General features: G+C 71.2%; 58 protein-coding genes and 1 tRNA gene (1 of these 59 cut by a window edge). 23 read left to right on the forward strand and 36 right to left on the reverse strand.

Going from position 1 to position 55,269, the window contains the following annotated elements; all coding sequences use genetic code 11:
• Positions 1-111 precede the first annotated feature (111 nt).
• The 10 genes from QLQ12_RS21495 to QLQ12_RS21540 all read right to left on the reverse strand — a co-directional run bounded on the left by QLQ12_RS21495 (position 112) and on the right by QLQ12_RS21540 (position 11,648).
• Positions 112-369, reverse strand: coding sequence for a hypothetical protein (locus tag QLQ12_RS21495; RefSeq protein WP_282762038.1), 258 nt, complete (start codon positions 367-369; stop codon positions 112-114).
• Positions 370-468: 99 nt separating this feature from the next.
• Complete coding sequence (locus QLQ12_RS21500) at positions 469-1,536, reverse strand: M23 family metallopeptidase (protein ID WP_282762040.1); 1,068 nt, start codon at positions 1,534-1,536, stop codon at positions 469-471.
• Positions 1,521-2,345 carry a replication-relaxation family protein gene (locus tag QLQ12_RS21505; RefSeq protein WP_282762284.1) on the reverse strand — a complete coding sequence of 275 codons (825 nt, stop codon included), beginning with the start codon at positions 2,343-2,345 and terminating at the stop codon, positions 1,521-1,523. Before QLQ12_RS21505 ends, QLQ12_RS21500 begins: the two co-directional genes overlap by 16 nt.
• Positions 2,346-2,398: 53 nt before the next feature.
• Positions 2,399-3,991 (reverse strand): type IV secretory system conjugative DNA transfer family protein, encoded by a 1,593-nt coding sequence (locus QLQ12_RS21510; protein ID WP_282762042.1) that lies wholly within the window; start codon positions 3,989-3,991, stop codon positions 2,399-2,401.
• The gene (locus tag QLQ12_RS21515) at positions 3,988-5,373 is read right to left on the reverse strand and encodes a hypothetical protein (RefSeq protein ID WP_282762044.1); all 1,386 of its coding nucleotides are present in this window, start codon (positions 5,371-5,373) and stop codon (positions 3,988-3,990) included. The genes QLQ12_RS21510 and QLQ12_RS21515 overlap by 4 nt, the downstream gene beginning before the upstream one ends.
• A gap of 25 nt (positions 5,374-5,398) precedes the next feature.
• The gene (locus QLQ12_RS21520; RefSeq protein WP_282762046.1) at positions 5,399-7,150 is read right to left on the reverse strand and encodes a VirB4 family type IV secretion system protein; all 1,752 of its coding nucleotides are present in this window, start codon (positions 7,148-7,150) and stop codon (positions 5,399-5,401) included.
• Positions 7,147-8,085, reverse strand: coding sequence for a PrgI family protein (locus QLQ12_RS21525; protein ID WP_282762048.1), 939 nt, complete (start codon positions 8,083-8,085; stop codon positions 7,147-7,149). The genes QLQ12_RS21520 and QLQ12_RS21525 overlap by 4 nt, the downstream gene beginning before the upstream one ends.
• A complete protein-coding gene (locus QLQ12_RS21530) occupies positions 8,085-10,184 on the reverse strand; it encodes a hypothetical protein (RefSeq protein ID WP_282762049.1) in 2,100 nt (699 codons plus the stop codon). Before QLQ12_RS21530 ends, QLQ12_RS21525 begins: the two co-directional genes overlap by 1 nt.
• Positions 10,184-10,579, reverse strand: a complete 396-nt coding sequence (locus tag QLQ12_RS21535; protein WP_282762051.1) for a pilin — start codon at positions 10,577-10,579, stop codon at positions 10,184-10,186. Before QLQ12_RS21535 ends, QLQ12_RS21530 begins: the two co-directional genes overlap by 1 nt.
• 253 nt (positions 10,580-10,832) lie before the next feature.
• On the reverse strand, positions 10,833-11,648 hold the full coding sequence (locus tag QLQ12_RS21540; protein ID WP_282762053.1) for a hypothetical protein: 816 nt from the start codon (positions 11,646-11,648) through the stop codon (positions 10,833-10,835).
• Positions 11,649-12,344: 696 nt separating this feature from the next.
• Between QLQ12_RS21540 and QLQ12_RS21545 the strand changes: the two genes are divergently transcribed.
• From QLQ12_RS21545 to QLQ12_RS21555, 4 genes are all read left to right on the forward strand, one after another.
• Complete coding sequence (locus QLQ12_RS21545) at positions 12,345-13,037, forward strand: polysaccharide deacetylase family protein (RefSeq protein ID WP_282762055.1); 693 nt, start codon at positions 12,345-12,347, stop codon at positions 13,035-13,037.
• Positions 13,030-14,112, forward strand: a complete 1,083-nt coding sequence (locus QLQ12_RS21550; protein WP_282762057.1) for a TRM11 family SAM-dependent methyltransferase — start codon at positions 13,030-13,032, stop codon at positions 14,110-14,112. Before QLQ12_RS21545 ends, QLQ12_RS21550 begins: the two co-directional genes overlap by 8 nt.
• Complete coding sequence (locus QLQ12_RS46900; protein ID WP_328518295.1) at positions 14,109-14,381, forward strand: helix-turn-helix domain-containing protein; 273 nt, start codon at positions 14,109-14,111, stop codon at positions 14,379-14,381. The genes QLQ12_RS21550 and QLQ12_RS46900 overlap by 4 nt, the downstream gene beginning before the upstream one ends.
• 83 nt (positions 14,382-14,464) lie before the next feature.
• The gene (locus QLQ12_RS21555) at positions 14,465-15,559 is read left to right on the forward strand and encodes a tyrosine-type recombinase/integrase (protein WP_282762059.1); all 1,095 of its coding nucleotides are present in this window, start codon (positions 14,465-14,467) and stop codon (positions 15,557-15,559) included.
• A 178-nt stretch (positions 15,560-15,737) separates the two neighbouring features.
• On the opposite strand, the gene QLQ12_RS21560 is transcribed toward QLQ12_RS21555, so the two are convergent.
• Positions 15,738-15,809: transfer RNA gene (locus tag QLQ12_RS21560), tRNA-Val, on the reverse strand.
• A gap of 51 nt (positions 15,810-15,860) precedes the next feature.
• Positions 15,861-16,235 (reverse strand): TIGR02611 family protein, encoded by a 375-nt coding sequence (locus tag QLQ12_RS21565; RefSeq protein ID WP_282762061.1) that lies wholly within the window; start codon positions 16,233-16,235, stop codon positions 15,861-15,863.
• 309 nt (positions 16,236-16,544) lie between these two features.
• Between QLQ12_RS21565 and QLQ12_RS21570 the strand changes: the two genes are divergently transcribed.
• From QLQ12_RS21570 to QLQ12_RS21585, 4 genes are all read left to right on the forward strand, one after another.
• Positions 16,545-16,976, forward strand: a complete 432-nt coding sequence (locus tag QLQ12_RS21570) for an SsgA family sporulation/cell division regulator (RefSeq protein ID WP_014446635.1) — start codon at positions 16,545-16,547, stop codon at positions 16,974-16,976.
• A gap of 201 nt (positions 16,977-17,177) precedes the next feature.
• Positions 17,178-18,056, forward strand: a complete 879-nt coding sequence (locus QLQ12_RS21575) for a helix-turn-helix transcriptional regulator (RefSeq protein WP_282762071.1) — start codon at positions 17,178-17,180, stop codon at positions 18,054-18,056.
• A gap of 66 nt (positions 18,057-18,122) precedes the next feature.
• Complete coding sequence (locus QLQ12_RS21580) at positions 18,123-18,578, forward strand: RrF2 family transcriptional regulator (RefSeq protein ID WP_282762073.1); 456 nt, start codon at positions 18,123-18,125, stop codon at positions 18,576-18,578.
• A 64-nt stretch (positions 18,579-18,642) separates the two neighbouring features.
• A complete protein-coding gene (locus QLQ12_RS21585) occupies positions 18,643-18,825 on the forward strand; it encodes a DUF4236 domain-containing protein (protein WP_043522949.1) in 183 nt (60 codons plus the stop codon).
• Here the strand turns inward: QLQ12_RS21585 and QLQ12_RS21590 are convergent.
• Positions 18,822-19,712, reverse strand: coding sequence for a hypothetical protein (locus tag QLQ12_RS21590; RefSeq protein ID WP_282762076.1), 891 nt, complete (start codon positions 19,710-19,712; stop codon positions 18,822-18,824). The two genes, QLQ12_RS21585 and QLQ12_RS21590, sit on opposite strands and share 4 nt — an antisense overlap.
• A gap of 74 nt (positions 19,713-19,786) precedes the next feature.
• Between QLQ12_RS21590 and QLQ12_RS21595 the strand changes: the two genes are divergently transcribed.
• Both QLQ12_RS21595 and QLQ12_RS21600 read left to right on the forward strand, forming a co-directional pair.
• The gene (locus QLQ12_RS21595; RefSeq protein WP_282762285.1) at positions 19,787-21,382 is read left to right on the forward strand and encodes a fibronectin type III domain-containing protein; all 1,596 of its coding nucleotides are present in this window, start codon (positions 19,787-19,789) and stop codon (positions 21,380-21,382) included.
• Positions 21,383-21,507: 125 nt separating this feature from the next.
• A complete protein-coding gene (locus QLQ12_RS21600; RefSeq protein ID WP_282762078.1) occupies positions 21,508-23,076 on the forward strand; it encodes a GGDEF domain-containing protein in 1,569 nt (522 codons plus the stop codon).
• A gap of 13 nt (positions 23,077-23,089) precedes the next feature.
• Here QLQ12_RS21600 and QLQ12_RS21605 read toward each other — a convergent pair whose 3' ends face one another.
• Genes QLQ12_RS21605 through QLQ12_RS21625 form a run of 5 tightly spaced genes read right to left on the reverse strand, consistent with a single transcriptional unit; the run spans position 23,090 to position 27,962 of the window.
• On the reverse strand, positions 23,090-23,599 hold the full coding sequence (locus tag QLQ12_RS21605) for a mycothiol transferase (RefSeq protein WP_282762080.1): 510 nt from the start codon (positions 23,597-23,599) through the stop codon (positions 23,090-23,092).
• A gap of 18 nt (positions 23,600-23,617) precedes the next feature.
• Positions 23,618-24,394 carry an endonuclease/exonuclease/phosphatase family protein gene (locus QLQ12_RS21610; RefSeq protein WP_282762081.1) on the reverse strand — a complete coding sequence of 259 codons (777 nt, stop codon included), beginning with the start codon at positions 24,392-24,394 and terminating at the stop codon, positions 23,618-23,620.
• Complete coding sequence (locus QLQ12_RS21615; protein WP_282762083.1) at positions 24,391-25,866, reverse strand: phosphatase PAP2 family protein; 1,476 nt, start codon at positions 25,864-25,866, stop codon at positions 24,391-24,393. The genes QLQ12_RS21610 and QLQ12_RS21615 overlap by 4 nt, the downstream gene beginning before the upstream one ends.
• 33 nt (positions 25,867-25,899) lie before the next feature.
• Entirely contained in the window at positions 25,900-26,994 is a 1,095-nt protein-coding gene (locus tag QLQ12_RS21620) for a YihY/virulence factor BrkB family protein (protein ID WP_282762085.1), read from the reverse strand.
• On the reverse strand, positions 26,991-27,962 hold the full coding sequence (locus QLQ12_RS21625; RefSeq protein WP_282762087.1) for a diacylglycerol/lipid kinase family protein: 972 nt from the start codon (positions 27,960-27,962) through the stop codon (positions 26,991-26,993). The genes QLQ12_RS21620 and QLQ12_RS21625 overlap by 4 nt, the downstream gene beginning before the upstream one ends.
• Before the next feature lie 76 nt (positions 27,963-28,038).
• Between QLQ12_RS21625 and QLQ12_RS21630 the strand changes: the two genes are divergently transcribed.
• Positions 28,039-28,536 carry a DUF1990 family protein gene (locus QLQ12_RS21630; protein ID WP_282762088.1) on the forward strand — a complete coding sequence of 166 codons (498 nt, stop codon included), beginning with the start codon at positions 28,039-28,041 and terminating at the stop codon, positions 28,534-28,536.
• On the opposite strand, the gene QLQ12_RS21635 is transcribed toward QLQ12_RS21630, so the two are convergent.
• The gene (locus tag QLQ12_RS21635) at positions 28,533-29,450 is read right to left on the reverse strand and encodes a serine hydrolase (RefSeq protein WP_282762089.1); all 918 of its coding nucleotides are present in this window, start codon (positions 29,448-29,450) and stop codon (positions 28,533-28,535) included. The two genes, QLQ12_RS21630 and QLQ12_RS21635, sit on opposite strands and share 4 nt — an antisense overlap.
• A gap of 134 nt (positions 29,451-29,584) precedes the next feature.
• Between QLQ12_RS21635 and QLQ12_RS21640 the strand changes: the two genes are divergently transcribed.
• Positions 29,585-30,316: a hypothetical protein gene (locus tag QLQ12_RS21640; RefSeq protein WP_282762090.1), complete on the forward strand. Its 732-nt coding sequence runs from the start codon at positions 29,585-29,587 to the stop codon at positions 30,314-30,316.
• Positions 30,317-30,327: 11 nt separating this feature from the next.
• On the opposite strand, the gene QLQ12_RS21645 is transcribed toward QLQ12_RS21640, so the two are convergent.
• The 3 genes from QLQ12_RS21645 to QLQ12_RS21655 form a co-directional block, all read right to left on the reverse strand.
• Positions 30,328-31,560, reverse strand: a complete 1,233-nt coding sequence (locus tag QLQ12_RS21645; protein ID WP_282762091.1) for a cytochrome P450 — start codon at positions 31,558-31,560, stop codon at positions 30,328-30,330.
• Between the two features lie 124 nt (positions 31,561-31,684).
• Positions 31,685-32,680, reverse strand: coding sequence for a S1 family peptidase (locus tag QLQ12_RS21650; RefSeq protein ID WP_456049088.1), 996 nt, complete (start codon positions 32,678-32,680; stop codon positions 31,685-31,687).
• Positions 32,681-32,994: 314 nt separating this feature from the next.
• Entirely contained in the window at positions 32,995-33,540 is a 546-nt protein-coding gene (locus QLQ12_RS21655; RefSeq protein WP_282762093.1) for a winged helix-turn-helix domain-containing protein, read from the reverse strand.
• Positions 33,541-33,767: 227 nt separating this feature from the next.
• Here QLQ12_RS21655 and QLQ12_RS21660 point away from each other — a divergent pair, with 227 nt between their 5' ends.
• Entirely contained in the window at positions 33,768-34,268 is a 501-nt protein-coding gene (locus QLQ12_RS21660) for a flavin reductase family protein (RefSeq protein WP_282762094.1), read from the forward strand.
• A 163-nt stretch (positions 34,269-34,431) separates the two neighbouring features.
• On the opposite strand, the gene QLQ12_RS21665 is transcribed toward QLQ12_RS21660, so the two are convergent.
• The 5 genes from QLQ12_RS21665 to QLQ12_RS21685 are packed head-to-tail and all read right to left on the reverse strand — an operon-like array spanning position 34,432 to position 39,248.
• Positions 34,432-36,060 (reverse strand): S8 family peptidase, encoded by a 1,629-nt coding sequence (locus QLQ12_RS21665; protein WP_282762096.1) that lies wholly within the window; start codon positions 36,058-36,060, stop codon positions 34,432-34,434.
• A gap of 38 nt (positions 36,061-36,098) precedes the next feature.
• Positions 36,099-36,725 (reverse strand): response regulator, encoded by a 627-nt coding sequence (locus QLQ12_RS21670; protein ID WP_282762097.1) that lies wholly within the window; start codon positions 36,723-36,725, stop codon positions 36,099-36,101.
• The gene (locus tag QLQ12_RS21675; RefSeq protein ID WP_282762098.1) at positions 36,722-37,900 is read right to left on the reverse strand and encodes a sensor histidine kinase; all 1,179 of its coding nucleotides are present in this window, start codon (positions 37,898-37,900) and stop codon (positions 36,722-36,724) included. Before QLQ12_RS21675 ends, QLQ12_RS21670 begins: the two co-directional genes overlap by 4 nt.
• Before the next feature lie 5 nt (positions 37,901-37,905).
• Positions 37,906-38,331: an ABA4-like family protein gene (locus QLQ12_RS21680; RefSeq protein ID WP_282762099.1), complete on the reverse strand. Its 426-nt coding sequence runs from the start codon at positions 38,329-38,331 to the stop codon at positions 37,906-37,908.
• Positions 38,328-39,248: a hypothetical protein gene (locus QLQ12_RS21685; protein ID WP_282762100.1), complete on the reverse strand. Its 921-nt coding sequence runs from the start codon at positions 39,246-39,248 to the stop codon at positions 38,328-38,330. Before QLQ12_RS21685 ends, QLQ12_RS21680 begins: the two co-directional genes overlap by 4 nt.
• Before the next feature lie 111 nt (positions 39,249-39,359).
• Here QLQ12_RS21685 and QLQ12_RS21690 point away from each other — a divergent pair, with 111 nt between their 5' ends.
• The 5 genes from QLQ12_RS21690 (at position 39,360) to QLQ12_RS21710 (ending at position 43,500) form a co-directional block, all read left to right on the forward strand.
• Positions 39,360-40,784: a hypothetical protein gene (locus QLQ12_RS21690; protein WP_282762101.1), complete on the forward strand. Its 1,425-nt coding sequence runs from the start codon at positions 39,360-39,362 to the stop codon at positions 40,782-40,784.
• Positions 40,781-41,329, forward strand: coding sequence for a nucleotidyltransferase family protein (locus tag QLQ12_RS21695; RefSeq protein WP_282762102.1), 549 nt, complete (start codon positions 40,781-40,783; stop codon positions 41,327-41,329). The genes QLQ12_RS21690 and QLQ12_RS21695 overlap by 4 nt, the downstream gene beginning before the upstream one ends.
• A gap of 226 nt (positions 41,330-41,555) precedes the next feature.
• The gene (locus QLQ12_RS21700) at positions 41,556-42,359 is read left to right on the forward strand and encodes a pectate lyase (protein WP_282762103.1); all 804 of its coding nucleotides are present in this window, start codon (positions 41,556-41,558) and stop codon (positions 42,357-42,359) included.
• A 272-nt stretch (positions 42,360-42,631) separates the two neighbouring features.
• Complete coding sequence (locus QLQ12_RS21705; RefSeq protein ID WP_282762104.1) at positions 42,632-43,240, forward strand: hypothetical protein; 609 nt, start codon at positions 42,632-42,634, stop codon at positions 43,238-43,240.
• Positions 43,237-43,500: a hypothetical protein gene (locus tag QLQ12_RS21710; RefSeq protein WP_282762105.1), complete on the forward strand. Its 264-nt coding sequence runs from the start codon at positions 43,237-43,239 to the stop codon at positions 43,498-43,500. Before QLQ12_RS21705 ends, QLQ12_RS21710 begins: the two co-directional genes overlap by 4 nt.
• A gap of 104 nt (positions 43,501-43,604) precedes the next feature.
• Here the strand turns inward: QLQ12_RS21710 and QLQ12_RS21715 are convergent, their stop codons facing one another.
• Together QLQ12_RS21715 and QLQ12_RS21720 are read right to left on the reverse strand one after the other, a co-directional pair.
• Positions 43,605-44,012, reverse strand: coding sequence for a hypothetical protein (locus QLQ12_RS21715; RefSeq protein ID WP_282762106.1), 408 nt, complete (start codon positions 44,010-44,012; stop codon positions 43,605-43,607).
• 133 nt (positions 44,013-44,145) lie between these two features.
• The gene (locus QLQ12_RS21720) at positions 44,146-44,523 is read right to left on the reverse strand and encodes a DUF732 domain-containing protein (protein WP_282762107.1); all 378 of its coding nucleotides are present in this window, start codon (positions 44,521-44,523) and stop codon (positions 44,146-44,148) included.
• Between the two features lie 115 nt (positions 44,524-44,638).
• Between QLQ12_RS21720 and QLQ12_RS21725 the strand changes: the two genes are divergently transcribed.
• From QLQ12_RS21725 to QLQ12_RS21735, 3 genes are read left to right on the forward strand one after another with little or no spacing between them, the layout of a single operon-like run.
• The gene (locus QLQ12_RS21725) at positions 44,639-45,337 is read left to right on the forward strand and encodes a hypothetical protein (RefSeq protein WP_282762108.1); all 699 of its coding nucleotides are present in this window, start codon (positions 44,639-44,641) and stop codon (positions 45,335-45,337) included.
• Positions 45,338-45,355: 18 nt separating this feature from the next.
• Complete coding sequence (locus tag QLQ12_RS21730) at positions 45,356-46,624, forward strand: major capsid protein (RefSeq protein ID WP_282762110.1); 1,269 nt, start codon at positions 45,356-45,358, stop codon at positions 46,622-46,624.
• Complete coding sequence (locus QLQ12_RS21735) at positions 46,621-46,956, forward strand: hypothetical protein (RefSeq protein ID WP_282762111.1); 336 nt, start codon at positions 46,621-46,623, stop codon at positions 46,954-46,956. Before QLQ12_RS21730 ends, QLQ12_RS21735 begins: the two co-directional genes overlap by 4 nt.
• A 695-nt stretch (positions 46,957-47,651) precedes the next feature.
• Here QLQ12_RS21735 and QLQ12_RS21740 read toward each other — a convergent pair.
• From QLQ12_RS21740 to QLQ12_RS21750, 3 genes are all read right to left on the reverse strand, one after another.
• On the reverse strand, positions 47,652-48,542 hold the full coding sequence (locus QLQ12_RS21740; RefSeq protein WP_282762112.1) for a GlxA family transcriptional regulator: 891 nt from the start codon (positions 48,540-48,542) through the stop codon (positions 47,652-47,654).
• 104 nt (positions 48,543-48,646) lie between these two features.
• Positions 48,647-49,231 (reverse strand): isochorismatase family protein, encoded by a 585-nt coding sequence (locus QLQ12_RS21745; protein WP_282762113.1) that lies wholly within the window; start codon positions 49,229-49,231, stop codon positions 48,647-48,649.
• 68 nt (positions 49,232-49,299) lie between these two features.
• A complete protein-coding gene (locus QLQ12_RS21750; protein WP_282762114.1) occupies positions 49,300-50,886 on the reverse strand; it encodes a DUF6194 family protein in 1,587 nt (528 codons plus the stop codon).
• An 82-nt stretch (positions 50,887-50,968) separates the two neighbouring features.
• On the opposite strand from QLQ12_RS21750, the gene QLQ12_RS21755 reads away from it, so the two are divergent.
• Positions 50,969-51,727 carry a MerR family transcriptional regulator gene (locus QLQ12_RS21755; RefSeq protein ID WP_282762286.1) on the forward strand — a complete coding sequence of 253 codons (759 nt, stop codon included), beginning with the start codon at positions 50,969-50,971 and terminating at the stop codon, positions 51,725-51,727.
• Here QLQ12_RS21755 and QLQ12_RS21760 read toward each other — a convergent pair.
• The 4 genes from QLQ12_RS21760 to QLQ12_RS21775 all read right to left on the reverse strand — a co-directional run bounded on the left by QLQ12_RS21760 (position 51,709) and on the right by QLQ12_RS21775 (position 54,373).
• Positions 51,709-52,116 carry a PRC-barrel domain-containing protein gene (locus QLQ12_RS21760; protein ID WP_282762115.1) on the reverse strand — a complete coding sequence of 136 codons (408 nt, stop codon included), beginning with the start codon at positions 52,114-52,116 and terminating at the stop codon, positions 51,709-51,711. The genes QLQ12_RS21755 and QLQ12_RS21760 overlap by 19 nt on opposite strands.
• Positions 52,117-52,191: 75 nt before the next feature.
• On the reverse strand, positions 52,192-53,121 hold the full coding sequence (locus QLQ12_RS21765) for a sugar kinase (protein WP_282762116.1): 930 nt from the start codon (positions 53,119-53,121) through the stop codon (positions 52,192-52,194).
• The gene (locus QLQ12_RS21770) at positions 53,118-53,756 is read right to left on the reverse strand and encodes a bifunctional 4-hydroxy-2-oxoglutarate aldolase/2-dehydro-3-deoxy-phosphogluconate aldolase (RefSeq protein ID WP_282762117.1); all 639 of its coding nucleotides are present in this window, start codon (positions 53,754-53,756) and stop codon (positions 53,118-53,120) included. Before QLQ12_RS21770 ends, QLQ12_RS21765 begins: the two co-directional genes overlap by 4 nt.
• Before the next feature lie 50 nt (positions 53,757-53,806).
• Complete coding sequence (locus QLQ12_RS21775; RefSeq protein WP_282762118.1) at positions 53,807-54,373, reverse strand: hypothetical protein; 567 nt, start codon at positions 54,371-54,373, stop codon at positions 53,807-53,809.
• Between the two features lie 178 nt (positions 54,374-54,551).
• On the opposite strand from QLQ12_RS21775, the gene QLQ12_RS21780 reads away from it, so the two are divergent.
• Positions 54,552-55,269, forward strand: the 5' portion of a protein-coding gene (locus QLQ12_RS21780) for an NADP-dependent oxidoreductase (protein ID WP_282762119.1). 188 nt of this gene lie beyond the right edge of the window; the window shows 718 of its 906 coding nt (coding positions 1-718); its start codon is at positions 54,552-54,554; the stop codon falls past the right edge of the window.

Consider the following 55,269-nt stretch of genomic DNA (forward strand, 5'->3'; position numbering starts at 1 on the left):
TGTTGGGGGGGGGGTTTGGGGGGGTGTGCACCGCCCCGCCCCCCGGGGGGGGGGCCGGGGCGCGCGGGGGTCGATTGCGGGTGGGCGGGTGCCCTGCCGGGCAGTTGGCTGTCAGTGGTTGAACGGGATCTTGCCGCCGCCCGTTGCGCTGGTCATCAGGATAAACGCGGTGTGTAGGTGCGTCACGACGTCGTTCATGATGGGTGTGCCGAAGATGTCGGGTGCGTCGACGCTGACACCTAGTTTGTGCAGTAGTTCCATGGCGTTCTCAAGGGCGGTGTCGGCTACTTCCGGGGTCACTGCTTTTTCGGCGGCGACGTTCAGGGCTAGCAGGGGGCTGATGGTGCGGGGGGTGGTGGTGTCCGACATTGTTTCCGCCTTCCGGATGGGATTTGCTTTCCTGTCCATGGACGCTCGATCCGAACATGAAGTCAAGGCCGTGAATGTGCGGAATATCACGTCACGGGTTTATAGCCTGACGCCTTGTTGCGCCATGAATGAAACGGGATCAATGGCGTTGCCTTCGTGCGCCGGATAGCCGTTGTGGATCTCGAAATGCAAATGTGGGCCGGACGAATTGCCAGACGAACCGACGTAGCCGATGGGTTGTCCCGCCGTGACGGTCTGGCCGACGGTCACGGCCGGTTGGCGCACCATGTGGCAGTACCGGGACACGATGGCGCCCGCGTGCCGCACCTCGGCATACCAACCGCATCCGCCGAACCCCGGATGCCCGTCGGTGTCGCACGGCGTCGGGCCGTGGAACGGGCCGTCCCATGATCCGCCGCCCGCGTTGCATCGCACCCGCACCACCACACCGGACGAGGCCGCCCTGATCACCGCGCCCTTGTCGGCCATGATGTCGGTGCCGTCGTGTCCGGGCCGGTCGGCGGTGCGGAACCCCGACCCGGCGACACCGGCCACGGGACGCGTCCACCCGGACGCGGCAATCGGCGCTGTGTCACAGGTCGGCAGCGTCCTGCCGGTGTAGGCGGCCACGATCGCGGTGGCGCGGGTTTCGTGTTTGGCGTAGGCGTTCGGGTACGCCGACCGTTGCACCCGCTGAGCGGCCTCGGTGACCGGCAGCGATGGCCACCCGGGCACCGTCAGGAGGCGTTCGTAGAACTTCCCGGCGGCGTAGTCGGGGGTCATGATCTGGGCCGGGGTGCCCCATCCCTGACTAGGTCGCTGCTGAAACAACCCCAACGAATCGTGGTCGTTGCCCGCCCCGAGGTTCCCTAGGTTGATCAGGTTGGATTCCTGAAGGGCTGTGGCGACCGCGACCACCCACCCGCGCACCGGCACCCGCATCCGCTCACCCACCGCCACGATCACCCGGGCGTTACCGGCCTGTTCGGCGGTCAGCCCCGCCGGGGTCGCGCCCGGGGCGGTAACGGCGCCCAGACAGCCCCCGCCGTACCCGCCCCCGTAACCACCCCCGCCGGACACAACCCCGATGATCCCGGCGGTGGCCCCGGCGATCAGGACCACGACCGCTACCAGCGCCACCGCGATCGCGGTTACGAGCCGTCCCACGGCGCACCGTTCCCGGCGGGGGCGAGATCGGCCACGCTGACCCGTCCCGGGTCGCCGACGACCCGCCACACCGGTCCCGCCGGGCCGCCGGGCGCGTTGTCGGCGGCGGCGGTCGCCACGGTCACCGCGCCCGGCACCCCGGTACGGGCGAGGTGGGCGTGCAGGTTGGCTTCCCGGACGGCGGTGGGCAGCCAGAACAGCACCGGATACGCCCGGCGGTGCGGCAACGCGGCGTAGCCGGTCAGCTTGCCCGCGACCCGTGACAGGGCTTCGGTGCCGAGATCGGTCTCCAACCAGAACGGCACGCCGCGCCCGCTGACCACCCATACGCCGTGACCGTCGGGGCGTACAAGATTGCCGGTGGCCTCGCGGCATTGGGCCTCGTTCCACCACCGGCTGAGTTCGGTCCCGTCGTGGGTGCGGGCGTACGCGGTGAGCGCGACGAAAAACCCGTTGGTGGTCAGCAGGTGCGCAAGGGTCGGGGACGTCGCCAGTCGGGCCGTGGCGTCGCGTACGGCGCCGGGCCGGGGCATCGCCTCGCCGCGTCCGGCGGCGAGGATCGCGGCGCCGATGGGGCCGAGGCACCACCGCCAGGATTGCGATCCGGGGCGCTGGTAGTGGCGGAACCGGTCGAGGATGTCGCGGTCCAGGAGCAGGTTGAGCCGGTTGCGGGCACGGCCGAGGGTGCCGAAGGCAACCTCGGCGAGCTGGTCGGTGGTGAGGGTTTGATGTTGGTCAAGAAGGTTGAGTAGGAGCCGATCTCGGGGGGTGAGCCGGCCGAGTTCGCGGGCAACGACGGACGCCGTCAGGCGAGCACCGGTAGGGGCCGAGCCTGAAGGGCTAGTAGGAGTGATATCTCTTATCAGTCGGTTCCGGTCCACCAGTCCTCCTCAGCGCCGCTGACGTGCGGGTATGACGTGGTCAAGGGGGCGTGTTCAGGGGCGTTCTCGTGGTCGTTGGCCCGCTCGTTGCCCGGCTCGTTGGAGTCCTCTAGTGAGCGACCCCCTTGAACAGCGAAGGTGTTGTGACCCACCAGATCCGCTGGGTTGCCCACCGTCGGAGACTGCTCGGCCTCGGCCGTGCCGGCGGTTGCCGCAGTGCCGATCAGCTCCCGCCGCTTCGCGGTCTTGAGTCCGGTGTGCTCTCGGGCCGCCGCGCGCAGCGCCTCGGAGCGGCCTCGTTTGGCCGGCGTAGGTGGCTCGGTGTCGGCGGTGACTGGAGGCACCACCCGGCCGTTCGCGACCGGGCGGAGTACGACCTCGTAGCCGCCGAGCCGGATCAGGTCCCCGTCGTCCAGGTACGGGCGCAGGTGGCGGGCCTGGTCGATGGCGTCGCGCGGGGCGAGCTGGAAATACACCTTGTTACGGGCGTTGGCGTCGATCGCCTCGGCCATCTCCCCGGACAACTGTCCGAGGTACTGATGTGCCAGCAGCCAGGAGACGTGCAGGCCGCGGGATTCGGCGAGGGCGTCGTCGATGCCGATGGGTAGGTGCAGGAAGTTGTGGCACTCGTCCAGGGCCACCATCGCGTCCGGGCGGGCGGCTTCGGGGATGCGGGCGCGGGCGGTGGTGGCCTGCCACAACCCGGACAGCAGCAACGACCCGATCAGGCGGGTGCCGTCCTCGCCGATGACGCCCTTGGGTAGCCGGGCCAGCAGCACGCCGCCGTCGAGGATGTCGGCGAAGGAGAACGTGGTGGCGGGCACCCCGAACAGCGAGTTCGCCATCGGATGTGCCAGGACCAGGCGCAGCCTCGACAGCAGCGGAGCGACCAGGCCGGCGCGCTGGCCCGCCGGGAGGGCGTCGAAGCCTTCCCAGAACTCGCCGAGGGTGTTGCCCTCCCAGGCGTTCAGTGACCGCACCACGGCGTTGACCCGCTCGGCTCGCCACTTCGCATCCGACAGCAGCCGCGGCAACTGGGCGAGGGTGGAGCCTTCCAGGTGGGCCAGGGTGAGCAAGCCGTGGTAACAGATGTCGGCCGAGCGGTGGCCCCACCAGCGCGCCCACACCTTGCTCATGACGGCGGTGACGTTGGCGGCCACGTCGTGCGGGGTGCCGCCGTGCACGGCCGGGTCGAGCAGGTTGATCGCCGGTAGGGCGCTGGTCTCGTCCGGGTCGATCAGGACGAGGCGGTCCCCGGCCTCCTTCGGAAGCCGGTCGAGCAGATCACGGACCAGGTCGCCCTTGGCGGGGTCGAACGCGGCGACGCCGCGTCCGGCCTCGACGTCGTCGAGGATCATGCTCATCAGCAGGGTGGTCTTACCGGTGCCGGTCGGGCCGAGGACATGCAGGTGGTAGCGGCAGTCTGGCAGGGAGATCCCGATCCTCGTGCGGGGGCCGGCGTTGGCCACGCCGATGACCTTTCCGCCGAGGCCGTGCCGTTGGTCGACCGGGACGAGGTTGAGGCGACGCTCCGGCTCCGGGTTGCCGCCGGCAGTGGTGGGCGAGGCGGTCACGGGGCACTCCAAACGGCAGGCGAGTCCTCGTCGTTGTCGTCGGGCTGGGGCGGGTCGGCGGGCTTCGGCGGGGCCGGGCGTGAAGTGTCGGGGCGGCGGGTGGCGGGTCCGGCGCGGAAGACGTCGCGGCCTCCGAGGCGGCGCCGTGACGCGGCGGCGGGCAGGCCGTAGGTGGCGGGTTCTGCCGGGAGTCCGGCCAGGGCGGCGGCCTCACCGACGGCGGCGAGGTTCATCCGGGCCTCGGGCGCCCAGCGCTGCGCCGCCGCGGTGGTGCCGCCTCGCAGGCGCCGGCGGGTGAAGTGCGCGGAGAGTAGCCCGAACCCGCTGGTGATGTCGGCGGCGGCGGACAGGGCGGCGGCCTTGGTGGGGCCGGTGCCGGTGGCGTAGACAGCGATGAGCAGGTGCGGGGCGGCGGTGAGCTTGCCGCGCGCCTGCCGCGCCAGCTCCGCCATGTACGGGTCGGTTCTGCCGGACGGGTTCCTCCGCGCTGCCGGACCAGGGGTGAGCAGGTTGAGCACGCCGAGGATCAGCGCCCGCACCCCGTCGGCGAGCAGCCCCGCCGCGCGGGACGCGCCCCGGCTCTTGCCGGCGCGTTCGGGATGGGTGGTGGCCCGGCGCAGCATCCTCATCCGGTGCGCCGGTGCCCGGCTGATGTGCACCTGGAGCAGGCCGCCGCCGGTGCGCCCGGCCGAGGCGAGCCCGTCGAACACCGCCCGCAGCCGGTCCTCGTCCGGCGGGGCGCTCTCCCAGTTCCTCGAGTTGGCGGTGCTGGTGTCGTCCACCAGCGGCAACCAATCCGGCTGCGTCGGCAGCAGCGCCAGCGTGGTCGCGGTCCCGCCCGGCACCCTCGGCGGGGTGGCCTGTTCGGCGCGTACGCCCGGCCAGGCTCGCTGCAACAGCCGCAACACGGCGGTCGGGTTGACTCCCGGCGGCAGCCACAGCCCGGCGCGCATCCCGTGCGGGTCGGCCTCGACCTCCCAGACGATGCGGGCCGGGCGAAGCGTCCACCGGCTCGGCGCGGGCAGTGCGGTGGCGAGCAGCCGCCACAGGCCCACGGTGGCGGCGGGGGTCGCGGTGACCGGCGGAATGATGTGCAACCATCGGGCCTGAGCGGCGTGGCGGCGCCACATCCGGCGCCGCCACATCCGCCATGCCATCACGAGGGTGATCAGAACGACGAGCGCGGCGAGTAACAGCGGCCAGTGGGCGCGGACGAACCCAGCCACGGCGGCGGGGGCCTTCGGTCCCCATGAGCCGCACAGCAGCTCACCGGGTACGCCGTCGGGCATCCCGGCCCGACCGGGCACGCACCCCGCCGGGGACGGGGACGGCGCGGCCCAAAGCGGGAACGAGTGGTGTGACAACGTGGTGAAAAGTGACATGAGGGGCTCCGAACGCTGGGACGGGTTACCGGGCGGTGGGCAGGCCGGTCACGACCAGGTCGTGTTCGACATCCGAGGCGAGGCTGTGGAACGCCACCCGCGAAGATCCACTTGCGAGGAGTGCGTCTCCGCGGGAGCAGGAGAGAAGGAGCGCCTGTTCGCCGTCGGTGAGCCCGAACGCGGAGGCGACGGCTTCGATGGCCTGCGGTGCCTGGCGCAGCAGTACCTGCGTGGCCGCGTTGGAGACCACGGCCCGGCCGACCTCGGTGGCGAGCACGTCTGCGGCGTCCTGGGTGATCACGCTCAACCCGGCTTCGTACTTGCGGGCGCTCTTGGCCAGCCGGAACAGGAACTGCGCGCCCAGCCCGGCGCGCAACATCAGCCATGCCTCATCGACCAGCACCAGCCGCCGGGTCGGCGTGGCGCTGCGGTGGGCGGTGCTGACCGTGCGCCAGATCGCATCGAGGATCAGCAGCGTTCCCACCGGTTTCAACTCCTCCGGCAGTTCCTTGATCGCGTAGACGACCAGGTGCCCGTTCGCCGCCGTGGTGGTGGGGCCGTCGAACAGGCCCTTGAAACTGCCGGCCACGTACGGGTGCAACCGAGCCGCCAGAGTGCGCCCGGCGTCGCCCGCGTCCTTCAACGCCTCGGCGACGTCCGTCAGCAGCGGCGCCGGACGCCGCCAGGTGCGAGCGTCGGTGGTGATGCCCTTGCCCCGGTAGGCGGCCAGCACCGCGACGTCCAGGGCGGCGGCCTCCTCGGGGCCGATCGGTGCACCGCCGGTCAGGACCGACACGAAGGTTTGCAGGAACAGCGCGCGGCGCACGAGGGCGTCGTCGCCGTCCCCGGCCGACAAGTCGAGGGGGTTGATCCGTACCCCGGGGGCGCCGGGGCGGATGATCGTCCCGCCGACCGCCTCGGCGAGCTTGATGTATTCGTCTTCGGGGTCGATGACGAACGCCTCAACCCCCAGGTACAGGTTGCGCAGCAGGTCGAGTTTGGCGAGGTAGGACTTGCCTTCACCGGAGCGGGCGAGGATGACGGAGTTGTAGTTCGGCTGCGCCCACCGGTCCCACACCACGACACCCGGTGAGTGCAGGTTGAGGCCGTAGAGCACGCCCATGCCGGTGTCTCCTGCGGTGGTGGGCAGATCGGGACTGGTGAACGGGAACGCGGCGGCGAGGGCGTCGGTGTCGAACACCCGCTTCATCCCAAGGGCGTCGAACGCCAGCGGTAGCCCGGTGATCCAGCCTTGGAGCTGCCGCCACGTCGCCGGCGCGACATCGAGCAGCAGCGACGACGCCAGAGCCCGAACCTCGCTGACCCGGTCGGCGAGTTCGTCTTCGCTGTCGGCGTGCACGGTCAGGTACAAGCCGAGCCGGAACAGCCGGGCCTCGCCTCGGGCCACGCGGGCGGCCAGCTCGGCGGCGTCCGCGGCGGCGGCGTCGAGTTCGGGATCATCGAGACGGCCCTTGGTGGCGTCCTGGCGGCGGCTCGCCTCGAACCGGCCGCGCTGCTTACGCAGCCGCTGCGAGGCGATGACCGGCGGGACGGGTTCGATATGCAGCGACACGTCGACCCGGCCCGGATATGCCAGGAGGGGTTCGAGCCAGCCGGGGCCGACCTCGGCCGGGTAGCCGGTCACGGCGAGAGCGGCGGTGTAGCCGTCCCCGACCCGTACCGACCATCCCCCCACCTCGACGGCGTCCGGGCTGCCGGGGACGACCGTCCCCGACTCGGGGACGGCGGTCCCCCGGCGACGTGACATTAGGTTCACAGCTCCTCGCTTTCATCAGGCTCGGCGGCGGGCCGTCCCCGAGTCGGGGACGACTCGGCGGCGGGGTTGAGGGCGCCGGCCAGCGTGGCGGCGGCGGCGAGCGGGTCGAGGACGGTGGCGGCGACCTCGCAGCCGGACAGCGCCCGCACGGTTTCGGCGGCCTGATGGCTCGTGTTGCCGGGGCTGCGAGTGCTGCGCACGGCGACGGTGACGTGCCGGTGCAGCAGCTCATGGCGGGCGGCCAGGTCGTCGAGGAACTCGACGTGTGACCGGGCCGCGTCTTCCAGGGCCGGGTGTGGCAGGCTCGGCGCCCGGGTCAGTAGCCGATCGCCCAGGTGGGTCAGGTCGACGCGCTGCGCCCGGACGAGGATCTGCGCCGCGCCGTCCAGCGAGTGCAGCCAGCGGGCGAACCCGGCAACAAGGCCGTTCTGTTCGGCGGGGGTACGCAGCCCGAACGCCACCGTGGACGCGGCGACGAGGCCGGTGGTGCCGTCCGGGCCGAGGTCGATCAGGCCATCAGCGGTGATGCCCTTCGCCGGGAGCCGCAGCGGGGCGGGCAGCGGGAGCCGGTTCCCCGGCCCCCGCGTGGTGGTCACCCACGCGGGGGCCGGGGTGATCGGTCCCTCGGACGGGACGAGTTGACGCTGCGCCCGCCGGTGGCGCAGGCCCGCCAGTAGCCACCGGTCCAGGCTGATCCCATCGCGTCGCCCGACGGCCAGGAAGAACACCGCGCCCAGGATCGGCACGCAACAGGCGGCGAACACCAGCGGCGGCACCACCCGTACCAACGCGGTCCACGCCGCGTACAGCACGAGACCGGTGACGGTGAGGATGACCAACTGGCGGGCGGTCAGACCGAACGCGATGCGATCAGCGCGCTCCACGTCTGCGGGCACGCGGGCGCGCAGCGGCGCCTCATCGTCTCGGCGGCTCATCACTTACCTCCTCGGGGACGGCGCCGCGCCGGCGGCGGGGACGGCGGGGACGGGGACTTGGCCGGACGGGACGACGGCGGGGACGGCGCCGTAGCCGGGCTGGACGGCGGCGGGGACGCCGGAGTCGGCGGCGCCGCTCGGAACACCGGACACGTGCTTCCGGTCGGCCGAGGCGGGGACGGCGGCGGGGTGGCCGGCGCCGGTCGAGACGCCGGGGACGGCTGCGATGACGACGCCGGGCGCGGTGTCGGCCTCGGAGTGACGGTGGCCGGTGGCCTGGTCACCGGAGGGGGACTGCTCCTGGTGGCCGCCGGGCGAGGACTGGCCGTGCGGGACTCGGTGGTGGGCCGCCGGGCCGCCGTGGGCCGCGTCCTCGGGGTCGGCGGTGCGGACGAGAACACCGGGGTTACGGGTGCCGGTGGCCGGCGCGGGGCGCTCTGCGGCGCCTGCGGAGCCGAGAACGTTGCCGCTGGTGGCGGCCCTGCGGGGGCCGAGTTCGCCGGTGAGGTGGTGGCGTTGCTGAACGTGGCCGGGGCGGGACGCCCGGCGGGTCGAGCAGTGCTCGGCTGGGGAGGGTGGGGGTGGGAAAACGGCGCGGCGGGCGTCGGGCCGGTCGGGGTCGTTGCCGGGGTGCCCGGCTGCTGCGGGTGGCTGAATGGGGGCGCCCCGGCGGCGCCAGCGGGCACCGGTAGTGGTGTCTGTGTGGTCGGCGGGTTGCTGAACGCCACCGGGGCGGACGGGGACGGCCGGGACGGCGCCGGGCGCGGGGTACCCGCACCATCCCTGGCGGCGGAAACAGGCCGAGCGGTACTCGTGCCCGTCCTGGCGCCCGCCGTGCCCCGGTTGCTCTGCTGGGCCGCTGGCTGCGGGCGAGTGCCCCCAAGCAGCCCGGCTGCGGCGCCGAGGGTCTTGAACATGACGTATGCCTGTAGGAGCTGCCCTACCAGGCCTCGTCCCTGGCTTTGCAGGCCCAGGGGGCCGATGACGAACTGCTTCATCAGACCGGGCAGCTTGATCAGCAGCCACAGCATCGCGAGGCAGACCAGCACTCCCAGGAGGCCCTCGGCGCTGGCTGGCACGCCGAGCAGGACGAGGCCGCTCGGGGTGAGGAACACCCGGATCGTGGTCAGCACGATCACCGCTTGGGCCAGTTGCAGGCCGAGGCAGGCACCGAACGCGCGCCACCAGGTGTAGGCCAGGCCCTCGGTCTGCGGAGTGGCATGGCAGATCAGCGCCAGGGGGGCGAAGCCGGTGAGGGCGACCAGCAGCGCCACCCGCATCACGAAGATGATGCTCACCGCGAGGGCGAGGACCAGCGCGGCGATGACGAGCAGTACGAGCAGGATGTTGACGTTGCCGCCGTTCAGCGGCTGGATGAGGATGTCGCTCATCGCGTCGGCCGCCCTCGATGGGTCTACGCCTTGCCCGACGATGGCGGCGGTGACAGCGTTGGCCGCCTCGATCGCCTTACCGCAGAGCATCAGGCTGACGTTGGACAGCACCGCGGCCAGCACCAGGCGGGGTGCGATCTGTTTGAGGCCGTACTGCGTTTGCAGCGTTTCGCGGGACGTGATGACGAAGGCGCCGGCGATGACGAACAGCACGTAGATGCCGTTCGCGGTGACCAGAGTGGTCTTCCACAGGGCGGTGACGTGCGGGCTCGTGGTCAGGTCCGGCGTAGACAGCACCGTGGAGCCGAGGGTCTCCATCACCGGGTTGATGGCCTTCTCCGCCATCCACGCGAAGAACCCGTGAATGGCCTTGCGGATCTGCCCCGGGATGTCGTACCAGGACGGATCGTCGTCGTCCCCGCTCGGGGACGGAGCAGACGGCGGCGCCGGTCCCGGGGACGGCGCAGGCGTGGGCGGGGACGGCGGGACGCTGGGTGTCGGCCCGCCCGGCGGCGGGGCGGGAATCGGGGACGGCACCCCGGGGACGGGAGCGGGCGTCGGGGACGGCGCGCCCGGGGCGGGGGCCGGTGCCGGGGACGGGTCGGCCCATGCCGTCCCCGCGAGCACGGGACCGGCGGCCAGGCCGATGCCGAGCACGACGAGAGCGAGCAGCCGGGTACGGCGCGGTGGCGTGAAGTGGGCTGCCATCACGCCACCCACTGACCGACGATGGTGACGAACAGCGGCGCCAGCATCGCCAGCGCGTAGCCGATCGCGGCGGACTTGAGTGCCAGCTTGGCCTTCTCGACCTCGCCGGGGTCGCCGTTGGCGGCGGCGTAGCGCAGCCCGCCGACGGTGAGGAACAGGGTGGCGACGGCGACGAGGATGCCGACCAGCCAGGTACGGATGTTGTTGACGACCTGTTCGAGGGACTCGGCCGCGTACGCGGCGTCCGCAACGAGCGCGACCGCGACAGCCGTGCTGGCGGTGACCGCCACAGCCGGGGCCATACGTTGCACCGTGCGGCGCAGGCGACGGCCAGGCCGGTCGGTGACCGGGCGGCGCGGGGTCGGGCTCGGGCGATGCAAGGGGCGGTGGTTCATGGGACCGGGCACCTCCAGGGCAGCCCGGCCCCACACCCACGAGGTGTGGGGCCGGGCAGGCGAGCAAGGGGTGGTGGTGACCTCGACCGGCCGTGGTGGCCGTCCTCCTTCGAAGGGGTTTCGGCGGGGCCGTTGCGGGGTGTCAGCGCCGTCAGCGGGGCCGGTCGAAGAAGGTCACCGGGTGCGGAAAAGTCCCGCACTAAGAGATACAGATTTCGGGTCTGTTTTCGACATTGGGCCGTAAAGATGCAGGTCAGGCGTGCTGGGCGGGGTCCGGTGCGATGGTCATCGTGGCGTCGGCGATCACGGCCGCGTCCTCGTCGGACAGCACCCCGGAGCGGATCGCCGTGACCAGGCGCTCCTCGGCCCGGTCACGGGCCTTGTAGACGGCCTTCGTCGCCTTGCCGAGCCGTGCGGCGTAGTCGGCCACCGACACCTCGTCGAGGCGGGTCGCGCCGATCAGTTCGGCCTCGCGCGGCGTGATGACCCCGGTCGCCACGGCGCGGGTCAGCACCACGTCCGGGTGTCCGGCGGTCGGGGCGGACACCGGCGCCTGGACCAGCGCGTTGGTGCGCGGCTCGTCGGTGCGCAGCGCCGCACGGGCGGCCGTGAACGTGGCGGATAGCAGCCGCTGCGCCACCTTGGTCCCGCCCGGCTTCACCGTGCGCAGCGCCGTGACGAAGGCGGCCAGCAACTCGGCCTGCACGTCCCCGGAGAAGGTGCGCAGCCGGTAGGCCGCCGGGTGCAGCCCCGGCAGGGCCACCCCGACCGCGCCCACGACCCAGGCCGGGCCGTCGGTGCGGGCACGGCTGATGAGCAGCCGCCACACCTGGTCACTGGTGGCGTAGCCGCAGGAGGGATGCATCAGGATTGCGGACAGCTCCGACAGCGGGATCCGCCGACGCGGCAGGCCCCCGCCGAGGGTGGCGCCGTCGATCGACAGCGGCTCCGGGCCGGTGGTCAGCAGCCGAAACGAGTTCGCGGCGACGTCGAACGGCTGGTCGCCGAGGACGAGACGAGGTCCGGCCAGGCCGGCGGCGGGCAGCACGGAACGAACGAACTGAGACATGGAGGGTCCCCCGAGAAGTGGGTGAGGGATGCCGGCGCCTCGCTGAGGGCGTCCGGCGGGAACAGCACCCATCTCGCCACTCGGGTGTAACAGATCTTGAACACTGTTGATTTTGCTCAAGGGTCACGCCGCGTGTTCAACCCTTGCGCTAGCGCGCAGATCGCCGCGCCAAGCCAGCCATGCTGCGCGCCCGCCGCCGCGCCATGCCGGAGCCGTCGAACTGGGTGTTCAACCCCTGTTGCCGCCGGTCGCGCGAAGCGGTCCCGGACGCTGCGGAGCTGGCGTGAACATCGATGTCCGCCCCGCTGTCGATCGCCTGTTGACGGCGGGCTGGTACGCCTTCGCGGCGAGGCGTGTTACACCCCCGCGGCAGAGGTACGAGCACCTCGGGAGCCACTGATGATCTTGTTACACCCCAAAGTGATCTTGTTATAGAGGCTGACGATCTTGTTCAACCTCAATGGCGATCTTGTTATAGGTGGCCGCGATCACCAACACCTCGATCGGGGCCCACAGACGCGGACGGCGCCTTCGCGTCGAGACTGTGACCTGCGTGTTCAACCCAAGGTTGATCTTGTTATAGGTGCCTGGCTGGTGCTGTCACGGGGTGCGTGGCCGGGGCCGATGTCGAAATCAGGCCCGAAATCTGTATCTCTATGTGTCAGCGTTCGTCGGCGGACATGGCCCACCGCACCCATGCCGCAGACCCACCCCACCGATACCCGCCCGACCCGGGCACCCGTCGGACTGCTCCTGCACCCCGCCCACACCCACCGGCCCACCGACCCGGCCGGGCGCGTCCTGCCCGACTGGTACGGCATCCACCCCGACCACGTCGCACATCTGATCGCCCGCTACACCCGCGACGGCGACACCGTCCTCGACACCGACGCCCATCCGAGCGTCGCGGCAGCTGCCGAATACCTGCACCGCCACCCCGGCCTCACAGTCATCCACCGTGAGCGTCTGTACGGGCGGCCCGAGCCCCTCGACGAGCACCCGGCGGCAGCGGCTCGGCCCGGCGCCGGACTCGTCCTGGCCACGCTGCCCCGCCTGGACGTCGACAGCCGCGACCCGCACGCCGTGAGCCAGGCACTCGGCGCGTGGCAGGCGCTGCTACGTCCCGGCGGCTTCCTCGCCGTCCTGCTCACCGCCGGGCCGGGCACCGCAGCCATCGGGCACCGCTCGACGGTGATCGCCGCCGCCCGCACCGCCGGACTGCTCTACCACCAGCACATCCCGGCACTCCTGGTGCCGCTGCCCGAAACCGACCCTCGTACCGAAGCCCGCCCCGCCGCCCGGCCACCGCTCATCGCGGGCCGGCACCGCCGAGCGCACCGAGACCTCCTCGTCTTCGCCACGATCACCCCGGAGGCCGCAGATGTCTGAGTCCCCGACCATCCGCGCCACCAGCAGTGTCGTCCCCGGGTTCGTCCCCGCACCACGCGCCGCTTCCACCACCGTCCCCGAGTCGATCCCCGGCGTCGGCGCGAACCCCACCGCCGTCCCCGCCCAGGGTGCCGGTTCCGTCGCCGTCCCCACGCCCGTCCCCGTCCCCGGCTCCGTTCCGGCCGCCGTCCCCACGACCGTCCCGCGCGGCGAACCCGCCCCGGCACCGCCCGCCGAGGGGCCAACCTGGTCGGTGTGGCTGACCGGACAGCAGCCCTCCCGGGAACTACGCCGGGGCCGGTACACCCCCGAGTCGATCACCCACCCGGGCAAGATGCTGCCCACCATCGCCCGCTACGCCATCCACACCTACACCGACCCCGGCGACCTCGTCCTCGACCCGATGGCCGGCATCGGCACCACCATGGTCGAAGCCATGCACCTCGACCGCCACGGCGTCGGCGTCGAATACGAATCCCGCTGGGCGGCGCTGGCCGCCGTCAACATCGCCCTCGCCGAGAAACACGGTGCCCCCGGCACCGGCGCTGTCTACACCGGCGACTCCCGGCACCTGCCCTCACTACTGCCGCCACAGATCCGCGGCCAGGTCGCTCTCGTCATCACCTCGCCGCCGTATGGATCGTCCACTCACGGCCACGCCCGCACCCCTGGCGCCCGGCGCGGAAAGGTTCGCAAGATCCACCACCGGTACGGGGGCTCCGACAACCTCGCCTACCGCAACCACGGGGAACTAGCCGAAGGCTTCACCGAAATCCTCACCGGATGCCGGGCGGTCCTGCGGCCCGGCGGACACGTAGTCGTCACCGCCCGCCCGTACCGGCGACACGGCGAACTCGTCGACATCCCCGGCATGGTCGTCGCCGCCGGAGAAGCGGCCGGGCTGGAACTGGTCGAGGAATGCGTCGCTCTGATGGCCGGCGTCCGCAACGGAGTCCTGGTACCGCGGGCGTCCTTCTTCCAGCAGAAGAACGTCCGTGACGCCATTGCCAGCGGAGACCCCCAATGGATCCCCCAGCACGAGGATGTCCTAATCCTGCGGGTCGGACTCAGATGAGCCGACCAAAGGAAGCCGCGTCCGGCTCGCCCGACCAAGCCGCAGCGCCGGATCCATCGGTTCAGCTCTACACAGCAGAGCAGGCCGCCGCACTTCTACAAATCAGCCCATGGTGGCTCCGCCGGAAGGCAACGGCCCGCCAGGTGCCGTGCACCTTCGTCGGTAAGTACCTGCGGTTCTCAACGGCTGACCTCGAACACATCATCCGAGCAGGCGCCCACCCGGCTACGAGCAGAGACGGCCGCTCCGTACCAGATCAGCAGGCTTGATCCTGTCGCCATCTGGCACGTCCATGGTGCCTGACCACTACCACGGTCACCCCCCCATCCGTACATTGCATCAGGGAGCCCACATGGCATGGGTAGAAAAACGCGGTGACGGCTACCGGGTCCGCTACCGGCGCCCGGACGGCACCGTCGGCACCGACAGCAGCCACCCCACCAGGAAAGCCGCCCAGACCCGCGCGAACGCCGTCGACACCGAACGGCAGCAGGACACCTACATCGACCCCAGCGGGGGCAAGATCACCCTCCGGGAATGGGCCGACATCTGGCTAGAGGCCCACAACGTCGGCGCCAACACTGCAGCTAAGTACGACACGTACCTCCGCGTTCACATCCTGCCCCGCTTCGGTGACTGCCCGCTCAACGCCATCACACGAATGATGGTCAAGACCTGGGTCAAGGAACTGAACCAGCGCCGAGCTTCATCGACCGTGGCCGACATCCTCTCGGTGCTGTCCATGCTCATGGGCGAGGCCGTCGAGGAGCGCAGGATCGTCACCAACCCCTGCCGACGACTCCGCCCGACCGCCGACCTCAAACCTGAGCGTCCCTGGGCCACAGAATTGCAAGTTCTCGCCATCGCCAACCATCTAGGCCCGGCCGAGGCCACCCTCGTCGTCACCGCCGCCTACACCGGCATGCGCTGGGGCGAACTCGTCGGACTGCAACGGCAGAACTGCAAACTCGACGACGCCCGCATCCACATCGACCCCGACGTCGGCGCCCTGCACGAGATCGCCGGCCGACTCGAACTCGGACCGCCGAAGACACCGGCCGCCGTACGCACGATCTTGCTCCCGCCGTTCCTCGTCACCCGGCTACGGGAGCACCTCGACACCCACGACCACTCCCACATCTTCGTAGGCGCCGACGGAGGCCTGTGGCGTCGGTCTAACTTCAGCCGCCGCTTCTGGCGGCCCGCCACCGACGGCAACCCCAAAAAGCTGATCGCCCCGGTGATCCCCGGCATGCACTTTCACGACCTCCGGCACACCCACAAGACCTGGATGATCGAGGACGGCATTCCCGAGGTGGCACAAGCCAAGCGGCTCGGCCACCGCCTCCCCGGCGTCCGGGGGATTTACAGCCATGTCAGCCCCGCCGTCGAGCAGCGCCTCGTCGATTGCCTGCAGAAACGCTGGGAGAACACCGGCAACCCGTGACTCGTTTGATGACCACTTTCCCGACACAGTGGTGGTCACGTGGGGAGCGCACAAATCAGGCCTAGGAGAGGTCACCCCTGGCTGGGCGGCGTTGCTCCCCATCTGCTCCCAAAACCATGACAAAACACCCGCTGTCATGGATCATGACAGCGGGTGTTTTTGCAGCTAGATGGCTATGTGGGCGATACTGGGATCGAACCAGTGACCTCTCCGGTGTGAACGGAGCGCTCTCCCGCTGAGCTAATCGCCCTCAACGAGATGGAACTCTACTAGACGCCGGCCCCAGGAGGCGAACCAGGGGTCACTGTGACTTGAGCCAGTCCAGGCTGACCTGGAAGAGGTCGATGCCGAAGCTGAGCCGGACGCTGGCCCAGACGACAGCGCTGATGAACAGCATGCCGGCCAGGCCGATGAGAGCCCGGATGGGCAGCGACTGCCTGCCGATCCAGTGGGTCCAGCTCTGCACGTGCCGTTTGGTGAAGGCGAGCAGTCCCCTGGCCCAGTGGAACTCGATGGCGAGGATGGCGAGTCCGAGGATCACGATCGCCCAGCCGGGGCCGGGGAACGGGATCAGGACGATCCCCACGGCGACCACCAGGCCGCCGAGGATGCCGACGCCGATTTTCAAAGCCAGCCGGCCAGTGGAGTTGGACCGGATACGGTCGAGCACACGCACGTTTGAAGACCCCGTCGTCCGGTTTTACACCCATTTCATCCCCCAGTGTCCTGGGGCCCCGTCACTACCCGGGAGGAATGGACGTTACCGGAGTAAGTCAACTGCTGGGCCACCGACGCCGGGCGGAACCGAGTACATGGGCAGAACAGGACAAGATATCGCTTCGCGTCCTGTGCGGAAGGCTTTTCGGAACCGTCTTCCCACTACTGGGTGAGATCAGCGTATGGCGGAGCGTAACGACAGGGATCACCTGAGTATGGGAAACGCGGGGTTCACCAGCCTCGCAGCGGTGCCGGGGGGAGTTCGTCCATGAGTACCATTCGTCCAACGACCGTCGAGGTCGAAACCTCGCTGCGGCTCGTAGCGCCTGACGCGACGGCACTGCCCGTGCGCGCCAGTCTGCGGTACGACCCAGCCGACCCGTATGCGGTCCACGTGTTGTTCCACGCAGAATCAGCCGGTGGGGAAGCCGTGAGCTGGTCCTTTGCGCGTGAACTGCTCGTGACCGGGCTCGACGAGCCGGCCGGGATCGGCGACGTCCGGGTCTGGCCGTGGGCCACGCCACGGGGTGACTTCGTCGCCCTGGCGCTGTCCTCGCCGGACGGGAACGCGCTGTTCGAGGTGCCGCGCAGCGTCCTGGTCCGCTTCCTGCGGCGCACCTACGTGGTGGTGCCACGCGGCCGGGAGTCCGACCATCTGGACGTCGACGCGGCAGTCAACCGGCTGCTGGCGGGCCGATAGTCAGGGCAACAGCGATAAAGGGGCGACCCGCGCGGACACTGCCGGTCTGCGCGGGTCGCCCTTTATCCGGAAAAGTAATCGATCTCCGAAAAGCAATCGGAATCGGACGTATAGCGAATACCGAGCCGGAAATCGGACATTTAACTCACTCGGTGCGCTAGTGGGTGCGAGCACGCGCATCGACGACTACCGTCAGGCGCGATGTCAACACTCATTCAACACACCGAGCCGGCGTCCGCCAGTCTTCCACCGGACTGGTCGGGCATCGGCGCCTGCGCCCTGCCCGTGGCCACCGGCGCCGGCACCGGCTTGCTGAGTAGTCACGCTCTCGTGCTCACGGCCACCGGACGGCTGGCGGCTGAAGTCGACTTCGCCGAGCGTCTCTGCGGCCCCGGCACTCTGCTCTGGATCCGACCCGGCCAGGCGGCCCGGTTCGGCGATCCACCGGACGACACGATGACGATCGTCTTCCGCACCGGGCTGTTCGATCCGGAGGAACTGCCGGGCCTGACTCCCGACGATCCGACCGGGCCAGCCCGCGAACCGCTGGCATTGCCCCGCCCGGACGTCTTCCGATCGGCCTTCGGCCACCTCGCCGCGGACGCCGGCGGAACACCGGGCCCGGTCACCGCCGCTCTGTTGCGGCACCAACTGGCCGCGCTGCTGCTGCGGATCCGTGCGATCGAGCCGCCCCCCGATCTGGCCGGTCACGTCGAACGCCGCACGTTCGAGCGGTTCCAGCGCCGGCTGGAGGAGGGCTACCCGCACACCCGCAGGGTCGAGGACTACGCCGGCGAGCTGGGCTGCTCGGTGCGCACGCTGACCCGGGCGAGCCTGGCGCTGAGCGGCCGCACCGCCAAGCAGGTGGTCGACGACCGGGTGGCGCTGCAGGCCCGCCGGCTACTCGCGGCGACTCCACTGTCGGTGGCCGAGGTGGGCCGGGTGCTGGGTTTCGGCGAGCCGACGAACTTCGGCCGGTTCTTCCACCGGGAGACCGGCCTGAGCCCGGGACAGTTCCGAGCCCGGTTCACCGGTGGCCGTCCAGGAGGGATACCCGGACAGCGATCACCCTCGGACTGAGCGTAATTCCCATAACTCCCTGGGGTATGTGCATCGGCGGATGCACGGGCGGGGCATGATAGTCAGGTGCAGATCTCCGCGCGCGGCGACTACGCGGTCCGGGCCTCCCTCAGTTTGGCGCAGGCCTACCCCGCACTGATGTCCGCCCAGGCAATTGCCCAAGACCAAGAGATGCCTCGGAAGTTCCTCGAGGCAGTGCTCGCCGATCTGCGCCGCGCCGGTGTGGTGCGCGCGCAACGAGGCGCCGAGGGCGGTTACACGCTGTCGCACCCACCTCGGGACGTGACCATCGGCCAGATCCTGCGGGCGGTCGACGGCCCGCTCGCCGGCGTGCGCGGCCTCCGTCCGGAGGAGACGCAGTACACGGGTGCGGCGGAGAACCTGCCGAACCTCTGGGTGGCGGTGCGTGCCGCGGTCCGCGAGGTGGTCGACGAGGTGAGTCTCGCCGAGCTGATCAGCGGGCGGATGCCGGCGCACGTGCGCAAGCTGACCACCCGGCCGGACGCCTGGCAGCCTCGCTGACGTTTGTGAATCGATGTCATCGGGCATCGTCCGGCCATCAGCAACGCAGATGGAGGATGTTCCGATGGGGATCGTTTACCGCAGCCGAAAGAAGATCGGTCCGCTGGTCCTGAACTTCACCGAGAACGGCTACTCGTCCTGGAGCCTGAAGATCGGTCGCTGGTCCTGGAACTCCAAGACTCGCGCACACCGCGTCGACCTGCCCGGCCCGCTGTCCTGGAAGCAGGACAAGTCCCGCTCCCGCTAGAGCCGACCGATCACCACGTCGCCGCCGAACCTGCCGTGTGACGGCTCCCGGGTGACAGTGCCCGCGTCGACGAGCGCGTGCAGCACCCGGGTGGCGTCGGCGGCCCGGTAGACGGTCTCGGTGAGCGCGAAGGTCCGCAGTTCGGTCACGGTCGCCGTGCCCACCTCGGCCAGGCGTGCGAGCAGTTCACGCCGCAGCGGGCCGGGATGCGGCGTCAGCGAGATGTCGATCAGGTGCCGTTCCGGATCGGCGGGATCGCGTAGCCGTACCCCCGCGAACTCGTCCACCGCCCACAGCGCCTCCTTGAAATTCTCCAGACTCTTGGCGGAGGTGGTGGCGAAGGCCACCACCTCGCCGGGCTCCGGCCCGGTGGCCAGTTCAGCGACCGTGAACAGCGGAAAGCCCAGGCCCCGGTAGGGGCCGACCGGGCTGCCGGGCGGCAGCACCAGCAGAACCTCCGCCGGTTTCCCGGCGGCGATCGCGGCGACCGTGGCCACCGCGGGCGGCGCGCTCCCGCTCGCGTCGAGAAAACCCATCAGGGGTACGCGTGAAGCGCCGGCCGCCTTCAAGGCGACCGGAAGACGCTCGTCCGTACCGCCGCCGACCGGGAGCACGGCCAGCCCGGCGGCCGCACCCGCGTCCCGCTGGGCCGCACTGAGCCGCCGGCCGACCCCGGTGATGTCGTCGCCGACCGCCACCATGGACAGTTCCCGGCCGCGGGCCAGGTCGGGCAGGTCGGCCAGGACCCGGACCGCGGCCTCGGCCGCGGCGCCTCCGTCGGCGTCGGCGTAGCCGTGCACGAAGGTGGCCCGCCGAGCGCGGTGGAGCGCGCCGGCCGCCCAGGCTTGCAGGTGGCGGACCAGGAGTTCACGTTTGACGGTCATCATCGGGGACACACCGTGTTTCTACCCTGTCCACTTCGGTACCGGAAACTTGTACGTAGGGTGTCCGGGTGAGCACTATGGGATACATGGCCCCACCGCTCGCAGAACTCACCGCCCGGGCGCAGACGCTGTCGTCCGCCGGCGATCTCGCGGGCGCCCGTGCGGTCCTGGACGACGTCCTCCGGAGCGCCGATGCCGACCCTCGTCGCGCCACCGCCGATCTGGCGGTGGCCGCCGCCCTGCACGCCCGTGTCCTGATCGCCCTCGGCGACCCGGAGTCGGCCCGGCTGTGGGCCGCCTTCGCGCACTCGGCCGAGGAGCGCCTGCACGGTCCGCGCGACGAGCGCACCATCGCCACGGCCGCGATGCACGCGGCGGTCCTGCAACGCATCGGCCAGTACGGCCGGGCCGCGTCGGTCTATCACGATCTGGTCGGTGAACTGGCCCTGACCGACGGCCCCGACTCGCCTCGGGTGCTCGCCGCCGAGGCCGACCTGGCCACCGCCGAGCACGCGGCCGGGCACTGCGCCACCGCCCGGACCAGGCTGGCCCGGGCCTGGCGCCGGCACAGCCGGGTGCACGGCGACGCCGCTCCGGCCGGCATCAAGATGCTGGCCCGTCTGGGGGCGATGGAGCGCGAGTGCGGCCACGATGCCGAGTCCCGCGAGCACCTGGCCCTGGCACAGGAACTCGGCGCCCGCCACCTGCCCACCGACCACCCGCTGGCCCGGCAGACCGCCGCGCTGGTCACCGGCGCACCGTCGGGCCGGCACACCTGCGGCAGCCGCGACGCGGGCGGCGGCACGCCGTTGCGGCCGTTCCCGCGCCGCCCCACCGTCGCGGACACGAGCAGGTCGGGGCCGTCGCCGTTTCCCGCGGACGCGCCCGGCCAGCCACCGCCGGACGACCGGCCCACCGATCCGAGCGGCACCGTCTACCCGGTCCCGCCGGACGACTTCCCCGACGACCGGCCACCGGCCGACAACCGGGCCACCGACCCCAACGGCACCCTCTACCAGCAGCCGCTCTACCTCAGTGACCTGCACCGGCTGCCCGGCGACCCGACCGGCCGGCACGCCCGCGCGGACACGCCGCCGCCGCTGCCCGGAAGCCGGGCGCCCGACTACGGCGAGGACGGCCGCCCCCTGCCGGTCGGCACCGCCCGGGCCAGCACACTCGCCGATCCGCCGAACTCGCGGCGCCTGCCGGTCCGGGTCGCGTCGGCTCAGCGGTCCCGGACGGCCCATCCGCTGCTGCTCGCCACGGTGCTGGCCGGCGGGGTGGCGACGGCCGCCGCGGTGGCGATCCTGACTCTCCCCGGCGCCGACGGGGCGACCCACCCGCAGGCGCCACCGTCCGGGCCGGCGTCCGCCCCGGCCGCCGAGCCACTGACCGCCGTCGCCGAGCCGGGCGCCCCGCAGGACGTCCGGTTGCGCGACAACGGGCAGAGCGTGTCGCTGCAGTGGGCGTACCCGCGCGACGCCACGGGTGACGTGGTGATCGCCGTGGGCCGGTCCGGGCAGTCGCCGGTGACGGTGGCGGATCTGCCGTCCGGCGCCACCGACTACGTCGTCTACAGCCTCAGCGAGCAGCAGAACTACTGCTTCACGGTGTCGGTCCGCACAGACGGGCAGGAGAGCGCCGCCGCGGCCCCGGTCTGCACCCGGCGTTAGCGGACCACGCCGCGCCGCACAGCGCCGCGTGGGCCCCGCAACCGGGCTGCAACCCGCGGCGAACCGGCCTGCTACCAGGGCACTGGAGTGTGAGCCGTCACAGCGGCGACAGGAAAGCAGGGACAGTGACGACGGAAACAGCGAGCCGCGTCCCCACCGAGCCCCGAAACGAGCTCGGCGCCCTCGAATCCGCCGTCGCGGAACTCGAGGAACGGCCCATGTCCCAGTTCCGCACCGTCTGGGAACCGGCCGCTGAGCTGCGTCGGCGAGCCACCGAACTGGGCGCCGAGGAGGTCGTCCAGCGGGCGATGCTGCTGCAGGCCGGGGTTCTGCTCCGGGAGGGGGAGACCGGTGAGGGCGGGCGGCTGGCCCATCAGGTCCGGGTCTGGGCCGAACAGCACGAGAGCTGCTATCTGCTGGCCCGCGCCCATCGCGAGCTGTCGGTCTTCTACCGCGTGGTCGGAGACTTCTCCGACTCGCTGAACCACGCCGTGCAGTGCGTCGCGTTCCTGTCCGAGGAGGTGCCGCCACATCTTCGTGCCCGGCACCTGTCGATGCTGTCGGTGGCGCTCGACGACACCGGATCGCACGCCGACGGCAAGCGCCGCGCGCACGAGGCGCTGTCGGCGGCGGCCGGCGACCACGAGATGGTGTCGAACATCCTGAACAACATGGCGTACACCGCTGTCGAGGTCGGCGACGAGCCCGAGGCGCGGGCGCTGGTCGCGCAGATGCGTGAGGTCCAGGCCCGCAGCGGCATCCGGTTCAGCGCCAACCAGTTGGACACCATGGCCCAGGTCGAGCTGATGGGCGGCCGGTACGAAGCCGTCGAGGACCTGCTGTCCCCCGTCCTGGCCGACCTGGTCGCCGCCAACGAGGGTGACGCCGTCGCCGAGTGCCAGCTCACCCTCTCCCAGGCCCGCCGCCTAGCCGGCCGATTCGACGACGCCCAGGCGGCCCTGGACGCGACCCGCAAGGTGTGCACGGAACGCGGCATGGACGGCATCGGAGCCCGTGCCCGGCAGGAACAGGCCGCGCTGTTCGCGGCGACCGGGCGGTTCGCCGAGGCGTACGAGGAGCACCGCGCCTTTCACGCGGCGGCCGGCGCCCTGCAGTCGGTCCAGCGCGACGCCCGGGCCCGCGCCCTGCAGGCCGTCCTCGAAGCGAACGAGGCGCGCCGGGCCAGCGAGCACTTCCGGGAGATGGCTCACCGGGACGCGCTGACCGGCCTCTACAACCGCCGTTACGTCAACGAGCGGGTGCCGGCCCTGCTGCTGGAGTCGGCGGCCCGCCGCCGCCCACTGTCGCTGGCGATCATCGACCTGGACCATTTCAAGCGGGTCAACGACACCCTCTCGCACTCCACCGGTGACACCGTGCTGCAGCATGTCGCCGAGTTGCTGGAGGAGGCGGCGGTCGGTTCGGCGATCGCGGCCCGGATGGGCGGCGAGGAGTTCCTGCTGGTCTATCCGGGGGTGGACGCCGACGAGGCGGCGGTGCGCTGCGAGCGGCTGCGGCTGCGGATCCGGGCGCACGGCTGGGAACCGATCACCGGGACGCTGCCGGTGACCACGAGCATCGGGATCACCACAGCGGTGGAGGGCCGGAGCACCTTCACCGCTCTGCTGGCGGTCGCCGACCGCAACCTCTACGCGGCGAAGCGCTCCGGCCGTGACCGGGTGGTCGCCGGCTAGCGACGAGCCGGTCCTACTCGCCGGTCGGACCGCCGGCGATCTCGGCCACCACGTCCAGGTGGCCGAGATGGCGGGCGTACTCCTGAACCAGGTGGAAGCAGATCCGCTCCAGCGTGGCCGGGTCGGCGCCGTCCCACCGCGGGCCGGGCGCGCCCACGGCGTCCAGATCGTTGCCGGTGATCACCTCGCTGGTGTGCGCGCCCTGCGCCCGCAGCGCCGCCGCCAGGTCGTCGAGGGTCTCCGAGGGATCGACGTGCCAGCGGTCGTCGCGCCGGTCGCCCCACGGGTCGCCGACGTCGCGGCCCTGAAAACCCCACTCGATCCAGCGCAGCTCCACGAAACGCAGGTGCTTGACCAGCTCCAGCGGCGTCCAGCCGGACGCCAGGCGGCTGGCGCGCCGCTCCGGCTCGGGCAGCGCCGCGGTCTTCTCCAGCAGGCTCTCCCGGAAGTAGTCCAGGTAGCGGGTGAAGACGTCGGCCCGCCCGGCGGCGGGAATCATCGGGGACGGGAAATCGATCACCATGACATGAGCGTACGGCGCTCAGAGGTCCACGTCGGCCCGCACCGGATAGTGGTCGGAGGCGTGCTCGGTGATCTCGTCACGGACCACCCACAGCTTCTGGGCGCGCGCTGCGAGGGCCGGGCTCGCCAGCAGGTAGTCCAGGCGGACCGTGCCGAACTCGCGGCCCGCGAAGCCGGTCGGCACGGTCCGGCCGTCGCCCGCCCCGGCGGTGTGCCACAGGTCGGTGAACCCGGCTTCGGCGAAGGCCGCGATCGCCCGGGTGTCGGGCCGCCCGTCCGGCCCGAGGTGCCGGCGGCGGTAGAGCGACGGCTGGGCGGCCAGTGCCGCCACGTGGTCGCCGGCCGGGTCGAGCCCGTTCATGTCCCCGGCGATCAACGCGAGCCCGCGCGGCGAGGCGTACCGGGCGGCCAGCCAGCGGGCCTCCCGCATCCGCCGGTACGGGGAGAACGGGTTGAGGTGGGCGCTGACGGCGGTGAGCGGGCCGGCCGTGGTCGCGATCTCGGCGATCGCCGCCGCGTGGTGCAGCCGCCAGCGCACCCGGGACCGCCGGAGGATGCGCAGCGGCTCGCGCACGAGCACCGCGACCGGCTGCGCGAATCCGGGCGGGGCCAGGTGCGCGGTCATGTCGACCGCCGACGCCAGCTCCCGCATCCGGCGTTGCCCGTACCGCTGGAAATGCTGTAGCTCCTGAAGGCAGAGAACGTCGGGCCGCTCGCCGCGGATGACTTCGATGATCGCCGGCAGGCGATCGCCGCCGCCGTTCTTGATGTTCCAGGTCATCAGCCGCAGCGTCATCGGACCGGCTCCAGCGGCCGCCCGTCGGCGATCTGGGCGGCCTCCTCGGCGGCCTCGGCGGCGGTCTCGGCGTGCGCATTGGGCCGCACCGTGAACCAGAGCACGCTGATCCAGGCCGCGGTGAGCAGGATGGCGCCGAGGAAGTCGGTGGGGTGGTGCATGCCGCGGTAGACCCGGGAGAGCGCGACACCGAACGGCATGATCACGGCGAGGGCCGGGAAGATCCAGCGCCACGGCTGCCGGACCCGGGCCATCACGATGATCGCGATGGCGGCCCAGAGGCACATGGTCGCGGCGATGTGGCCGGATGGGAACGACGAGGTCGGCATCTGGCCGTCGAGCTGCTCGGCCGAGGGGCGCGGACGGTCCACGGCGGCCGCGGCGCAGAGGAAGAGGGTCAGCTCGCCGATCATGGTGAAGGCCAGGAAGAGGACCGGCCGCCACTGCCGCCACAGGGCCAGCGCCAGCGGGCAGAAGATCAACGAGATGATCAGGATGGCGTGGGTGTCACCGGCCTTGCTGGCCAGCCAGCTCAGGTGGTCGAGCGAGGGGGTACGGAAGGTCTGCAGCCACCTCACCACGCGGTCGTCGAAGGCGGGCTCCCATCGGTTGACCGTGTAACCGACCAGGTAGAGCATGCCGAACACGAAGACCCAGCCGACCAGGATCTCGGCCGCCTTGGCCCACGGGTGCGGCAGGACGGCGCCCTCGGCGGGAGCGGGCCGCAGGTCGGGCCCGGACTCCGGCTCCAGGCCGCCGGTCAGCGGCGGGGTCGGGTGGCCCGCCTCGCGACGCCAGATCCGGAAGGCGTAGGCCGTCACGCTGATCCACGCCAGCCCGAGCAGCCACCCGCCGAACACGTCGGAGAGGTAGTGCACACCCAGGGCGACCCGGGTGAACCCGACCGCCGCCACCACCACCGCGGCCAGGCCGATGAACCACGGGCGCCACCGGCGGCGCACCGCGGGCAGGAAGACCAGCACGATCATCCCGTAGACGACCATCGAGCCGAGGGCGTGGCCGCTCGGGAAGCTGTTGCCCGGCGCGTCCGCGACCGGCGCCTCGACCACCGGCCGCAGCCGGCCGATCAGCGCCTTCAGCGACGGGTCCATGATCAGCGCGCCGGCGCCGGTGACCAGCAGATAGATCGCGGGGCGCGGGCGCCGGCGGATCAGCAGGACCACCACGAGCAGGGTCACCAGCGGCAGCATCGTGCCTCGCCCGCCGAACGACGAGATCTGCTGCAGGACCGCGACCACCGCGTCCGAGCCGGAGGCCCAGCGGTTGAGGCCGTCCGCCACGGACCGGTCCAGGTCGAGCAGCGGCTGCCAGTGGAAACGCACCAGCAGCAGCAGGACTCCGAAGGTGAGGCCGATCGCGGTCACCACCAGCAGACCCAGCACGCTGCGCTCGGCGAAGTGCCGCACCGGCGCCCAGCCGGTGCGTTCGACCACGCGGTTGTCTTCGGTCACGGCACTCTCCAACGAATCAGGGGTGCGCCGTTCTTACCCGGACGGCTCCGCCCGTACACCGGGCTCCCGCTGAGCGGGTATCGCCGGACGGTCGTCACCGGGCTCCGCCTCGGTCTCCGGGAAGTCCATGATCTCGTCACTGTCGATGGCGCCGTCCCCGGAGTCGTCCTCCGGGCGGGGCTCCCAGCGGTCCTCCAGAGCCGGCCGCCGCACGCCCACCCGGCGGGCCTCCAACTGGGCGGCGAAGGCGAGCCCGAGGAAGAGCGCGATGCCGGTCAGGTTGGCCCAGATCAGCAGCGCCATGATCGCGGTGAGCGGCCCGTAGGTGGCGCCGAAACCGTCGCTGACCCGGACGTAGCCGGCCAGCAGCAGGCTCGCCAGCCACCACAGCACGGTCGACACCACCGCGCCGAAGAGCAGCCAGGACAGGGCCGGCTGATTGCGCCGCACCGAGTGCCGGAAGAGCAGACTCACCGCGAAGACGATCAGCACCAGGCTCAGCGGCCAGCGGATCACGTCCCATCCCACCCGCACGCCGTGCGACAGCTCGAGCTCCTTCTGCGCCGAGTCACCGGTGGCCCGCCCGGCCACCAGGATCAGGAACCCGAACAGCGCCGGCAGCCCGGCGACCAGTGCCAGGATCGCGGCCCGCAGATATTTCCAGAACGCCGGACGGTCGCGCTCCACGCCGTAGATGCGGTTCGCGCCCCGCTCGATCTGGGCCATCGCGCTGGTCAGCGCGAACAGGCCGGTGATCATGCCGAGCGCGAGTGCCAGCTCACCGGCCTCCTCGGTGCGTTCGTCGTCCTGCAGCAGCTCGGTGACCAGCGGTTCGCTCGCGCCGGGGGTGAGCGCGATGACCGTGTCCGCGATGATCTGGCCGCCGTCCTCCACGCCGAGGTCGGTGGCGAGACCGGAGAGGGCGATCAGGAACGGCACGATGGCGAGGCAGAGCTGGAACGCGAACGCCCGCGAGTGGCTGAACCCGTCGCCGTAGCGGAACCGGACGAACGCGTCGTGCAGCAGGGGCCAGCGCCCATAGCGCCACAGCGCGTGGAAGGCGTCGTCGGCCGACAACTTGTCCCCCGGCATCATCCGGGTCTCGGGAACCGGTTCGGTGCTGCTCAAGCCTTCTCCTCCGCCGCTTCCCGGATCTGCCGGGCACGGCGGGCGGCCGCGCCGGCGTCGTACGCCAGATCCGGGTCCGCGTCCGGCTGGGGCACGCACAGCAGCAGGGCCTTCGGCCGGACGTGGATCTTCATCACCTTGCCCGGGGGAATGTTGTCACCGTCGAGCTGACGCGCCTGTGCCCGGTTGCTGTAGATCTCAACCCGCGATGCGGTGTACGTCTCCATCAGCGGCACCCGATCCCGGCGGCTCACCACGGCCCCGATCAGAGCCGCCCAGTGGGCCAGGTTGTTGGGGCTGAGGATCGCCACGTTGAGCTTGCCGTCGTCCGGCTCCGCCTTGCTCAGCAGCCGCACTCCGCCCTGGAGCCGGCCCACGTTGCCGACGATCACGGCTTTCGGGCGGCGCGGCATCGGCGGTCCGCCGTCCAGCCGGATCCGGGCCCGCATCGGCCGGTCCAGCAGGTGTTTCGCGCCACCGCCGACATACGCCAGCCAGCCGAGCCACTTCTTGGCCTTCTCCGAGGTGTCCTCGAGCATCTGGGCGTCGAAGCCCATCCCGGCCATCACCACGAAACACCGGTCGTCGATCACGCCGACGTCGATGCGCCGACGCCCGCCCTCCAGCGCCACCTCCAGGCCGGTGGCCGGGTCGTTGCCGAGGCCGAGGTTCGCGGCCAGCAGGTTTCCGGTGCCGGCCGGCAGCACCGCGAGCGCCACGTCGGTGCCGGCCAGGGCGGTGACCACCGCGGTCACCGTGCCGTCGCCGCCGCACGCGAAGACCAGCTCCGCGCCGTCGGCGACGGCCTGCTTGGCCTGACCTCGGCCGGAGTCCTCGGCAGTGGTCTCGTACCAGGCGGGGGCCGGCCAGCCGGCCCGCGCGAGACCCTCGTGAACGACACGGCGAAGGTGATCGGGATCGGCCACCTTGGTGGGGTTCACCACGACGGCGCAGCGGGGTCCAGTCACGTCGCTCAGTGTGCCGGAGTGATGTCACGGCGGCGACTCGACTGCCGGGCGGCGCCGCGGAAGGCACACTGCGGGGGTGACTGAAGTTACCTACCCGCATGTCGGGTTCACCCGAACCGGGCGATTTCCGGCCGGCTACCGGCATCTGCGATACCGCACGCTGATCGGCTCCGGCGAGGACGTGCTGGCCCGGGCCGGTGAGGCGATCCTCACCTTCCGGATGCACCGGGCCACCGGCGCCCGGATCACCGCGGACGCCGGGCGGGCCGCGCCCGGGGTGCTGCTGACCGTCGGGCTGGGGCCGCTGCCCGCTCCGTGCGAGGTGGTGTGGACGGTGGAGGAGGGCGACCGGATCGGATTCGCCTACGGCACCCGGGCCGGCCACCCGGCGACCGGCGAGGAGGCGTTCGTCGTGGAACGCGACGAACACGACCGAGTGTGGTTCACCGTCACCGCGTTCAGCCGGCCGGCCGGGACCCTGATGCGGCTGGCCGGACCGGTGGCGGTGGGTTTCCAGCACGCGTACGCGCGCCTGCTCGGCCGTGCGGCGCGCCGGCTGGGCCGCGGACGCTAGTACTTCAGGTGCGCCCGGGTGAGCTCGGCGGCCTTCTCCACCAGCGAGATGCCGCCGGGCATGGTCTTGTTGGTGTGCGACAGCACGGCGATCGAGACGTCGGTGTCGTCGTCGGTCACCCGGCCGACGGTGTTGATGATCCAGAGGTTGCTCTCGGTGGAGCGCTGCAGCCAGCCGTTCTTGACCGTGGCCTTCTCACCGGTGTCCGCGACGGCGGTGACGCCCCAGTCCTGATCGGGGGCGACGGTGCCCATCAGCTTGTGGGCGTACTCGCGGGAGGCCTCGGTCAGCTCGCTCTTCTCGTCGGCCAGCTCGGTGAGCAGCTTGAGCTGGTCGTTCACCGTGGTCCGGGTGAGGCCCCAGGAGCTGCTCACCTTGGTCTCGGTGAGGCCGAGGCGCTTGTTGCAGGCGGTCAGGCCGTTGTACTTGCCGATCTTGCCGAACAGCGACGTCGTCGAGGCGTTGTCGCTGTACCGGATCATCTTGTCGGCCAGCGTCCTCTCGCCGCCGGTCAGGCTCCGGCCGGCGTCCTGCGCGGTGAGCAGCAGGCAGGCGAGCACCTGGACCTTCACCACGCTGGCGGTCTCGTACTTCTCCTCGCCGCGGTACGCGTAGGACTCGCCGCTCTTGTGATCGAGGACGGCGACGGAGAACTCCGGCTTTCCGGACGCGTACTTCTTCATCGCGGCGTCGAGGGCCTTGACCCGCTTGGCGCGCTCGATGGCGGCGAGTTCCTCGGGGCTGGGCCCGGTCGGCGTGGGTGACGCCGTTGGCACGTTCTGGAACGAGCCGGCCAGGGCGCCGCCATCGGTCCCGCCGGTGCCGTCGTTCAGAAAGCCTTTCACCACGAGGGCCGAACCACCCAGGACGCCCAGCGCGGCCACCGTCACGATCAGATTCCGGGTACGTCGCACCCATGCATACTGCCGTGCCGGAGGCCCGGATGGCTCATCGGAATACCGTGTATTCCTGACTTTCGACGCACAGCGCCCGGCCCCGCACGGTCCGTCACCGAGTGGCGGGTGCGCGGCCAGCGCACAATGGGCGCATGTTCTCTCTCGTGTCCGGCGCCATTGCGATGACCGCGTCCGTAGCCGGCAAGGTGATCGAGACGGCGGCCACCGCGGCGACCATCCCGGTGCGCGCCGTCGCCCTGATCGGTCAGACGGAGTTGCTGCTCAACCGGCTGACGCTCGCGGCGGTGCAGGCCGAGGAGCTGATCCAGCGGGTCTCCACGGTGACCACGGCGGCGGAGTCCGCGGTGGCCGACGCGCGGGCGATCGCCAGTGCCGCCGCCCTGTCGGTCGATGAGGCCGCGGCCATCGCGTCCGCCGCCGGCGATCTGATCCGCCGCGCCTCGATCACCGCCGAGGCCGCCGGCGTGGTGGTCGGCGACGCGGCCACCGCCGTCGGCGAGGTGACGACCATCACCGGCTCGGCCGCGGAGGTGATCAGCCGGGCCGGCACCGCCGCCGCCGAGGCGCAGGGACTTCTCGGGGACTACGCGCCCACGCTGCGTGAGGCCGCCCCGCTGGCCGCCCGGTTCGTCGCCGAGTTGACCCCCGACGAGGTGACCGCCGCGATCCGGATGATCGACGAGTTGCCGGCGCTGCAGCTGCACCTGGTTCAGGACGTGATGCCGTTGCTGGGCAAGCTCGACCAGGTCGGCCCCGACCTGCACAAGCTGCTCGCGGTGACCGAGGACCTGCACCTGGCGATCGCCGGCCTGCCGGGCCTGAAGATGCTGCGCCGCCGCGGCGAGGAGCGGACGCACGACTGAGCGCGTGACGATCACACGGCCAGGATCATGCCTTTCACCTCGTAACTGGCGATGTCCGGCCGGATCGTCACCGTGGGCTCCTGGATCATCCGCAGTCCCGGCATGGCGAAGAGCCGGCTGAGGAAGATCTCCGCCTCCTGGATCGCGATGTGAGCGCCGGGGCAGCGGTGCGCCCCGTCACCGAAGGACAGGCCGGCGCCGATCGGCCGTCCGGGGCACACCGCGCCCGGCCGCGCCCCGGCCTCGGCCACGTCGAGGTTGGCCGCCGCCACGCCGACGTCGACGCGGGCCCCGGACGGGATGGTGACGTCACCGAGCTCGACGTCGGCGGTGGTCCACCGCAGCAGGTCGCCGACGACCGGCTCGAGGCGCAGGATCTCGTGCAGGATCGCCACCCTCTCGTCGGGGCCGCCGGTCTCGTACCGCTCGCGCAGGGTCTCGTGGGTGAGCAGGTGCCATGCCGCGACCGTGATGAACTCGCGAGTGGTGACCATCCCGGCGGCCGCGAAGGTGACGCACTCGCCGAGGATCTCGGCCCGGTTGCAGCCCTCGTCGAGCAGGTGCGAGATCAGGTCGTCGCGCCGGTTCCTGCGGCGGGCGGCGATCGCCGGCCGGACGTCGCGCCAGAAGAACGACAGCACGGTGAAGTTGTTGAACGTCCGCTGCCGGGCGGCGGCGACACCGCGGGCGTTCGGGTCGGGGATCCGGAAGAACCGGTCCAGCCGCTTCGCCATTCCGGGCGGACTGTCGGTGAGCCCGACGACCTCGGCCGCGACGGCGACGGCGAGCTGGAAGGAGAGCGTCGACAGGTCGGCGGCGCCGCGCCGGCGCAGCACCTGGCACTGCTGCTCGGCGAGGCGGTGCATCAGGTCCCGGTACGCCGACTCGACCCGTTTCGGGGTGAAGTACTTCGCGGTCTGCCGGCGGTGCTCGCGATGTTCGGGCCCGTCCCGGTAGAGCACCGGCAGGCGCATCCGGTCCTGCAGGCGCAGCGCGTTCTCGATGCCGAGGCCGGCCTGGCGGGTGTCGGTGTGCCGCAGGAACCGGCGCGCCGTGGCGTAGTCCTGGATGTGCCAGACGCCGTCGGGCCCCACCCGGACCGGGCAGCCCGGCGCCCGGTCGCCCCGGTGCACCTTGCGGCTGTCGCCGACGGAACTTCTCGCGGCACGGCGCGGCAGATCGCCGGCCGGTGGCCCGGCGCCGTCGGGCTCGCAGCCGGGTGGCGAAGGGTTCACTGTGGTCATTCATGGATTGTGATACACGACATCCGCCCCCGATCAAGTGATCGGGGGCGGGCGCCTGATCACGACCCGGCGCTGTTCTTCGCGAGAGCGCACGGTCACGGCCGCGCCGCCGGGCCGCGGATCGTCAGTAGACCGAGACTCGGTACGCGTTCAGGGCCTCGACCACCGGCTGGAAGTAGGTGACGCCGCCGGTGGTGCAGTTGCCGCTACCGCCCGAGGTCAGGCCGTGGGCGGTCGTGCCCGAGTACAGCGACCCACCGCTGTCGCCCGGCTGCGCGCACACGGTGGTGCGGATCAGCCCGGAGACGGAACCCTCGGCGTAGTTCACCGTGCTGTTGAGCGCGGTGACCCGGCCGGAGCGGGTGCCGGTGGTGGAGCCGCGGCGGGTGACCGTGGCACCGACGGCCGGGGTGCCGGCCGAGGTGATGTCGACGGAGGTGCCGACGCCGCCGGTCTTGGTGATCGAGTTGTTGGTGTAGCGGACGATGCCGTAGTCGTTGCCGGGGAAGCTGCTGCCGGCCCGAGTACCGAGCGTGACCGATCCGTTGGTCCAGGTCGCCGAGATGTTGGTGCAGTGACCGGCGGTCAGGAAGAAGGTCGTGCCGGCGCTGTTGCGCACGTTGAAGCCGAGCGAGCAGCGACCACCGCTGGGGGCGTAGATGGCGTCGCCACCGGAGATCTTGACGGTCATCTTGCCGGGCACGGTCTCGATGCGGGCCGCGTCGCCGAGCTTGGCGACGGTGGCCTTGACCTCGGCGAGCTTGGCGCCGGTGACGGTCTCGTCGACGGACACGAGGACCTGGTTGCTGACCGGGTCGATGGCGAAGGCGGTGCCCGGGGTCTTCAGGTTGGCCTTCAGGTTCTCGTCGGCGGCGGCCAGCGTGGCGCCGCTGCGGGTGACGTAACGCGGGGTGGCGCCGGCGGCGGCCGCCTCGGCGGCGGTCGCCGCGTCGGTCACGTTGACGACGAGCTTGCCGGAGGAGTCCAGGTAGGTTCCGGCGTCGCGGGTGCCCAGGCGGGCGTCGATGTCGGCGGCCTTGACGGAGGGGGCGAACGACGGGTCGCCGGCGATCGGGGCGGCCGCCGCGGGGGTGGCGGCGAGCCCACTCGCGACGAGCATGCCCACGGCAAGGCCGACGATCGGTCGGCGAAGCTTCGTGTTGAGCACGGTTCCTCCCAGGGGGAACGGGTTGGGGGCGGTACGCCCGCTTCGACGCACCCGTGCTCGCAAGTATTTAAATCTCTCTATCTTCTGGCAAGATGTGTGAACGATCGCTGCAAGCCGATCAACAGGGCCCTGAGCTGGGAGAATCGTCACGTCATACCGCGGGCCTATTACCCGTTTGGGATGAACCCGTATGAAACGCAACCGGCCGATGACCAGGCGGTCACCGGCCGGAGCGGCGGCTACATCGACACACGGCGACGGCTCACTTACCGCTCGACGACGACGATCGAGGCGTCGTCGGCGAGCCGGTAGCCGAGGCCGTACACCGTCGCGATCAGCTCGGGGTCGTCGAGCTTGGTCCGCAGCCGGCTCACATGGACGTCGACCGTGCGGTTGGTGGTGTGCCGGTGACCCCAGACATGGGTGAGCAACTGGGCACGGCTGAACACCTGGCGCGGGTGACGGGCCAGGAACAGGAGCAGGTCGTACTCCAGACGGCTGAGCTCCAGCAACCGGCCGCCCCGGAACGCGGTGCGCGCCCGCGGGTCGAGACGGATCTCGCCGGCCGCCTCCGCCGAGGGCGCGGCGGCCCCGCCGAGCTCGACCGCGGCGGTCGAGCCGGCCGCGTCGACCAGCTCACGCAGCGCGGCGAGCATCCGCTCCCGGCCGCTCGCGCCGCCCGCGATGCTGATCGTCACGGTGACGGGCTCCTGATCGTCGTCCACCTGCTGCTCCGGCGGCTCGAGCACCGGCCTGAGCAGGACCGGGCGCGGATATGTGGCGTGCGGGTGCGCGACAGCGAGAGCGGACATGGCGGACTCCTCCACAGGTGTGCCCCGCCCGATGGCGGGCAGGCGCAGAGCAAGGATACATTTCCTATCTGTTAGATAGGCATATCTCATCGTAGTGGCGGGCGTCATATCCACGCCAGTGACAATTCCCTATCAAACAACTAGGATATGGATCGCGTCGCCGGCAGCGTGCCGGCCTCCACAGTGGGGGCATCGGCGAGACGTGGAACGCACGCCTAGGAGACCTCATGACCGTCAGCTCGATCGTGGACGCCGGCCTCTTCCGGACCCTGCTCCGTCGGCACGCCGCGGCGGTGGTGGTGATCACCGCTCCCGGCGAGCCCCCGGCCGGGTTCACCGCGACGTCGTTCACCTCGGTGTCCCTCGATCCGCCGCTGGTGTCGTTCTGTCTCGCCCACACCGCGTCCGCCTGGCCCGCCGTCGCGGACGCCGAGGTCGTCGCCGTGCACGTGCTCACCGAGGAGCAGGAACACGTCGCGCGGACCTTCTCGACGCGCGGGATCGACCGATTCGCCGCACACGGCGACTGGGAGCCCGGCCCCGAGGGCGTCCCCCTGCTCGCCCGCGTGCTCGCCCGCCTGGTCTGCCGCGTCGTCGGCCGGGTCCAAGCCGGCGACCACACCATCGTGCTGGCCTCGCCCGAGACCGGCGTCGTCCACGACGACCATGCGGCCACGCCGCTGGTCTACCACGACGGCTCGTACACCCACCTGCGCCGGGCGGCCTGAGCCGCGAGCTACACGCGACCGTGGTCCGCCCGGGGCCTGCCGGTGCTGGAGAACGACCTGTTCGAGTCCACGGCGATCGCGCGGAAGCACGCCGCCGCCCTGGACTGGTGAGACGACGGTCGGCCGGCCGCTTCGGCTGGTGAGCCGCGCGGCCGGCCGCTGGTCAGCCTGCGGTCAGGGTGTAGGTCCTGGTCGCCGACTGGCTCCAGACGTCCGAGAACCGGACCGTGAAGGTGTAGGTGGCGCCCACCACACCGGTGAACAGGCCACTCAGCATGCCGTCCATCGACAGGCTGATCCCGGCCGGCAGCTCACCCGCGGCCACCACCCAGATCCCGTCCCGGCCGTCGGCCACCTCGAGCCGCTGCCCGAACTCCGAGTCGGCCATCAGATCGGGCAGCACCTCGGTGTCGATCACCGGAGGGGCCGCCACCACCGGGATCACCACCCGCCTGGTCACCACCTGCGGCACGTAGTCGGTGAACCGGACCGTCACCGTGAAACTGCCCGGCTCCCGCGGCGTACCGGAGATCACGCCGGAGGCCGAGAGCGACAGGCCCTCCGGGAGCGCGCCGGAGTCGAGCCGCCAGCCGCCCCGGCGGCCCGCCGCGAGCGCCAGCCGCGCCGAGTAGGGCTGCCCCACCTCGGCCGTCGGCGCCACGCCGGTGGCGATCACCGGGGCCTTGGGCGGCGGCGGAACGTAGAGCAGCCGGTTCGGCGAACCGGCCCGGCCGGTGACCTTGCCCGTGGTGGCGTTCGCGATCAGCTTCGCCTGCACCTGCGCCGGGGTGTACGACGGGTACGCGTCCAGGATCAGCGCGGCCGCGCCCGCCACGTGCGGTGCCGCCATCGACGTGCCGCTGTACTTCGCCGTCGCGGTGTCGCTCTCCGCCGTCGCCGACTTGATGTCCACCCCCGGCGCGAACAGGTCCACCCCGGCGCCGTAGTTCGAGAACGACGCGCGCCGGTCCCGGCTGTCGGTGGCGGCCACGGTGACCGCCCGGGACACGTGCGCCGGGCTGCTCAGCCGGACGTTCGCGTCCTCGTTGCCGGCCGCCACCACGTAGGTGATCCCGGCGGCGATCGAGTCCTCCACGGCCCGGTCCATGGCCCGGCTGTAACCGCCGCCCAGGCTCATGTTGGCCACCGCCGGGAGGTCCGCGTTCCGGGTCACCCAGTCGATGCCGTCGATGATCTCCGACACGTAGCCCTCGCCCGCACAGTCCAGCACCCGGACCGCGACCAGCTTCACCTTCTTGGCCACGCCGTACGAGGACCCGCCGATCGTCCCGGCCACATGGGTGCCGTGGCCGTTGCAGTCGTCGGCTCTCGCGTCGCGGCCGACGAAGTCGTGGCCGTACACCGCCCGGCCGCCGAACTGCCGGTGCCCGACCCGGATGCCGGTGTCGATCACGTAGGCGTGCACGGTGTCGCCGTCGGCCGACGGCAGGTAGGTCTTGGACGGCGACTTCCCGCGCTGGTCCACGCGGTCCAGCCCCCAGGCGGGGTTCCTCTGCGTGCCGGTGAGGCTGACCTTGCGGTCCGGTTCGACGTGCTGGACGGACGGGTCGGTGGCGAGGCGGCGGGCCTGGCGCGCGCTCATCTCGGCGACGAAGCCCGGGAAACCACGGAAGTCGCGGACCAGCCGGCCGCCTCCGAGGCCGTGCGCCGAGAATCCGGCGGCGCCCTTCGTCAGCGTGACGATGTAGCGGCTCTGCGGCTCGGCGGCGTGCGCCGGTACCGGGGCCGTGAGGGCGGAGGCGACCACGGCCGCGGCGATCCACTTACGCATGCCCCGAGTGATCGGTAGCCGGGCACCCCGGTTGAGGGTTAGCCCCGGTGGGCGAACAGGGCCAGACGCACCCGGTTCGGGCTGCCGGTCTTGGTCATCAGCGCGGTGATGTGGGTCTTCACCGTGGTCACCCCGATGAACATCCGCTCGGCGATCTCGGCGTTGCTCAGGCCTTCTCCGACCAGGCCGAGCACCTCCCGCTCGCGGGCGGTCAGGCCCTCGACCGGGCGTGGCGCCTCCGGGCGGGCGTCGACCGCCCGGCGGACCAGCCTGCGCAGCACGTCCTGGCTGAACGGGCTCTCGCCGGCCGCGGCCTGCCGGATGCCGGTGAGCAGTTCGTCCGGGGGCGCGTCCTTGAGCAGGAAGCCGCACGCGCCGGCCTGCAGCGCCGGGTACAGGTGGTCGTCGTCGCCGAACGTGGTCAGCACCAGCACCCGGGCGGACGGGCGGGCCGCGACGATCCGGCTGGTCGCGGTGATGCCGTCGACACCGGGCATCCGCAGGTCCATCACGATCACGTCGGGCAGCAGGCCGGTGGCCAGCTCGATCGCGGCGCGGCCGTCACCGGCCTCACCGACCACCTCGATGTCCTCCGCGGCGTCGCACAGCATCCGCAGACCGGCCCGGATCAGCTGCTGGTCGTCGACGAGCATGACACGGATCATGAAGCCTCCCCAGGTAACGACGTCGCCACCCGCCAGCCGTCGCCGGACGGGCCGGCGGTGAGCACTCCGCCGAGCACCTCGACCCGCTCCCGCATGCCGGTCAGGCCGTGCCCGCCGCCCGGTGGCGTGCCCTCCTGTCCGGCTCGGCTGCCGCCACCGTCGTCGGCGACCTCCCAGTCCACATCGGAACCGGCCACCGACACCCTCAGGCGGGCGGTGGCGGCCGGGCCGGCGTGCTTGGCGACGTTGGTCAGGGCCTCCTGGGTGAGCCGGAGCACGGCCAGCCCGCGGACCGCGTCCAGGGCGCCGACCGCCGGGTCGATCTCCGCCTCCACGATCACGCCGGCCCGGCGGGCGGTCTCCACGGCGCCGTCCAGGGCGGCCGGCAGCGCGGACGGCTCGATCGCGGTGAGGGCGGCGTCACCCCGTACCCCATTGGGGTCTCGCAGGACCGCGACCAACTGCCGCAGGTCCGCCAGAGCGGCCGTCCCGGTCCGGTGGACGTCGTCGAAGACGTCGGCGACCTTAGGGTCGAGGCCGGGCAGGACGTGCCGGGCCACACCGATCCGCAGCACGATCGAGGCGACGTGGTGCGCGACCACGTCGTGCAGCTCGCGGGCGATGGCGCCGCGCTCATCGGCGCGGGCCGCCCGGTGTTCGGACTCGCGGCGGCGCTGCTCCTCGACCGCCCGCTGCTCGGCCTGCTGGCCCAGTTCGCGGGTGGTCCGCACGACCGTCCCGATCAGGACCGGCAGGCCCAGGTTGATGGAGAGCCCGGCCAGTGCCTGCAGGATCTCGGCCCAGCTGCGCGGCGCGTCGGCGGCCAGGTAGACGACCACCACGAGACCGGCGCCGGCCCACAGGCAACGCGGGCGGGGAGCCCAGAGCGCCAGCTCGCCGAGCGCCCAGGCGGTGCCGACCTGGTTGATCGTGGTGTCCTCGACGGTCGCCAGCGCCACCGCGAACAGCACCGTCTGCACCACGAAGTTGACCGGTGGCCGCCGGTGCAGGGCCACCGCCGAGACGAACGCGAGCGCGGCCAGCACCAGTTGCAGCGGCGTCTGCGGCACGCCGTTGTGCCGGGCGACCAGCAGGTAGATGACGCCGCTGAGGTCCAGCAACACGAGCCGGGTCAGGGTCTCCCGCACATCGAGGAGACGTGCCACCCGGCTCATGGCGCTCAGCCTAGATCCTTGTGCCACCTCGGGCGCACCGCGAGGTAGGCGGCGAGCCCGAGCGGGCCGAGCAGGATGGTCAGGAGCAGGATGGGGGCCATCAGCAGGGCCGGCACTCCACGCTCCCGGCTCTCCAGGTAGGACCAGCGGCCGACGAACAGGTCGAACGCGAGCATGTGAGCCCAGCCGGCCGCCGCCCCGTCCGCGCTGCCGAGCAGCTCACGCACCCCGCCCAGGGTCGGGTTCGTGACCGCCGGCCACACCTCGCCGAAGGCCGGGATCACCAGGATCGCGTAGACCGCCACGATCGGCAGCACGATCAGCGGGCTGGACACGATCCGGGTGGTCCACGACCACTTCGGCAGCAGGATCATCAGCGCCCAGAACGGCGCCGCCAGCAGGAACGTCGACTCGAACAGAAACCCCGTCATGCCGTCCTCCTTACCGTGGCCAGGCTCGCGGCGACAGTCACGGCGACCAGGGCGGCGAACGCGGCGAGGGTCAGGGTGTCCGGCTTCAGCAGCGGCTGCGCCCGCAGCGCCTGCCAGGTCAGCAGCAGCACGAGCCCGGTGTACGCGCCTCCCGCGATCAGCATCATCCGGGCCCGCGCCCGCTCCACCCAGCCCGTCCAACGCCCGAGGGCGTAGGCCAGCAGCGGCAGCGCCTGCAGGGCGTGCAACCCGACGAAGTGGCTGATCCGCAGGTCGCCGCCGGTGGTGCTCCACCCGGTGATCGGCATGCCGGGCCCGCCGTCGGCCACTCCGACCGCGTGCGCCCCGATCGTGCCGCCGGGCGCCTGCTGCGAGGTCATCAGGAAGGCGAGGCCCATGCCGAGCAGCGAGATGCCCAGCCCGAGCCGGACCGCGTAGGCGGCCACCCGGTCCGGGATCCGCTGCCGCAGCACGGTCACACCGATCACCACCTGGGCGAAGAACAGCACCATGATCGAGGCGCCCATGGTGTTCCACAACATGCTGTCGAACGGCGTGGCCGTGTTGTAGTGGCTGGTCGTGCCGCGGAGCACCTGGATCACGATGACGGCCAGTTCGATGACCGTCACACCGACGATGATCACGCCGGCCCACTCGGCCGGGCGGCTGCGGCGCGGCAGGATCGCCAGCAACCAGGCGAGCGTCCAGGCGTAGACGGCGAACGAAACGCCGAACTTGAACGGCTTGAGCCAGATCGGCACGCCGGTCAGGATCCGGTCGTCGACGACGATCCCGATTCCGGAGATGAGGGCCAGCACCGCGCACGCCGCGGTGAGCCAGAGCAGCGGACGGTTCCAGCGGGCTGGGCCGCGCAGGGCGGAACGATGTCCCGCGGTGTGCGAATCGACGGTGGTCATGTGCTCAGCCTCCTGGCTGACGGCGCCCGGATCGCCCGACCGGCGGCCACACTCGCGGCCGGTCGGCGTAGTCCCTCTCCTACCTTGGTAGGAGGCGGCGATACTGGCGCGGTGGATCACTCCCCCGGCATGACCGAGTTTCCCGCCGACGAATCCGGACGGCGCAGCAGCACCGCGTTCGGCCGGGCGATCGTCGCCGACGCCCTGCGCCATGTGGACCCGGCGGCCGCCGCGGCCGCCGAGCGCGAGGCCGACTGGCGGCGCGGCTACCTGCGCCACTTCCGTGCCGTGGTGGAGGCCGGTCTGGCCGCCGACGGTACGGCCGGTTACGAGATCGCCGAGGAGGGCCTGGCCTCGGTGCAGGCCCGCATCCGGTTCCGGCGGGACGACGGCGAGTTCACCCTGGCCCAGGCGCTGATGGCGGCACCGGAACGCCCGATGGAGACCGCCGAGGTGATCGGCTCGGGCCGTCCCGAGCGGGAGGTGGTCCTGCCGTACCGGGGTGAGCTGCTGCGCGGCGACGCCCTGCTACGACAGTTGGACACCTGGGTGGCGGCCGGAGTGATCGAGCAGTCGTGCGCCGAGTCGGTCCGGGAGGTGGCCGGCTCCCCGGACTGGCTCGATCTGCGCGACCAGACGCTGGTGGCGCTCGGCGCGGGCACCGAGATGGGCCCGGTCGGCTCGTGGCTCGGCTGGGGCGGCACGGTCCTCGCCGTCGACCTGCCCCGCCCTCACCTGTGGGAGCGCGTCGAAAAGATCGCCACCGGCGGCGCCGGGCGACTGCTCGCCCCGGCCGTGGGCGACACCCCGGGCGCGGACCTGCTCAGCGACCTGGGCGCGGTGGCGCAGTGGCTGCTCGGCTTCGACGGCCGGCTGATCGTCGGCAACTACGTCTACTCGCCCGGCGCCGCGTACCCTCTGCTCGCCGCGTCCGTCGACGCGCTCGGCACGCACCTGCGGCACCACCGGCCGGACACCGCGCTCGCCTTCCTGGCCACACCCACCGACGTCTACGCGGTCCCGGAGGCGGCCGTCACGCACAGCCGGGAGCGGTACGCCACCCGGTCGCGCCGGGCGAAGCTGACCGCCGCGGTCTCCGGGGGCCGGCTGCTGCGCCCGAACTACCCGTGCGAGGAGGTGCCCGGGCTCAATGACAGCCTGGTCCCCCAGCAGGGCCCGAACTACGCCCTGGCCAAGCGCATCCACCGGTGGCGGGCCACGCTGACCCGCCGCGACGGGGTGGTCAGCTTCGCGGTGGCGCCGCCGACGCGTACCCGGTCGGTGGTCAGCAACCGCCTGCTGGCCGCCGCCTACGCCGGGGCGCACCTCTTCGACGTCGAGATCTTCGAGCCGGCCACCGCGAGCCGGCTGATGGCACTGCTGCTGGTGCACCAGATCCGCAAGCCGCGCGGCGCCGCGCCGGCCGCGTGGCAGGACGAGGCCGTCGCGGCCGCGCCCGGCGGTCTGTGGCACGGCGCGTACCACCCGCGCACCGCGCTCCCCCTGGCCGCGGTCCGCGGCCTGCTGGCCCGATGACGACCGCGGGACTGGTCCTGGCGGCGGGCGCGGGACGGCGGTACGGCATGCCGAAGGCCCTGGTCCGCCGGGGCGACCGGCTGCTCGTCCAGCTCGCGGCCGGTGTCCTCGCCGAGGCCGGCTGCGAGCGGATCGTCACCGTGCTCGGAGCCGCCGCCGACGAGGTCCGGGCCGCCGCCCCGGAGCTGCCGGAGACGGTGTTCAACCCGGACTGGGCGACCGGCATGGCCTCGTCGCTGCGCACCGGCCTGACCGCCCTGGAGGGGGGCGACGCGACCGCGGCAGTGGTCCTGCTGGTCGACATGCCCGGGGTCACCGCCGAGGCGGTCCGCCGGATCATCGCCCACGCGGCGCCCGGCGCCCTGGTCATGGGTGGTTACGGCGATCGGCGCGGGCACCCGGTGCTGCTCGGCCGTGACCACTGGGCGGGCGTCGCGGCGACCGCGACCGGTGACCGGGGGGCCCGCGACTATCTGCGCGCCAACCCGGTTCGGGTGGTCGCGGTGGGCGACGTCGCCGACGACACCGATATGGACTTTCCGTAGCCGTACGGTAACCAAAAATTATGTTTACTGCGCGGGCAACCTTTGCGGCTCACACGCACACTTAATCAGTGGATAGCATTTCTGTGGCCATTTACCGATGCCTTTCCAGCAGGGAAGACTCGCCGGTTAAATTATTAATTAAGCGAGTTGACATAGGTAGCCGAACGGAGCCAGCATTTGGTCGCGCTCCCATTCGGGACGCGCATTCCCCCAGGAAAGGCCTCGCGTGTTCAACAATCTGCGGAAGCGATGGCGTGCCGGTGTAGTGGCGGTCGCCGCGCTCGGCCTCGGACTCGGCGCGGTGGTTTACACCCAGGGCGCTTCGGCCGCCACGTGGCCGTCCGCCACCGGCACCGTCAAGGTCCCCGCGAGCAAGCCGGTCTCCGGCACGCTCGACGGCGGCCTCCAGCGGTACGTCGGCAGCGGCGCGCTCGGCGGCGACTCCCAGGACGAGGGCCAGGACCCGCTGTTCGTGCTGGCCGACGGCGCGACCCTGAAGAACGTCATCATCGGCTCCCCGGCCGCCGACGGCATTCACTGCAAGGGCTCCTGCACCATTCAGAACGTCTGGTGGGAGAACGTCGGCGAGGACGCCGCCACGTTCAAGGGCGGTGCCAACGCGAAATACACGGTCACCGGTGGCGGCGCCAAGGGCGCCGACGACAAGGTGTTGCAGCACAACGGCGGCGGCACCCTCACCGGCAGCAACTTCGCGGTGAGCGACTTCGGCAAGCTGTACCGCTCCTGCGGCAACTGCTCGACCCAGCACAAGCGCTCGGTCGTGCTGAAGAACATCTCCGTCACCGCGCCCGGCTCCAGCCTGGTCGGCATCAACTCCAACTTCGGTGACACCGCGACCTTCTCCGGCATCACCGTCAACGGTGACAGCAAGAAGAAGATCGCCATCTGCGTCACCTTCAAGGGCAACAAGACCGGCGCCGAGCCCACCAAGGTCGCCACCCTGAAGGGCAGCACCGGCGGCGACGGCACCAACTGCAAGTTCACCCCCTCCAATATCACCTATAAGTGACCCGCGCAGCCATCACCCGCAAATGATCCCCGCGGTCATCACCAGGAAATGATCCCCGCTGTGCGTCCCGGCCGGTTTCCCCGAACTGGTCCGAGACCCACCGGCGATCACCCGGCTTGCCCGCCCGGCGCCGAAGCGCTTCCCCGGCGCTTTCCCCCGGCGCCGCGCCGCAAGCCAACCGGTAGAGCGGCCGGGCCTGTTGCCAGACGGGCCCGGCCGCTCGCCGTCCACTCAGATCAAACCCCTCATCCGATACGGCCACCCAAGGTCCCGTGGCAATCCGGCGCGGGTGGCGGCCGCACCGGGCCGCTGCCGCCCTGCGGGCTGCTGCCCACATACCGCCACCCCGCCCCACAGCCGTAGCCCACACACGGAATGGCCGCACCGAAACACACCCCCGCTACGGCCGCGGCAAGGGCTTCGCCGGCGCCTTCAACGGCCATCTCGAAAAGTGGTACCGGCAGCAGGGCATCGTCCGGATCGAGGTCCACGCCAACATCGACGTCGGCGGCTACACCTGGGCCACCCAGGGCTTCCAGTTCGAAGACCAGGAATCCGCCGTAGAGATCCTCGACCGGCTTCGGTTCGTGGTGAGCGTGTTCACCGACCGGATCCAGAGCATGCGCGACGCAGCACAGACCGCGGCCGCCGACCGGGCCCGCACGCTGCGCGACCAGGCCCGGAAACTCGAAGCTCAGATCGCCGAGGCCGAGGATATTCTGGACCGAGCCGACCAATCACGGTTCGGCGACGACGATTATCCGACCTCGTGGGAGATCAGCCAGTGCGGCCGCTCCCACGACATCGGTGTCAGTGATCGGCCGTGGATCGGCAAGGCCTCGATGCTCGGTAGCGACTGGTATGGGGTGAAGTGGCTGTGACCGGTCCGGAGCGGCACCTCTACCTTCCCGACCTGGACCGGCAACCCCCGCAGCGGCCTTCCGCCGATAGGGTCCGCCGGCTGCGCGAGCTGGCCGAGTGGCACGATGAATGGGTCGCGACGTGGGCTGACCGCGCTGGCTTCCAGCCCGCGGGGCGCCCGGCTGACAGCGACTACAACCTGCACCACGTCGACCTGGACGCTCCGCCGGAAGCGCAGGAGGAGTTCTACCGCCGCGCACGCGAAATCATGGGTGGCTAAGTCGTCCTGCCGATCACTGAAGCCACATCAGGGCGGCGATGAGTGGCATGGTTGATAGGTAGAGGGCGACACCCTTTACCTAGCGGGTGGTTTAACTCACTGGTTCAGTAGTAAGTGACGGTCGCATAGTTACCATTAGTGTTTATCGCGAACATGTGGCGACAAGTCCCCCCTACGCGAATTTCATACAAAAGACCATTTTGGGGCCAATTGCTTCCACTTTTTCCTGGCGAGAGCGGGCTGAAATTTACTGACTTACTGGCACCGTCAGCGTTGCGCCAATAGACACTGATCGTCGTTGAGGAGTTGTTTGTTACGAAGAGACTGACTTTTGAAGCGCCGGGTTTGACAACAGAAACCGCGTTGGCGGCGCATGGCAGGAGAGTGACCCCGGAATAATCGACGGGTCCAGGCTGAGCGATGACGTGCGGCGCGGCCTGGGTAGGCGCACCCGGGATCAGTGAGACCGCCAGCCCAACGACAACTGCCATCTCCTTGAAGTTAAGTTTCATAACTTTCTCCAATTTGACCTAGCCGGAATGAGAATTTCGAGTCCCAGGCTACTTGCAGCCGTCGGCACACAATGGCGGTTCACCGATCAAAATTGTTCAGACTATTTAGTAGGACATGGCATAGCCAGCCAACTCACTGCTTGCAGAGGCTGCTTTTCGCCGCTTTGACTATCGCTTTCACAGTCACATCGTTGACCTCGAAGCGTGCCGCGGCGTTCTTCGCGACCTGCGCATCCGTCTTGTCCTGCTCGATGTCCAGGCAGATGTTCTTGCCGTAGTCGAGTGCATCGGCATCCGCGGCAAGTTTCTTGTCGACCTTGGCCAGCGCCTTCAGGTACGCCTTCTCTGCGTCTTCAGAGAACCGCAGACCAGGCTCGATGAACGCCGACGTCGGCGCCGCTGTGGGTGTCGATGCCGCCTTCGCCGGCGCTGTTGGCTCGTTACTGGTACACCCCGCCGGCGCACCCAGCGCCACCACCGCAGCAACCACCCAGATCTGACCCGCTCGCATCGCCGCTCCGTCCCATGTGGAGTAGCCCAGCGAGCACGGTACGGCGTCCCGGCAAGGCCGGGGCAGACATCCCGTCCGCGGCCAAGGGCCGCACGACACATCAGGAGTACCCCGCATGTGCCGCACTGCGCGCCGTACCGCCTTGTCCGGTGTCACCCTCCCGCGCGTCCCGCGCGGGGGCTGGTACCGGGAAGACCCGACCGACAACGGTGTGGGCCGCGGCCCGGGGCACGACAACGGCGGAGGCGACACCGGCAAGGTCGGCGACAACGACTCCACCGACAACAAGACTCCGAAGATCGAGGGTGACTTCGACGCCGACCGCGCGCAGCGCGCCCTCGCGGCCGCCCGTGGGGGTGAGAACAAGGCGAAGGCTGCCAAGAAGGCGGCTGACGACCGCCTCGCCGCGGTCCTCAAGGCTGCCGGGCTCACCCCGGACGGCAAGGAAGACCCGGCGGAACAGCTCAAGGCGGCCGCCGCCGAGCGCGACAAGGCCGCCGAGAAGCTCCGCGACAAGAGCCTGCGTCTGGCCGTGCGGGAGAACGCCGACAAGGCCGGCGTCGACCCCGCTGCGGTCATCGACTCGACGAGCTTTCGCCAGGCGGTCGCCGAGCTCGACGTGGATGCGGCCGACTACGACGACCAGGTCGTCGCCGCGATGAAGAAGGCGCTCAAGACCAACCCGCGGCTCGCTGCCGACTCCTCGCCGCCCAAGGGTGCGGGGAAGCAGGGAGCCGACCACAGCGGGCAGGGCGGTCAGAAGGCCAAGCCGAAGAACCTCACCGAAGCCATCGCCGCCCGACTCGGCGGCTGACACCCGAAGTAGGCACCCATGCCCGTGACCCTGGCCCAGGCCAAACTCAACGCCACCGACGACATCGACGTCCAGGTCATCGACGAGTTCCAGAAGAGCTCGTACCTGCTGGACAAGCTGACCTTCGACGACGTAGTCAACCAGGTCGGCAACGGCGCGACCCTGACCTACGGCTACACCCGGCTCAGCACGCAGGCCACCGCCGCGAACCGCGCGATCAACAGCGAGTACGTGCCGTCCGAGGTTGCCAAGGTCCGCGCGAGCGTGGAACTCAAGCCCCTCGGCGGTAGCTTCCAGATCGACCGCGCCCTCAACGGTGTGGCCGCAGCGGCGGAGACCGCGCTACAGATGTCGCAGAAGATCAAGGCCGCCCGCGCCTTCTTCGCCGACCAGGTCATCAACGCCGACAGCGCGGTCGAGGCGAACGGCTTCGACGGCCTGTCGAAGATGCTGACCGGCACGACGACCGAGTACCTGCCGCTGACCAACGGCATCGCGACCGGCTACATCGACCTCACGACGATCGACACCAAGCAGAAGGCGCTGCAGTTCATGCTGCACGTCAACGCCTGGCTCGGAAAGCTCGACGGCACGCCGGATGCCCTGTTCATGAACTCGCTGGCCAAGGCGTACTTCCTGTTCGTCGCGGCATGGGCCGACATGATCGACAAGAGCACCGACGCCCTGGGCCGCCCGATCGAGCGGTACCGCGGCATCGAACTGGTAGACCTCGGCACCAAGGCCGGCAGCAACATCGACGTCATCGGCACCGTCAGCCGCGACGCCGATGGCGCCGGAGGCGGCGCGGCCGTCACCGGCCTGTCCGACATCTACGCCGCCCGGTTCGGCCTCGACGGATTCCACGGCGTCTCCATGGCCGCCCGTCCACTGGTTCAGCAGTGGACGGGCGGACTTCACCACTTCCGGTGCCGTCAAGACGGGAGAGGTCGAGCTGGGCCCGGTGGCGGCCGTGCTCAAGCGGAGCAAGGCGGCCGGCGTCATGCGGAACCTGAAGGTAGCTGCCTGATGGCCGTCATCAAGGCTCCGAACCGGGACTACAACGGGCAGATCGGTGACGTCGTTTTCGAGGCTGGTGTCGTCGAGACCGACAACACGGCGGTCATCGCGTACTGCCGGGGCGCCGGGTACGAGGTCGACGGCGTCACCGAGAACCCGGCCGCCTTACCGCGCTTCACCGGCGACTCCAGCCGCACCCACCAGCCGCTCGGGACCCCGCTGCGTGATGCCGCGGTCAACCCGGCGCCGGTGGACTTCCTGCCGCCGTGAACGCCGGCCAGGCAGACCCCCGCGGGCCCGACGTGGTCTCGCCGGAGGTCCACGCCGCGCCCGGACCGACCCTGCTGGTGCCGGGACCGGTCCTCGACGACCCGGCCGGCCAGCAGGCGCGCGAGTCTGCGGCTGCCGAGCAGGCGCTGATCGAGCAGCGCCCGATCGGTGAGGTCGTCCAGGCGCTGGCCGAGGACCGGGTGGAGCAACCCGCCGGTAACGCCTCGCAGGAGGCCTGGGCGGACTGGGTGATCGCCACTCATCCCGCGTTGGACCCGGAATTCCTGCGGGCGATGAAGCGGGACGACCTGCGCGAGCAGTACGGCAGCTGATCAGTGTGGCCACCGGTATCACCGGCGGGGACCCGAACAAGTTCGACCGGACGGGCGGCAGCATGACCGGCCCGCTCGTCTTGGCCGACGGTAGTCCAGCCGCCAGCGAGCAATACGTGGACCAGCACGGCGGCGGGGGCGGGGCGGCACGTCCCTGCGGATCGTGGATTCCGGGCCGATCACCACGGGCTCCATCGCCTGCCCATCCAATGCGTTCGTTGCGATCGGTCCGGCACTCGCCGTGCCAACCGCCGCTGGCAACGTCCTGGAACTGACCGTGGAGGCACTCGCCGCACCGGCTGGCGGCGCCATCCTGATCATCGATGCCGCCACGCGCGTGGCCGGGGTCAACGCCACCTGGTGGTCCTCCGGTGGCGCGACGCCGCTCTTTCCCGGCACCCGCCCGCCCTGGTACCTCGACTCCGGCCGATACATCGGATCGGAGTCACCTGTCCGCTACCGGGTCCAGCCCGGTGATGTCGTCACAGGTCAGGTAGCCGTGCACCCCACAGCCACCACACCCCCGCCACCAGCCGTCGCTCACGCAGGCAATAGCGGTGGCGAGCACACCTCGGCTACGGCCACGCCCCGTAGCCACCGCATGCCCGACCGCCTGCCGTCGCTCACACAGGGAATGGCGGTCGCGGAGCGCACGCCGGCTACGGCTGGGGTTGGGGTGGGCGGCGCTGGCGGGTTCACAGGGTCTGGGCTCGGGAGCGGAGGCGGCGGAGCATGCGGGCGTCGGCGAAGCCGACGGCCCGGGCCGCCGACTCGGCCGTCGAACCGTGGCCGAGCAGATATGCGGCGCGTTCCACCCGGAGCAACTGCTGGTAACGCAGCGGCGTTCGCCCGGTCGCGGCGGTGAACAGGCGGGTCAGGGTACGTTCGCTGACGCCCGCGGCGGCGGCCAGGTCGGCCAGGAGCAGGGGGGCGGCGAAGTCGGCGTCGATCCGGTCCTGGACACGGTGCACCACCTCGCTGAGGTGGGCGCGGTGCCGGAGCATCGCGCTGTGCTGGTGCTCGTCGCCGTTGCGGCGGGCGTAGACGACCATCTCGCGGGCCACCCGGGCTGCCGTCGCCGGGCCGTGCCGCTGGGCGACCAGGTGCAGGGCGAGATCGATGCCGCTGGCGATGCCGGCCGAGGTGACCACCCGGTCGTCGCAGACGTAGAGCACGTCGCGGACGACGGTGGCGTGCGTGAACTGCCGGGCCAGCCGGTCCTGGAGGTCGTGGTGGGTGGTGCAGCGCCGGCCGTCGAGCAGGCCGGCCCGGCCCAGCGCGTCCGCGCCGGCGCAGACACTGGCGACGGTGCCGCCGGCGGCGTGGTGTGCGGCCAGCCGGTCGAGCGTCTCCTGGTGGAAGTATCCGTAGCCGTCGCGCCAGCCGGGCACCAGCACCAGGTCCGTGGCGGAGAGTGCCGGCCAGGACAGTTCGGCGCAGAGCGGCACGCCCTGCCAGGTCGGCACCGGCGACGCCTCGGCGACGTACGTCAGCTCGTAGCCCGGCGCGGTGGAGAACACCTGCGCCGGGCCGGCGAGGTCGAGCAGGTGCACCTGCGGCGTCAGGACGAACAGCACCCGGCTCACGATCCGGTCAACCTCCGATGATCTTCACGAGCGGCCCGGCCACCCTCCCACTACCGCGGCGAGCGGGGTCGGTCGTCCGCCGGCTGGCGGCGCGAACGGGCCGGTCAGGCTTCGACGATCTCGGCGACGGTCTTGACGGTGGCGAAGCGGCCGGCCAGCGCGTAGACGGTACGGGCCACCACGTCCTCGGCGGACAGCGTACGGGGGTCGGCCAGCAACTCCTCGACGGTCTGGTCCGCGGGGGCGTCCGGGTGCGGGATCGGGTGGGTGGCGGTGGCGTCGACCGCGAACGTCACGTCGTATCCCAGGTCGGAGGCGACCCGGGCGGTGGTCTCGACGCACTGTTCGGTGCGGAGGCCGCTGACCGTGATCGACCGGACCCCGGCGACGGTGAGCAGGTGCTGCAGGTTGGTGCTGGTGAACGCGTTGTGCACGGTCTTGACCAGGAGCGGTTCGCCGTCGGCGGGCTTGAGCTCGTCGAACACCCGCACGTAGCCGTTCTCCGGGTCGAAGACGCCGCCGGTGCCCGGCTCCGAGTGCACCACCCAGATCACCTGGTCACCGGCGGCGCGGGCGGCGTCGACGAGCCGGGCGACGTTCGTCACGAGGTCGGGGTTGCTGTTGGTGGCCCAGAGCGGGCGGGCGCGGAACGATTCCTGGACGTCGATCACGAGGAGCGCGTGGGTCATGTCCTCATCCAACGCTCCCGGTGAGGCGCGCGGTAGGCACCATCGCGCCTCACCCCGGAACGATCCGGTCACCGGTTACGGCGCCGCTCCCGTTCCGCGGACCGTTCGCGGGCCCGGATCAGCAGCCGCTCCACCTCGGCGGCCGTGTCCGGCCCGGGGTTCACCACGCTCACCCAGCCCTGCACTCCGTATGTCGGGTGCGGCATCAACCGGTCCTCGGCGGCGAAGTCGGCCTTCTCGCTGTGCTCGGCGAACTCCTCGGGACCGTAGCCGAACAGGTCGCGGAACCCGTCCCGCCCGACCTCGATGTTGAGCCGGTGCCGGCCGGGCGAGTTGAGGAGGGACCGCTCGTCGAAGCCGGGCACATCGTGCAGGACGATCGTGGCGAACGGCCGCATCCGGTCCTCGCCGGCGAAGAAGAACCGGTCGCCCCAGGTGTGGGACGGCATGTCGGAGCCCGGATCGATCCGCGTCTCGGTCACGCCGGGCATTCCGCTGATCCGGGCCGCCCAGGCCGCGCCCGGCCCGGACCCGATGTGCAGGACCGCGTCGCACGTCTCGATGGTCGCCGCGTCCATCGGGAAGTGGCCGAGCAGGTCCGCCTCCCGGACCCGCAGGTCACCGTCGCGCGGCGGGGCGAGGATCGCGGTCTCGGCGCCGAGCCTCTCCTCGAACGTGCCGGGCTCGGGCTCGCCCAGGCCGACCGGACGGCTCGCGCCCAGGCTGCCGGCCACGAAGACGTACCGGTCACCGAGCACCGCGGACACGATCGAGCCTGCGCCGTGCCACTCGGCGGTCAGGTCGTCGCCCTTCCAGTGGGACGCCCACCGGCTCGGCCGGCGGCACAGGTGGGAGTTGTGGGCGGACACCAGGACCGGGCCGCGGTCCCGCTCGTGCTCCAGGATGTCGAGCAGGTTCTGGGCCATCAGCGCGTCGCGGGCCTGGAGCAGGTTGCCGATCCGCTCCGACTGGGTGCCGGGGTCGGCCATCACCGCATGATAGGAGAGCAGGCCGATGGCCGTCGTGGCGAGCACCCGGGCCCGATGCCAGGACGCCGTGGAGGTGTCCTGGATCAAACGGGGCGCGTGGCCGTACAAAAGGGTCCTGAAATCCTCGGCGAGGCCGCGAAGCGCGGCAGCCTCCGGTGACCGGCCGGGGGATCGCGTCGCGTCGTACATGATCGCCGGATCGTTCCAGCGGGCGTCGTCGCCGGTGAGTCGGTCCAGATCGGGCGCGGCGACGCCCAGGTATTCGCGCAGTTCGCGCAGGTAGGGGCCGGGGCTCGGGGCGCCGGCGATCTCGGTGGGCGCGTCGAAGCCGTGGAAGGCGACGCGTTCGGCCGGGGGCCGGGTGGCGTTGTGGGCGCGCAGCCAGTCGACCAGTTCGCGGGTGGCCGGATGTTCGCCCCAGCCGTGGCTGACGCCGGTGGCGAGATCGAGGTCGTCGCGGCGGCCCTGGACGTAGTCGTCGACGGCGAGGCCGCCGACCCGGTCCGACTCGATCACGATGGAGCGGAAGCCGTGCCCGGCGAGGGTTTCCAGGATGCGGTTGCGCAGGCGGGGGAACGCGGGCTCGCCGTGGTAGGGCTCGCCCACCGCGAGCAGGTGTGGCCGCCGCGCGGAGATCAGGGACTGGAGCTCGGTGTCAAAAGCCATGACCTCAACCGTATCGTTGAACCAGCGGTTGAAGGTTTTCCTCGGTCTTCCTGGAGGCATTGCTCTGAAGTCTCAAAACGTGGTGTACCGGCCGGTGGACCTGGCGCGGAAGCACGGGCTCTCCGCCCAGGCCGTGCGCAACTACGAGGAGGCCGGGGTGATCCCGCCCGCGGCGCGCACCGCCAGCGGCTACCGGGTCTACACCGACCAGCACGCGACGGCGCTCGGCGCCTACGTGGCGCTTCTTCCGGGGTACGGCTACGCCACCGCCGCCGTGATCATGCGGTCGGTCATCGGCGGCGCCCTGGAGCCGGCGCTCGCCGCGATCGACGCCGCGCACGTGCAGCTTCAACGCGACCGGGAGACCGTGGAGAGCGTCGCCTCGGCCGCCTCGATCCTGGCCGGGGCCGCGCCGGACGGCTTGCCGGAGCAGCCGGTCTCCGTCGGGGTGGTCGCGCACCGGCTCGGCGTCACCCCTGCCACGCTGCGCAAATGGGAGAGGGCCGGCATTCTGGCGCCGTCCCGGTCACGCAACGCACGGGTCTACACCGCCGAGGACGTGCGGGACGCCGAGTTGGCCCATCTGCTGCGCCGGGGCGGGTATCTTCTCGGCCACATCGCGACCGTCCTCGATCAGGTCCGCGCCGCCGGTGGCCCCGGACCGCTCGCCGCCTCGCTGGAGGACTGGCGGGCCCGGCTCACCGCCCGCGGCCGGGCCATGCTGAGCGGGTCCGCACGGCTCGCGGACTATCTGGAGAGGCGGGAGCAGACGTACGCCGCCCCGCCCGAGGGGGTGACGGGCGGGGCGGCGGTCCTCGGCGATCAAGGGAACTCGCGGTAACTACCGGTGTAGTAGTCGCCGACCCTGTCCCTGTACTCCGCCGTCTCGAAGGTCTCCTTGTCGTACTCCGGAGAGTTCTTGATCTGCTCCTTCGTACGGTCGACGTAGACCTTCCGCTCGCTGTGGTCGAACGTCTGCACCGTGCCGGCCGGAAGCAGAACCTTCCGTCCGAAGATCCACGGGCCGGTGTCGACCACCAGGAACGAGCTGCCGACGTCGTAGCTGGCCTTGTCGATCGAGCCGATGTGGCCATCGGTGGCCTCGACCTTGTAGCCGACCAGATCCACGCCGGTCTGCCCGTACTCTTCGGCGGCTTCGGCGGTCACCGGGTCGTTGCCCAGTGCCGTCGGCTCCCGCCAGGTCCACGGAGTGAACGGCGTCGGTTGCATAACGGCCTCCTCGAATCGATGAATGTGCCGTCGTAGAACCTCGTACCCGCTCCCCCGATCCCTACACACGCATTCTCAGCGGACGATGTCGCCCCCGTCGAGAGCGGCCAGCTCAGCCCGGTTCGGCAGGCCCTCACAATCACCCGGAACGGTGACCGCGAACGCGCCCGCGGCGATCGCCGTCCGCAGTCGGCGCCCGGCGTCCGCCCCGGCCAGCCGCTCGGCCAGATAGCCGGCCACGAACGCGTCCCCGGCTCCGACCGTGTCGACGGCCGTCACCTTCAGAGCCGGGACCTCGAACCGCTCGCCGCCGATCAGAGCGACACAGCCCCGTGCCCCGTCCTTGACCACGACCTCGGTGGGGCCGAGCTTGGCCAGCCCGCCCACCGGGTCGTCGGCGTCGGTGAAGAGGGCCGCCTCCTCCGGGCCGGCGAACACCACGTCCGCCCGGCTGACCAGGTCACGCAGCACCGGAGCGGCGTCGGAACGGGACCACAGCTTGCCGCGGTAGTTCACGTCCACCGACACCGGCACCCCGGCCGCGCGGGCCTGTTCGACGACGTGGAAGACGGTCGCGCGGCAGCTGTCGCTCAGGGCCGGGGTGATGCCGGTGACGTGCACGATCCCGGCCGACTCGACCTCGGCGCGCGGCACGTCGGCGGGGACCAGACGGGACCCGGCGCTGCCGGCCCGGTGATAGTCGGCCTGGATGAACTGGCTGGACCGCTGGTAGCGGATCATCAAGCCGGTGTGCGCGTCGTCGGGGACGGCGAGGACCCGTACGCCCGAGGCCCGCAACCGCGCCGCGATGATCGCGCCCGTCGCGTCCGGCCCGAGACGTCCCAGCCAGGTCGCGGAACCGCCGAGGCGGGCGACGCCGATGGCCACGTTGCTCTCCGCGCCGGCGACGCCCAGGGTGAAGCCGCGGGCGTTGTCGAGCGGGCCGATCCCGTCCGCGACGAAGATGCCCATCGACTCGCCGAAGGTGAGGAGCCCGCCGCTCATGATCGGGCGAAGGCGACGGCGTCGACCGCGCGGCGGGCCCGCGCGGCCAGGGCGGTGAGGCTGCCACCGGTAGCGGCGTCGCCGACCAGCGGGCCGCCCAGTCCGACCGCCACCGCCCCGGCGGTCAGCCACTTCGCGATGTCCTCCAGCCCGATGCCGCCGGTCGGCATGATCTTCACGTCCGGCAGCGGGCCACGCAGATCCTTCAGATAGCCGGGGCCGAGCCCGCCGGCCGGGAACAGTTTGATCAGCGGGTGTCCGGCCCGGTGCGCGGCGAAGACCTCGGTGGGGCTGAACGCCCCCGGGTAGAACGGCACCGGCTGCGGGCCGAGACCGCTGACCGGCGAGACGAGGAACGTCGCGCCGGCCTCGACGGCGGCCTTCGCGTCGTCGTCGGTCAGCACGGTGCCGGCGCCGATCACGACGCCGTCGGACAGCTGCCGGCGCAAGCCGGAGATCGCTTCCAGGGCGCCGCGCGAGGTCAGGGTGACCTCCAGGGCGGTGACGCCGGCGGCGACCAGGACGTCGGCCACCGCGGCGAATCCGTCGGCGGTCGGGGCACGGAGTACGGCGACGATCCCGCCGGCGGCGATGGTGGCGGAGACGGGATCGAGGGGAGCGCGTTGATCGGTCACACCTCGATCCTGCCCGATGCAAACGTTTGCAGAAAGACCTCAGGCGCCGCTCAACGTGACTCCTGGCCCGGTTCGCTCAGTTCCGCGGCGCGACGCGGGCGGGCCCGCCCGTTCAGGGACGCCTTCGGTGGCGTGCCGACGATGCCGAGTTCGTCGCGGACCGCCGCCTCCAGTTGCTGCATCACCAGCGGCACCTGGGCGAGCAGCTCCAGGAAATGCGTCTGCGGCCGCACACCGACCACCCCGGCCGGATTCATCTCCCCGTGCAGGCGCTCCAGCTGCAGATGCACGGCCAGAGCCGCGCTGCGGACCGGCCCGGAGGCGAGCAACCGCACCGGCATCAGCGCCGGCCCGACCTGGTCCAGATAGACGATCGGGGGCGGTGGCTTCTCCCCCGCGTCGAAACTCGCCCGCAGCCGGTGAGTGGCGTGCTCGAAAGCGGCCAGCAGCCGGCAATAGGCTTCCTTGCGTTCCTCATACCACTGCCTGTCCCGGCGAGCCCGGTCAAGCAGGTCGTTGTTGCGTGCGGAGACCAGGTACGCCACCACGGCACCGACCAGCGCGAACACGACCGCCACCACGGGCAGTCCCCACCACGGGATCTGAGACACCCGCATACCGTATCGACCCGCGCGGCGTAGCGGTCTGTCAACCACACCCCTGAGCGAGCGTCGCGTCGATGGCCGGGCCGCCTCCACGGTCGCTCCGGCCGACCACTTCGGCCGGGCTCTCCTCGCCGGACACCGGGTGGTGCGCTTGACCTCAACCTTCGTTGAACTTGCAGACTTCCTCGCTATGAGAGCAGCCGTGTTCGACAGCTACGGTCCACCCGAGGTCCTGCGCATCGCCGATCTGCCCGATCCGTCGCCCGGCGAGGGCGAGGTGCTGGTGCGGGTACGCGCGGCCGGTGTCCAGCCGTTCGACGTCGCGGTACGCCGCGGCATGATGCCGTGGGTGCAGGCGGCGTTCCCGCAGCAGCTCGGCCAGGAGTACGCCGGCGTGATCGAGCGGGTCGGCCCGGGCGTCGGCAACCTGCGGGTGGGCGACGCCGTGCTGGGTTCGACCATGCTCAACGCCGCCGCCGAGTTGCTGACCGTGCCGGCGGCGAACGTGGTCGCCAAGCCGGACAGCCTGGACTTCGCCGCCGCGGCGGGCCTGGTCGCGGCGTCACAGACGGCCACCGGCGCCCTGCTCGAACTCGACGTCACCGGCGACGACGTGCTGCTGGTGCACGCGGGTGCCGGCAGCGTCGGCACGGTCGCCGTTCAGGTCGCCCGCCGCGCCGGGACGACCGTGATCGGCACGGCCAGTCCCGGCAATCACGACCGGCTGCGGGCGATGGGCGCGATCGCTGTCCCGTACGGCGCTGATCTGGTCGAAGCCGTGCTGGCCACCGGCCTGAAGCCGACGGTGGCGCTGGACGCCGCCGGCGGCGAGGCGATCGCCCAGTCGCTCGCGCTGGGTGTCGCGCCGGACCGGGTCGGCACGATCGTCGATGACGAGGCCGCCGCGA

It is taken from the genome of Actinoplanes sandaracinus, assembly GCF_030009775.1.
In the GTDB taxonomy this organism is placed as follows: domain Bacteria; phylum Actinomycetota; class Actinomycetes; order Mycobacteriales; family Micromonosporaceae; genus Actinoplanes; species Actinoplanes sandaracinus.

Coding starts and splice junctions, on each gene's coding strand:
- QLQ12_RS21695 (WP_282762102.1), top strand. CDS start 40,781: ATGACGACCGCGGGACTGGTCCTGGCGGCGGGCGCGGGACGGCGGTAC.
- QLQ12_RS21730 (WP_282762110.1), top strand. CDS start 45,356: ATGCCCGTGACCCTGGCCCAGGCCAAACTCAACGCCACCGACGACATC.
- QLQ12_RS21540 (WP_282762053.1), bottom strand. CDS start 11,648: ATGTCTCAGTTCGTTCGTTCCGTGCTGCCCGCCGCCGGCCTGGCCGGA.
- QLQ12_RS21680 (WP_282762099.1), bottom strand. CDS start 38,331: ATGACGGGGTTTCTGTTCGAGTCGACGTTCCTGCTGGCGGCGCCGTTC.
- QLQ12_RS21585 (WP_043522949.1), top strand. CDS start 18,643: ATGGGGATCGTTTACCGCAGCCGAAAGAAGATCGGTCCGCTGGTCCTG.
- QLQ12_RS21590 (WP_282762076.1), bottom strand. CDS start 19,712: ATGATGACCGTCAAACGTGAACTCCTGGTCCGCCACCTGCAAGCCTGG.
- QLQ12_RS46900 (WP_328518295.1), top strand. CDS start 14,109: ATGAGCCGACCAAAGGAAGCCGCGTCCGGCTCGCCCGACCAAGCCGCA.
- QLQ12_RS21525 (WP_282762048.1), bottom strand. CDS start 8,085: ATGAGCCGCCGAGACGATGAGGCGCCGCTGCGCGCCCGCGTGCCCGCA.
- QLQ12_RS21665 (WP_282762096.1), bottom strand. CDS start 36,060: ATGCGTAAGTGGATCGCCGCGGCCGTGGTCGCCTCCGCCCTCACGGCC.
- QLQ12_RS21550 (WP_282762057.1), top strand. CDS start 13,030: ATGTCTGAGTCCCCGACCATCCGCGCCACCAGCAGTGTCGTCCCCGGG.
- QLQ12_RS21745 (WP_282762113.1), bottom strand. CDS start 49,231: ATGACCCACGCGCTCCTCGTGATCGACGTCCAGGAATCGTTCCGCGCC.
- QLQ12_RS21605 (WP_282762080.1), bottom strand. CDS start 23,599: ATGGTGATCGATTTCCCGTCCCCGATGATTCCCGCCGCCGGGCGGGCC.
- QLQ12_RS21725 (WP_282762108.1), top strand. CDS start 44,639: ATGTGCCGCACTGCGCGCCGTACCGCCTTGTCCGGTGTCACCCTCCCG.
- QLQ12_RS21555 (WP_282762059.1), top strand. CDS start 14,465: ATGGCATGGGTAGAAAAACGCGGTGACGGCTACCGGGTCCGCTACCGG.
- QLQ12_RS21655 (WP_282762093.1), bottom strand. CDS start 33,540: ATGTCCGCTCTCGCTGTCGCGCACCCGCACGCCACATATCCGCGCCCG.
- QLQ12_RS21575 (WP_282762071.1), top strand. CDS start 17,178: ATGTCAACACTCATTCAACACACCGAGCCGGCGTCCGCCAGTCTTCCA.
- QLQ12_RS21545 (WP_282762055.1), top strand. CDS start 12,345: ATGCCGCAGACCCACCCCACCGATACCCGCCCGACCCGGGCACCCGTC.
- QLQ12_RS21660 (WP_282762094.1), top strand. CDS start 33,768: ATGACCGTCAGCTCGATCGTGGACGCCGGCCTCTTCCGGACCCTGCTC.
- QLQ12_RS21765 (WP_282762116.1), bottom strand. CDS start 53,121: ATGAGCGGCGGGCTCCTCACCTTCGGCGAGTCGATGGGCATCTTCGTC.
- QLQ12_RS21670 (WP_282762097.1), bottom strand. CDS start 36,725: ATGATCCGTGTCATGCTCGTCGACGACCAGCAGCTGATCCGGGCCGGT.
- QLQ12_RS21750 (WP_282762114.1), bottom strand. CDS start 50,886: ATGGCTTTTGACACCGAGCTCCAGTCCCTGATCTCCGCGCGGCGGCCA.
- QLQ12_RS21650 (WP_456049088.1), bottom strand. CDS start 32,680: ATGCTCGTCGCGAGTGGGCTCGCCGCCACCCCCGCGGCGGCCGCCCCG.
- QLQ12_RS21675 (WP_282762098.1), bottom strand. CDS start 37,900: ATGAGCCGGGTGGCACGTCTCCTCGATGTGCGGGAGACCCTGACCCGG.
- QLQ12_RS21515 (WP_282762044.1), bottom strand. CDS start 5,373: ATGTCACTTTTCACCACGTTGTCACACCACTCGTTCCCGCTTTGGGCC.
- QLQ12_RS21535 (WP_282762051.1), bottom strand. CDS start 10,579: ATGAACCACCGCCCCTTGCATCGCCCGAGCCCGACCCCGCGCCGCCCG.
- QLQ12_RS21570 (WP_014446635.1), top strand. CDS start 16,545: ATGAGTACCATTCGTCCAACGACCGTCGAGGTCGAAACCTCGCTGCGG.
- QLQ12_RS21495 (WP_282762038.1), bottom strand. CDS start 369: ATGTCGGACACCACCACCCCCCGCACCATCAGCCCCCTGCTAGCCCTG.
- QLQ12_RS21775 (WP_282762118.1), bottom strand. CDS start 54,373: ATGCGGGTGTCTCAGATCCCGTGGTGGGGACTGCCCGTGGTGGCGGTC.
- QLQ12_RS21610 (WP_282762081.1), bottom strand. CDS start 24,394: ATGACGCTGCGGCTGATGACCTGGAACATCAAGAACGGCGGCGGCGAT.
- QLQ12_RS21595 (WP_282762285.1), top strand. CDS start 19,787: ATGGGATACATGGCCCCACCGCTCGCAGAACTCACCGCCCGGGCGCAG.
- QLQ12_RS21640 (WP_282762090.1), top strand. CDS start 29,585: ATGTTCTCTCTCGTGTCCGGCGCCATTGCGATGACCGCGTCCGTAGCC.
- QLQ12_RS21715 (WP_282762106.1), bottom strand. CDS start 44,012: ATGAAACTTAACTTCAAGGAGATGGCAGTTGTCGTTGGGCTGGCGGTC.
- QLQ12_RS21720 (WP_282762107.1), bottom strand. CDS start 44,523: ATGCGAGCGGGTCAGATCTGGGTGGTTGCTGCGGTGGTGGCGCTGGGT.
- QLQ12_RS21685 (WP_282762100.1), bottom strand. CDS start 39,248: ATGACCACCGTCGATTCGCACACCGCGGGACATCGTTCCGCCCTGCGC.
- QLQ12_RS21530 (WP_282762049.1), bottom strand. CDS start 10,184: ATGGCAGCCCACTTCACGCCACCGCGCCGTACCCGGCTGCTCGCTCTC.
- QLQ12_RS21760 (WP_282762115.1), bottom strand. CDS start 52,116: ATGCAACCGACGCCGTTCACTCCGTGGACCTGGCGGGAGCCGACGGCA.
- QLQ12_RS21645 (WP_282762091.1), bottom strand. CDS start 31,560: ATGACCACAGTGAACCCTTCGCCACCCGGCTGCGAGCCCGACGGCGCC.